Origin of the sequence: Palaeococcus ferrophilus DSM 13482 (genome assembly GCF_000966265.1) — an archaeon.
GTDB lineage: Archaea > Methanobacteriota_B > Thermococci > Thermococcales > Thermococcaceae > Palaeococcus > Palaeococcus ferrophilus.
Genome location: NZ_LANF01000009.1, coordinates 107,423 through 163,793, shown reverse-complemented (window position 1 = coordinate 163,793; position 56,371 = coordinate 107,423). Strand labels below are relative to the sequence as shown.

At 54.4% G+C, this 56,371-nt stretch carries 55 protein-coding genes, 1 tRNA gene and 1 pseudogene (2 of these 57 cut by a window edge); 27 read left to right on the top strand and 30 right to left on the bottom strand.

The window, feature by feature from the left end:
• The 12 genes from PFER_RS03900 to PFER_RS03860 form a co-directional block, all read right to left on the bottom strand.
• On the bottom strand, positions 1-503 hold the 5' portion of the coding sequence (locus PFER_RS03900) for a hypothetical protein (RefSeq protein ID WP_048148963.1). It extends 181 nt beyond the left edge of the window; the window shows 503 of its 684 coding nt (coding positions 1-503); it begins with the start codon at positions 501-503; the stop codon falls past the left edge of the window.
• 1 nt (position 504) lies between these two features.
• Positions 505-1,221, bottom strand: a complete 717-nt coding sequence (locus PFER_RS03895) for a hypothetical protein (RefSeq protein ID WP_048148961.1) — start codon at positions 1,219-1,221, stop codon at positions 505-507.
• Positions 1,221-1,604: a hypothetical protein gene (locus PFER_RS03890; RefSeq protein WP_048148960.1), complete on the bottom strand. Its 384-nt coding sequence runs from the start codon at positions 1,602-1,604 to the stop codon at positions 1,221-1,223. Before PFER_RS03890 ends, PFER_RS03895 begins: the two co-directional genes overlap by 1 nt.
• 157 nt (positions 1,605-1,761) lie before the next feature.
• A complete protein-coding gene (locus tag PFER_RS12335) occupies positions 1,762-1,899 on the bottom strand; it encodes a hypothetical protein (RefSeq protein WP_211255072.1) in 138 nt (45 codons plus the stop codon).
• A 1-nt stretch (position 1,900) separates the two neighbouring features.
• Positions 1,901-2,047 carry a hypothetical protein gene (locus PFER_RS12120; RefSeq protein ID WP_157255057.1) on the bottom strand — a complete coding sequence of 49 codons (147 nt, stop codon included), beginning with the start codon at positions 2,045-2,047 and terminating at the stop codon, positions 1,901-1,903.
• The gene (locus PFER_RS03880) at positions 2,044-3,618 is read right to left on the bottom strand and encodes a S8 family peptidase (RefSeq protein WP_048148957.1); all 1,575 of its coding nucleotides are present in this window, start codon (positions 3,616-3,618) and stop codon (positions 2,044-2,046) included. Before PFER_RS03880 ends, PFER_RS12120 begins: the two co-directional genes overlap by 4 nt.
• Positions 3,619-3,632: 14 nt before the next feature.
• Entirely contained in the window at positions 3,633-4,967 is a 1,335-nt protein-coding gene (locus PFER_RS03875; RefSeq protein ID WP_048148955.1) for a hypothetical protein, read from the bottom strand.
• A 47-nt stretch (positions 4,968-5,014) separates the two neighbouring features.
• Positions 5,015-6,472 carry a LamG domain-containing protein gene (locus PFER_RS03870; protein WP_281175695.1) on the bottom strand — a complete coding sequence of 486 codons (1,458 nt, stop codon included), beginning with the start codon at positions 6,470-6,472 and terminating at the stop codon, positions 5,015-5,017.
• A gap of 527 nt (positions 6,473-6,999) precedes the next feature.
• Positions 7,000-7,179, bottom strand: a complete 180-nt coding sequence (locus PFER_RS12115) for a hypothetical protein (RefSeq protein WP_157255052.1) — start codon at positions 7,177-7,179, stop codon at positions 7,000-7,002.
• Between the two features lie 4 nt (positions 7,180-7,183).
• Positions 7,184-7,324 (bottom strand): hypothetical protein, encoded by a 141-nt coding sequence (locus tag PFER_RS12110; protein ID WP_157255051.1) that lies wholly within the window; start codon positions 7,322-7,324, stop codon positions 7,184-7,186.
• Entirely contained in the window at positions 7,321-7,632 is a 312-nt protein-coding gene (locus PFER_RS03865) for a hypothetical protein (protein WP_048148951.1), read from the bottom strand. The genes PFER_RS12110 and PFER_RS03865 overlap by 4 nt, the downstream gene beginning before the upstream one ends.
• On the bottom strand, positions 7,629-8,510 hold the full coding sequence (locus PFER_RS03860; RefSeq protein ID WP_157255049.1) for an integrase: 882 nt from the start codon (positions 8,508-8,510) through the stop codon (positions 7,629-7,631). The genes PFER_RS03865 and PFER_RS03860 overlap by 4 nt, the downstream gene beginning before the upstream one ends.
• Positions 8,511-8,816: 306 nt before the next feature.
• Between PFER_RS03860 and PFER_RS03850 the strand changes: the two genes are divergently transcribed.
• From PFER_RS03850 to PFER_RS03815, 8 genes are read left to right on the top strand one after another with little or no spacing between them, the layout of a single operon-like run.
• Entirely contained in the window at positions 8,817-9,068 is a 252-nt protein-coding gene (locus tag PFER_RS03850) for a DNA-directed RNA polymerase subunit H (protein ID WP_048148945.1), read from the top strand.
• An 18-nt stretch (positions 9,069-9,086) separates the two neighbouring features.
• A complete protein-coding gene (locus PFER_RS03845) occupies positions 9,087-12,449 on the top strand; it encodes a DNA-directed RNA polymerase subunit B (protein WP_048149121.1) in 3,363 nt (1,120 codons plus the stop codon).
• 5 nt (positions 12,450-12,454) lie between these two features.
• A complete protein-coding gene (locus tag PFER_RS03840; RefSeq protein ID WP_048148943.1) occupies positions 12,455-15,172 on the top strand; it encodes a DNA-directed RNA polymerase subunit A' in 2,718 nt (905 codons plus the stop codon).
• Position 15,173: 1 nt separating this feature from the next.
• Complete coding sequence (gene rpoA2, locus PFER_RS03835; protein ID WP_048148941.1) at positions 15,174-16,367, top strand: DNA-directed RNA polymerase subunit A''; 1,194 nt, start codon at positions 15,174-15,176, stop codon at positions 16,365-16,367.
• A gap of 17 nt (positions 16,368-16,384) precedes the next feature.
• Positions 16,385-16,690, top strand: coding sequence for a 50S ribosomal protein L30e (locus tag PFER_RS03830; RefSeq protein ID WP_048148939.1), 306 nt, complete (start codon positions 16,385-16,387; stop codon positions 16,688-16,690).
• The gene (locus PFER_RS03825) at positions 16,690-17,127 is read left to right on the top strand and encodes a NusA-like transcription termination signal-binding factor (RefSeq protein WP_048148938.1); all 438 of its coding nucleotides are present in this window, start codon (positions 16,690-16,692) and stop codon (positions 17,125-17,127) included. The genes PFER_RS03830 and PFER_RS03825 overlap by 1 nt, the downstream gene beginning before the upstream one ends.
• A gap of 10 nt (positions 17,128-17,137) precedes the next feature.
• Positions 17,138-17,581: a 30S ribosomal protein S12 gene (locus PFER_RS03820; protein ID WP_048148936.1), complete on the top strand. Its 444-nt coding sequence runs from the start codon at positions 17,138-17,140 to the stop codon at positions 17,579-17,581.
• A gap of 5 nt (positions 17,582-17,586) precedes the next feature.
• Complete coding sequence (locus tag PFER_RS03815; protein ID WP_048148934.1) at positions 17,587-18,237, top strand: 30S ribosomal protein S7; 651 nt, start codon at positions 17,587-17,589, stop codon at positions 18,235-18,237.
• Between the two features lie 51 nt (positions 18,238-18,288).
• On the opposite strand, the gene PFER_RS03810 is transcribed toward PFER_RS03815, so the two are convergent.
• On the bottom strand, positions 18,289-19,566 hold the full coding sequence (locus PFER_RS03810; RefSeq protein WP_048148932.1) for an FAD-dependent oxidoreductase: 1,278 nt from the start codon (positions 19,564-19,566) through the stop codon (positions 18,289-18,291).
• Between the two features lie 381 nt (positions 19,567-19,947).
• Here PFER_RS03810 and PFER_RS03805 point away from each other — a divergent pair, with 381 nt between their 5' ends.
• A complete protein-coding gene (locus PFER_RS03805) occupies positions 19,948-22,146 on the top strand; it encodes an elongation factor EF-2 (RefSeq protein ID WP_048148930.1) in 2,199 nt (732 codons plus the stop codon).
• 15 nt (positions 22,147-22,161) lie between these two features.
• On the opposite strand, the gene PFER_RS03800 is transcribed toward PFER_RS03805, so the two are convergent.
• Positions 22,162-22,929, bottom strand: a complete 768-nt coding sequence (locus PFER_RS03800; protein ID WP_157255047.1) for an RAD55 family ATPase — start codon at positions 22,927-22,929, stop codon at positions 22,162-22,164.
• Between the two features lie 172 nt (positions 22,930-23,101).
• On the opposite strand from PFER_RS03800, the gene tuf reads away from it, so the two are divergent.
• The 4 genes from tuf (at position 23,102) to PFER_RS03780 (ending at position 25,782) form a co-directional block, all read left to right on the top strand.
• The gene (tuf, locus tag PFER_RS03795) at positions 23,102-24,388 is read left to right on the top strand and encodes a translation elongation factor EF-1 subunit alpha (RefSeq protein WP_048148927.1); all 1,287 of its coding nucleotides are present in this window, start codon (positions 23,102-23,104) and stop codon (positions 24,386-24,388) included.
• Between the two features lie 59 nt (positions 24,389-24,447).
• Positions 24,448-24,756, top strand: a complete 309-nt coding sequence (gene rpsJ, locus PFER_RS03790) for a 30S ribosomal protein S10 (protein ID WP_048148926.1) — start codon at positions 24,448-24,450, stop codon at positions 24,754-24,756.
• A gap of 17 nt (positions 24,757-24,773) precedes the next feature.
• A tRNA-Ser gene (locus PFER_RS03785) sits at positions 24,774-24,860 on the top strand.
• Positions 24,861-24,939: 79 nt separating this feature from the next.
• Positions 24,940-25,782, top strand: coding sequence for a DMT family transporter (locus PFER_RS03780; protein WP_048148925.1), 843 nt, complete (start codon positions 24,940-24,942; stop codon positions 25,780-25,782).
• On the opposite strand, the gene panB is transcribed toward PFER_RS03780, so the two are convergent.
• A complete protein-coding gene (gene panB, locus PFER_RS03775) occupies positions 25,779-26,633 on the bottom strand; it encodes a 3-methyl-2-oxobutanoate hydroxymethyltransferase (RefSeq protein ID WP_048148923.1) in 855 nt (284 codons plus the stop codon). The genes PFER_RS03780 and panB overlap by 4 nt on opposite strands.
• A 153-nt stretch (positions 26,634-26,786) precedes the next feature.
• On the opposite strand from panB, the gene PFER_RS03770 reads away from it, so the two are divergent.
• Genes PFER_RS03770 through PFER_RS03755 form a run of 4 tightly spaced genes read left to right on the top strand, consistent with a single transcriptional unit; the run spans position 26,787 to position 31,482 of the window.
• Entirely contained in the window at positions 26,787-27,215 is a 429-nt protein-coding gene (locus PFER_RS03770) for an archease (protein WP_048148922.1), read from the top strand.
• 9 nt (positions 27,216-27,224) lie between these two features.
• On the top strand, positions 27,225-28,166 hold the full coding sequence (locus tag PFER_RS03765; RefSeq protein WP_048148920.1) for a tRNA (cytosine(49)-C(5))-methyltransferase: 942 nt from the start codon (positions 27,225-27,227) through the stop codon (positions 28,164-28,166).
• Positions 28,150-28,563 (top strand): methyltransferase RsmF C-terminal domain-like protein, encoded by a 414-nt coding sequence (locus PFER_RS03760; protein ID WP_245612430.1) that lies wholly within the window; start codon positions 28,150-28,152, stop codon positions 28,561-28,563. Before PFER_RS03765 ends, PFER_RS03760 begins: the two co-directional genes overlap by 17 nt.
• Positions 28,564-28,599: 36 nt before the next feature.
• A complete protein-coding gene (locus tag PFER_RS03755) occupies positions 28,600-31,482 on the top strand; it encodes an intein-containing RctB family protein (RefSeq protein ID WP_048148918.1) in 2,883 nt (960 codons plus the stop codon).
• Between the two features lie 5 nt (positions 31,483-31,487).
• Here PFER_RS03755 and PFER_RS03750 read toward each other — a convergent pair whose 3' ends face one another.
• From PFER_RS03750 to PFER_RS03735, 4 genes are read right to left on the bottom strand one after another with little or no spacing between them, the layout of a single operon-like run.
• Positions 31,488-32,477: an ABC transporter permease gene (locus PFER_RS03750; protein WP_048148916.1), complete on the bottom strand. Its 990-nt coding sequence runs from the start codon at positions 32,475-32,477 to the stop codon at positions 31,488-31,490.
• A 4-nt stretch (positions 32,478-32,481) separates the two neighbouring features.
• Positions 32,482-34,662, bottom strand: a complete 2,181-nt coding sequence (locus PFER_RS03745) for an NEW3 domain-containing protein (RefSeq protein ID WP_048148914.1) — start codon at positions 34,660-34,662, stop codon at positions 32,482-32,484.
• Between the two features lie 9 nt (positions 34,663-34,671).
• Entirely contained in the window at positions 34,672-35,589 is a 918-nt protein-coding gene (locus PFER_RS03740; protein ID WP_048148912.1) for an ABC transporter ATP-binding protein, read from the bottom strand.
• A 4-nt stretch (positions 35,590-35,593) separates the two neighbouring features.
• On the bottom strand, positions 35,594-36,526 hold the full coding sequence (locus tag PFER_RS03735) for an ABC transporter permease (RefSeq protein ID WP_048148911.1): 933 nt from the start codon (positions 36,524-36,526) through the stop codon (positions 35,594-35,596).
• A 118-nt stretch (positions 36,527-36,644) separates the two neighbouring features.
• On the opposite strand from PFER_RS03735, the gene moaC reads away from it, so the two are divergent.
• Complete coding sequence (moaC, locus tag PFER_RS03730) at positions 36,645-37,121, top strand: cyclic pyranopterin monophosphate synthase MoaC (RefSeq protein ID WP_048149119.1); 477 nt, start codon at positions 36,645-36,647, stop codon at positions 37,119-37,121.
• On the opposite strand, the gene PFER_RS03725 is transcribed toward moaC, so the two are convergent.
• Positions 37,102-37,590, bottom strand: a complete 489-nt coding sequence (locus PFER_RS03725) for a hypothetical protein (RefSeq protein ID WP_048148910.1) — start codon at positions 37,588-37,590, stop codon at positions 37,102-37,104. The two genes, moaC and PFER_RS03725, sit on opposite strands and share 20 nt — an antisense overlap.
• 86 nt (positions 37,591-37,676) lie before the next feature.
• Between PFER_RS03725 and PFER_RS03720 the strand changes: the two genes are divergently transcribed.
• Positions 37,677-39,395, top strand: a complete 1,719-nt coding sequence (locus tag PFER_RS03720) for a DNA mismatch repair protein (RefSeq protein WP_048148908.1) — start codon at positions 37,677-37,679, stop codon at positions 39,393-39,395.
• Between the two features lie 28 nt (positions 39,396-39,423).
• On the opposite strand, the gene PFER_RS03715 is transcribed toward PFER_RS03720, so the two are convergent.
• Genes PFER_RS03715 through PFER_RS03700 form a run of 4 tightly spaced genes read right to left on the bottom strand, consistent with a single transcriptional unit; the run spans position 39,424 to position 42,499 of the window.
• Positions 39,424-40,371 (bottom strand): radical SAM protein, encoded by a 948-nt coding sequence (locus tag PFER_RS03715; protein WP_048148907.1) that lies wholly within the window; start codon positions 40,369-40,371, stop codon positions 39,424-39,426.
• Positions 40,355-41,179 (bottom strand): NAD(P)/FAD-dependent oxidoreductase, encoded by an 825-nt coding sequence (locus PFER_RS03710; protein WP_048148905.1) that lies wholly within the window; start codon positions 41,177-41,179, stop codon positions 40,355-40,357. Before PFER_RS03710 ends, PFER_RS03715 begins: the two co-directional genes overlap by 17 nt.
• The gene (locus PFER_RS03705) at positions 41,161-41,793 is read right to left on the bottom strand and encodes an isochorismatase family protein (protein WP_084593900.1); all 633 of its coding nucleotides are present in this window, start codon (positions 41,791-41,793) and stop codon (positions 41,161-41,163) included. The genes PFER_RS03710 and PFER_RS03705 overlap by 19 nt, the downstream gene beginning before the upstream one ends.
• A gap of 37 nt (positions 41,794-41,830) precedes the next feature.
• On the bottom strand, positions 41,831-42,499 hold the full coding sequence (locus PFER_RS03700) for a Kae1-associated kinase Bud32 (protein WP_048148903.1): 669 nt from the start codon (positions 42,497-42,499) through the stop codon (positions 41,831-41,833).
• 201 nt (positions 42,500-42,700) lie between these two features.
• Between PFER_RS03700 and thsB the strand changes: the two genes are divergently transcribed.
• The 3 genes from thsB to PFER_RS03685 all read left to right on the top strand — a co-directional run bounded on the left by thsB (position 42,701) and on the right by PFER_RS03685 (position 45,887).
• Positions 42,701-44,362: a thermosome subunit beta gene (thsB, locus tag PFER_RS03695; protein WP_048148901.1), complete on the top strand. Its 1,662-nt coding sequence runs from the start codon at positions 42,701-42,703 to the stop codon at positions 44,360-44,362.
• A 128-nt stretch (positions 44,363-44,490) separates the two neighbouring features.
• Positions 44,491-45,495: a phosphorylating glyceraldehyde-3-phosphate dehydrogenase gene (locus PFER_RS03690; protein ID WP_048148899.1), complete on the top strand. Its 1,005-nt coding sequence runs from the start codon at positions 44,491-44,493 to the stop codon at positions 45,493-45,495.
• A 38-nt stretch (positions 45,496-45,533) separates the two neighbouring features.
• The gene (locus PFER_RS03685) at positions 45,534-45,887 is read left to right on the top strand and encodes a hypothetical protein (RefSeq protein ID WP_048148897.1); all 354 of its coding nucleotides are present in this window, start codon (positions 45,534-45,536) and stop codon (positions 45,885-45,887) included.
• Between the two features lie 16 nt (positions 45,888-45,903).
• Here the strand turns inward: PFER_RS03685 and PFER_RS03680 are convergent, their stop codons facing one another.
• The 3 genes from PFER_RS03680 to PFER_RS03670 all read right to left on the bottom strand — a co-directional run bounded on the left by PFER_RS03680 (position 45,904) and on the right by PFER_RS03670 (position 51,830).
• Positions 45,904-46,824: a transcription initiation factor IIB gene (locus PFER_RS03680; protein WP_048148895.1), complete on the bottom strand. Its 921-nt coding sequence runs from the start codon at positions 46,822-46,824 to the stop codon at positions 45,904-45,906.
• A 6-nt stretch (positions 46,825-46,830) separates the two neighbouring features.
• A complete protein-coding gene (locus tag PFER_RS03675) occupies positions 46,831-47,145 on the bottom strand; it encodes a Gar1/Naf1 family protein (RefSeq protein WP_048148893.1) in 315 nt (104 codons plus the stop codon).
• Between the two features lie 968 nt (positions 47,146-48,113).
• The gene (locus PFER_RS03670; protein ID WP_048148891.1) at positions 48,114-51,830 is read right to left on the bottom strand and encodes an AAA family ATPase; all 3,717 of its coding nucleotides are present in this window, start codon (positions 51,828-51,830) and stop codon (positions 48,114-48,116) included.
• A 423-nt stretch (positions 51,831-52,253) separates the two neighbouring features.
• Here PFER_RS03670 and PFER_RS03665 point away from each other — a divergent pair, with 423 nt between their 5' ends.
• Both PFER_RS03665 and PFER_RS03660 read left to right on the top strand, forming a co-directional pair.
• The gene (locus PFER_RS03665) at positions 52,254-52,937 is read left to right on the top strand and encodes an MBL fold metallo-hydrolase (protein WP_048148889.1); all 684 of its coding nucleotides are present in this window, start codon (positions 52,254-52,256) and stop codon (positions 52,935-52,937) included.
• A complete protein-coding gene (locus PFER_RS03660) occupies positions 52,934-53,176 on the top strand; it encodes a DUF504 domain-containing protein (RefSeq protein ID WP_048148887.1) in 243 nt (80 codons plus the stop codon). The genes PFER_RS03665 and PFER_RS03660 overlap by 4 nt, the downstream gene beginning before the upstream one ends.
• A gap of 149 nt (positions 53,177-53,325) precedes the next feature.
• Here the strand turns inward: PFER_RS03660 and PFER_RS12635 are convergent.
• A pseudogene (locus PFER_RS12635) lies at positions 53,326-53,397 on the bottom strand (hypothetical protein); the annotation flags it as partial.
• 175 nt (positions 53,398-53,572) lie between these two features.
• Here PFER_RS12635 and PFER_RS03655 point away from each other — a divergent pair.
• From PFER_RS03655 to PFER_RS03650, 3 genes are all read left to right on the top strand, one after another.
• Positions 53,573-54,646 carry an NOG1 family protein gene (locus tag PFER_RS03655; protein ID WP_048148886.1) on the top strand — a complete coding sequence of 358 codons (1,074 nt, stop codon included), beginning with the start codon at positions 53,573-53,575 and terminating at the stop codon, positions 54,644-54,646.
• Between the two features lie 101 nt (positions 54,647-54,747).
• Positions 54,748-55,188, top strand: a complete 441-nt coding sequence (locus PFER_RS12405) for an AlbA family DNA-binding domain-containing protein (RefSeq protein ID WP_245612428.1) — start codon at positions 54,748-54,750, stop codon at positions 55,186-55,188.
• Positions 55,122-56,042 carry an ATP-binding protein gene (locus tag PFER_RS03650; RefSeq protein ID WP_245612426.1) on the top strand — a complete coding sequence of 307 codons (921 nt, stop codon included), beginning with the start codon at positions 55,122-55,124 and terminating at the stop codon, positions 56,040-56,042. The genes PFER_RS12405 and PFER_RS03650 overlap by 67 nt, the downstream gene beginning before the upstream one ends.
• A 125-nt stretch (positions 56,043-56,167) precedes the next feature.
• Here the strand turns inward: PFER_RS03650 and PFER_RS03645 are convergent, their stop codons facing one another.
• Entirely contained in the window at positions 56,168-56,341 is a 174-nt protein-coding gene (locus PFER_RS03645) for a 50S ribosomal protein L37e (protein ID WP_048148884.1), read from the bottom strand.
• A gap of 11 nt (positions 56,342-56,352) precedes the next feature.
• Positions 56,353-56,371, bottom strand: partial view of an LSM domain-containing protein gene (locus PFER_RS03640; protein ID WP_048148882.1) — the final stretch only. The gene runs 218 nt beyond the window's last position; only the last 19 of its 237 coding nucleotides appear in the window; its start codon lies beyond the right edge, outside the window; it ends in the stop codon at positions 56,353-56,355.

Below are 56,371 nucleotides of genomic sequence, written 5' to 3'. Positions count from 1 at the left end.
TTCTCGTAGTCGAGGCTCAGGATGTCCTCGCTCTTTGGCAGATCATAGGCGATGCACGCCTTCTTTGCCTCGCTGACTCCACTTCTCTTCCAGTCGAAACCGCTGACCCAAAAGGCTCCGAGTCCTGGCCCTTTGCTTCCATAGGGTCTCCACCACGTCCACCAGATGTCGTCGTTTTCCTCAACCTGGAGGGCAAAGAGGCCAAAATAAACCCTATATGCCTTTGCTTTGACGTCAACGTGCCTTGGAATCCACCATGAGAACTCCACGGTTGCATTTTCGGCGTAGATGTAATAATCGGGATTATACCAGTGCGCCCCTTCAAGGATGATGGATTCGGCTTTGCTGACGCATTTGTAGCCGTCTATTGGTGAGATTTCTCTTTTGAACAGGTCGAGGGCTGCGTCCATGCTCCCTTTGAGTAGGTCCTTCAGGCTCAGGGCCGAGACGGCTGGAGCGGCTAAAATCAAAATAAACACTAGAGCGAGAGCTTTCTTTCTCACTTCAATCACCCCACACGAGTAAGTATATGTAGATGAGTACGAGGCCCGCTCCTATTGGGCCAAGGAGGTGTAATGCTGCCAGGTTTCCGTGGTCAGGGTAAAGCGAATATCCGACAACATCGTCGAGCCAGATGATGAAGCCACTGACGAAAGCCACCGTCGAGACAAATCCTGCATTGAGGTATTCGAGTATGACAGCAAAGAGCATGATCGCCGCTCCCCAAATGATGTGTGATACCCCCACCATGCTGACAAATGCCAGGGCGAAGAAGACTGGAGCAAGGATGGCGAGCGCGTTCTCCCACTCGAAGTTGAATTTTCCTTTCCAGTCCGAAATAAGGACAATGAGGAAGCTCGGGACGAGCACGATGTAGATGAATGCCTGATCCTGCCCCATCTTGATTGTTTCGGGCATGACGTAGAATATCATGAGCGAGGCGAAGAGGCCGATTCCGGCCCAAAACAGCGCCCCTGATACTGTCCCTTCATCATAGCTGGTGATATAAGCCACAGTAGCAAGGACGAGCATCGCACCGGCGGCGTAGACGAGATAATAGTAGTTCTTTGCGAGGAATACGGCGAGGAGCATGAGCAGGATGGCTCCAAATACGTCGGCCCTTCTGGAGGTGACGAAGTAAGCAAAGAACGCCGCTACTACGACAAAGACGCTCAGCATGACTGCCTGTGAGGTCGCGGCGGCGAGGGAGGGATTGTACATCACCCACCACCTCCGACTTGGACGGCCTGCTTGATCGCGCTCAGGTCGCCGCTCGCTATCGGTCCGAGGAGGCCGAGGGCGTAAAGGATGATCAATGCCAGCACGAGGAAGACGATTGCTTTGCCCCAATTTCCGAAAACATAGCCACCTAAGGTCGTCAGGAAGAGGAAGAGCGCCGTCCAGAGCCTGATGCCGAGCCAGTCACCGATCATGATGATTGGTGTGGCTAGGAACTGGCCTCCGTTGGACGAGAGATCCCAAAAGAAGACGAGGCCCACTATGCCGAGAGTTAGGAAGAACGCAGCCTCACCGCTGGAATACCACATCGTCGCGAGTGCAAACGTGATGATGAATACGAGGAATATGATCGCGAGCAGCCCCATTTTTCTCACCTCTCACGTTGAATTGAGAAAAAAGAAAGCGCTCAGAGCCACCCCATATGGTCCGCGAGCACGAGGGCGGTTGTTGTTGGAATGAAGTCGATTGGTGCGGGAAGGATTCCATCCGCCGCTCCTGCTGCCATCGCTCCGACGTTGTCGGTCAGCAGGTATGCAATCGCCCCCCGATGGGCATTTCAACCACGTCACTGCCTGGAAGCCAATTTAGTGCGTCAACTACGTCGAAGATAATTGCAATGATGAGCTTGACTGGAAACGGAAGGTCTTCGAGGCCGAACATGTTAATCACCATCCACATACTCATCCACGATGCGGAGCACGAGGGCGATTGCTATTGCAAGGCTCACGTTCTCTAGGAACTTCTGCACGCCGACTAGGAAGAGCGTGAAGAGGAGGATAATCAGGAGGAAGATAATGAACTTCTTCATCCGAGCAACCTCCTGAGGAAGTCGATGAGTCCTCCAGCTTCATTTGGTTCGGCTTTGACCGCGGCGTAGGCATCAACCACTCCGGCTCCTGACCACGTTGGCAGGGCGTCAATGCCATCCAAGGGGTAGGCCGTCTTTTCGAGAATGAGTTTGATCGTCTCTGGAGTCAAATCGCCATGCTTCTGCAAAATCAGCGCCACGACACCGCTCACATGTGGAGTAGCCATGCTGGTTCCCGACATTGCGATGAACTCGTTCTTTGTTCCTGCTTTTGCAGAGAGGATTTTCACTCCTGGTGCGGCGATGTCGGGTTTGATGTCGTAGATGTTTAGGCCCGGCCCCTTTCCGCTGAAGTCCGCCACTTTCATGTCCCTATCCACCGCAGCCACTGTAATGGCTCCCGAAGCAAGTCCTGGAGAATCTATGACTGCGAACTCATTCCCTGCGGCAATAATCGCAGGAATGTGCTCCTCCCTGATGATCTGCTCGACCTTCTGTACCATCGGGTCGCGTGGAGAGCCGAACGGACTTCCAAGGGACATGCTGATAACTATCGGCTCGCCGGGGTGCTTTTTCTTCCACTCGACAACATAGTCGAGGCCCTGGATGATCTGCGTCATCGTGCCGCCGCCGTTCTGGCCAAGAACCTTGACTGCGAGGATGTTTGCCTCTGGAGCGACACCACTCACATAAACCTGCTTTCCTTCCCACGTGACTTTGGTAGGCCTCCCTGCGATGATACCGGCGACGTGGGTTCCATGACCGTTCAAATCTTTGGCAGGCTCGTCAGTTACAAAGTTCTCAAAGCCCACACAAGCTCCCTGGAGCATCACGTGGTCACAGTCCACACCGGTATCAAGAACCGCGACCGTGACGCCCTTGCCTGTTATGCCCTCCTTACTCCAGGCGAGGTCAGCCTTAACGAGCTTGATATTCCAGATTGCGCCGGAAACCTGTTCAGGGGTAATTGTCACGTTAGCCGGAGTGAATGTGGTCTCATTCTCCAAGATCGTGGGGCCGGTCTCGACGTAGAGGTCGGGCCAGACCTCGCGGATGTAGAAGCGATAATCAAAGTCGAATGCCTGTGAATATACGAGGTTCTTGATGAGCGAGGGCTTCGCCTTGAGCGAGATGGCATTGATGTCGTCGTCAACGTAAAGCACCTCAGCTCCGAGGGCTTCAAGGGCTTCCTTGAGCCTCTCGTTCGGCTTTGTCCAGGTGATAAAGATCCACTGGATTGGTTCATCGTTCTGAACCTTCTGGTTGAACACCTGAGCCCATTTGAGGGCCGTGTCGGTGAGGTTGGCGCTCTCTTGGATTGAGCCTGAAAGCCAGTCCCAAAACCTTTTATCAACGTAGATTCCCGTGTTAGTCTCAATTAGGCCGGTGCTGTCGAAACGCCAGGCCTTGAGCGTGATGAGAGCTTTGTTCACGTAATCTGAAATCGTGAGAGAAGGCATCTCCAAGGCAGGCGTGCTGATGGTCTCGTTGAAGCTGCTGTCAGCTACTGCAACACTGAAGGAAGAAAGAAGGACAATGAAGATAATGAAAGTCGCTGGAAGGGCCCTCATGGATCAGGCCCCCTTCAAGAGCTTGTAGAGTCCTCGTCCTCGTCAAGGCCGAGGATGCTTCTCCAGTCGAGGCTTGGCTTGAAGAGGCCCTTTCCGCTCGGATTCAGGACAGGGTTGAAGCCTCTGAAGTCCTCGGAGCTGACAGAGAGCTCGTTGAGGCTCCTTTCCTTGAGGCTGTAGCTGCTTGGGATTGTGATGTCGCCGAGACCCTTCCTGATCTCCCACAGCCCGCTTCCGAAGTATGCCGCATTGCCGACCCACTTTCCAAAGACGTTTATGAGGTTGTCAATGTTCACGTTCTTGTTGAATATGTTGCCGCTGTAGACCTCTTCCTCGCCACCCATGAGGCCCCACAGGTAGGTGGTCCTTTTGACGACCTTCACGTCAGTCCTCTCGACGTTCCCCCATCCTTCTCTCCAGTGGTCGCGGCCCTGGAGTGGGATGATGTAATAATCAACAGCCTTAATTCCGAGCTTGGCGAGAAGGCTCTCATCCCAAACGACATACGCCTTGTAATTGTTGAGATCCTTGAAGACCTTGTTCGTGAACTTGACCCTTCCGTCGTCGCTCCTAACCTCGAACTTGTCCTCAAGGTTGAAGTCGTCGAGGAGGTTTGCATCGCTGGAGTAGACCATGAGCACGTATCTGTCGCTGTCATCGTCGCTCTTTGCGAAGACAATCCAGTCATCAACGCCATCGCTCGTGACGTCGTTCTTCCAGGCAAAGATGCCATCGCGGTCATCGTCCGTGATCGTGGTGGTGCTCAGGTTTCCGAGGTCGAGGATTGCTCCGAGATCGCTCAGGCCGCGTATGGTGAAGCTAAGGCTTCCAATCTCGACCGTGTCGCCGTCCTTGATGTCAGCAACGGCAACCCAATACGGGCCGCCGGCGATCCAGACGCTCATTTCGAGCGTCGCATTGTCAACGATAGTGTTGGCGGTGCTGTTCTTGGCGAGGGCCTCAATCTTGAGGGTGTACTCGCCAGGAGTCACGTTGCCGACAGTGATCGTTCCAGTCCAGAGGCCCGGAGTGCTTGTGTTCGTGAGAGTATAAACATCTGCAACGCTGTCCCCATCCATGTCCAAGGCGTTTCCATACTCATCTACGAATTTCGCGGTAACCTCAAGCGTGTCGGCGTTCGTGTAGCTGCTAAGGGCAAAGGGGTCGCCGCTTGAGGTTAGTATTGTGGCATTGAGGGTGGCGTTTGTGCCGGCTATTAGCTCAATTCCTGGATCAACAATGGCGTTCTCCCACTCGGTCTCTGTAATTGTTGCTGCCCTCACTACGGCAAAGACGGAAAACACAACCAGGAAAACGGCCAGCAGGCCGAGAGTTTTCCTCCACCTCATTTCTCAATCACCTCATGCGCGTTATCACGGTGGCGCAAACAACCGAGTCAGCCACCTCCAAAGCCGAAAAAGCTCTTGATCATCTTGACCATGCCCATAATCCTGTCAAGGATGCTCTTCCACCAGCTCGTCTCCTTGTTGTAGAAGACCTTGATCTCAGCCTCACCGCTCACGAAGGCATCAGCTGGAACCTTGACGGCGATGGTGCCATCGTCAAGCTCCTCGACTTGCAAGGTCGCCCTTGAGCCGGTTAAGGCGACGGCCTCGACTACGTCATCCACGTCCTCGACGTCCTTCAAGGGCACGTATATCGTCACGTTTGAGACGTCAGCATTGCTTGAGATCTTGATGACCCTGACCCAAGTGTCCGCTTTTCCTTTCACGGCATTCTCTGCCATCTTTTGGGCCGTCTGCCAGTCGAGGATGTTTCTAAAGTCCTCGAGCTTCGCCGGGAAGTTCAGCTCCTCCTTCCCAAGAGTCCAGATGCTCTTGATCCAGTGCGTTGAGATTTCGCCAGGGTCAAGGGTGTCGGTGCGGATGAGGTAGAGCTCGCTTGAGTTCTCATCGGGTCTCCAAGAGACCATACGGACCCCGTCCAGCTCGAATTCTGGATACTGGAGCACGGAAAAGCCGAGCTCGGTCGGGTCGAGAGAATAGACAATGTTCAACTTCGCGGCAGTGGGGTTCGTGACCTTGAACTCGCGCTCATAGACATATGTCTTCTGATCCTCATCAAGTATTATGACGTCATCGAAGTCGCCATTTGTGCGGACGGTCTCAAACTGGATCGGCAGGTTGAACTGGATCTTGTCGGCGCGGTACCAGTAGTGGCCCTGATAGTAAAATGGGGCATTCGTGTAGTCGCTCTGGAGCTTCTCGGCGCTCGTGATGCTCATGTTGACCGCCGACTCTGGCACGGGCACGTAGCCGCTCGGGTCGCTTGTCGAGACTTCGAGGCCGGCGTAGAAGGTCGCCCTGTCCCTCGTGAGGTCCATGAGCGGGCTGAAGATCTGGCGGAAGTTGGCGGGTTCGGAGAGCTTCTTGCGACCGGCAAGATAGAGAAGCTTGATTTCGTCAGGGGAGAGGGCAACATTCTCATAGAAGCGTACTTCGTCAATCTTGCCCGGGAGAGATGCCTCTAACCCCTTCCAATATGAACCAATTGAGAGCTGTCCCGCGTACGCTGGAATATGCGTGTCTTCTGCTGTTTGCGTTGATACCAACTCCCCGTCCATATAAAACTCAATTGTTCCACTGTCAAATACCATCCCGAGCATGTACCACCTGCCTACCTGCCATGTGACACTCACAGAGTATTTTTTCTCCAAACCTGCTGTGTCATTCTTGTAAACAAGCCCCCAACCGTTTGAATATGCATATACTGCCCATATATTCGCCCCGTGTTGAATTATCGCCCTTCTTGTGTTGGGGGCTGAATCCAAGTAGACCCAAGCTACGACTGTCATTTTTGTCATTTCCTGAACACTAAACGAATCAACCGACACTGCTTCACCAGTGTTTCCACTGAACTTGAACGCGTTCAAGATTTTTCCAGAAACAAGCTTCGGGTAGTTGCTCGTTGTATTGAATGTTATCGTCGCATTCACTACCGAGCCTTGATAATAGCACGGCGTCGTGTTCGTGCTCGCATCATACGCGTCCAGCCCACAGAACAGCGTCACGTCGCTGAAATTTGTAGCATCCTCTGGAACGATGACCCACTTCGGCAAATCGAGGCTTGCGGCGCTTGCCGTGCCCGCCAGGGCCGCGAGGAAAATAGCAATCACTACCAAGCCAGCCAGCTTTTTCCGAAACCTCACATCCACATCCCTCCGGAGGGTTTGTTCGGCGGCCTCATCGGCCTTCGGGTTTCATCAGAGCCCTCTCCCTACGGCCTCAGCCTCGCTGTGAATTTGAGAGAAGTGATTTGAGCGGAGGAAGGCCCGAAGGTGCCCAAAATAGAGAATACGATTGTGATATTTAAGAATCCTCGAAAAGGAGATGCGAAAGAGATGAGAAAGGTTCGCAAAAATTAAGCCTTGATGTCCATGTAGAGCTTTCTGACTGCGAGTCTGACAACTGCAGACTCGTTTTTCAGACCAAGCTTCTGTGATAACTCTTTGATCATATAATGAGTCTCTCTATCAATGCTAAAGCCCCAAACATACGAACCAGTACCATTCAGCTTTTCCCGGGCCATTCCTCCGCTCACCCCCTCATCTTTTCAGGACTTTTTCATATTTCGAGGCCCACTTGCGAGCCTCCCACCAGGCTGCAAGCGCATCATAAGCCAACGCGGAGAGCACTACCGCGAACGCTCCACCCACAAAAGCCCAAACTATCGCGATAGGATTCATTCTTCCCCACCTCTCAGCTTTTCAAGAAGCTCCAACTCGGCCCGTTTTAGCTCGCGGAGGCCGAGGAGGAATTCCAGATGACGCTCAATATCACCACGCCAGGCCGGCATGGAAAGCCAGCTGTGGAGTTTTGCCCTCTTTCCGCCCTTCTTGAGCGTCTCTATGTGCATCTCGATCTCCCGAAGCTGCTCCTCAACGAGGCGCCAGGGGCGAAATACTGCGTCATAGAACAGTCTGACGAAGTACAGGGCAATGAGGCCCACAAGGACAAGGGCTATCAATTCATTGAGAAGCTCTTCAGGAATCATTTTTCACCCTCCAAGACTTTCTTCAGGTCATCAACAACCGTGGAATACCACTCATCCGCGAGAAGCGTCTTGTTGAGGTAGTGCCGAGCTCCGACCGTTTCGGCCTCACGCCCCTGAATGAAGTCCGCGAGGTCAGCAGGAACGCCCTTCCGTATCAAAAAGGTGTAGTGCCACTTCCTGATACTGTTTGCCGAAACGCGCCCGTAGCGAACCCATTTCCACGCTGTCGTTTCCTTCGCTGAAAATCTCCTTAGTTCTGGCACGAGGTCGGCCGGGAAGTACGCCCAAAAGCCCTTTTTCTTACCCTCAGATATGTCCTTGATGGGGTATCTAGCAATGCCCTCAAGCGGGAACTGGAGCCTGGCCGGATCGTAGGTCTTGAACATTCTGATGAGCTGCGCGAGGCGAATCCCTGAGAATACCATCGCCTTGAAGAGCATCTGAGCCTCTTCGCGGCGGTTTTTGACATGCTGCCATGCCTCAGTGATTTCGTGGTCGTTGAGGTGGACTTCTCTCACGCCGCTCTTCTTTGCTTTTGCTGCTCCTTGAAGCATTTTCGAGAAGTCCTCGTTGATGAGTTCTTTTTCTGTGAGATATTTCAGAAAGTTCCTGAGGCCGTAGACGTACCTTTTCTTATTCCCGAGCGCGTCAATAGCATTCTTGATACTCTTTTTAGTAGGCCTGACTTCATAGTCTTTGAACATTACCTTTAGCGCGTTGTAGTAGTCCTTCACTGTCCTTTCTCTGCCAATTTTGAGGGAAAGCCATTCCAAAAAAGCCTTTTTCTCATGGTTCCACACTTCGTTTAGCGTTTTAAGTGCGATGACGCTCTTGTAATCCGCAGGCCGCGGGTTCAAATCCCGCCCGGGGCTCCACAATTACTATGCCCCACTGCTTCTGGCCATCAAGGGACGCTCCCCCGGGAGACAGGAGTACCCTGAAGTTCCAGTTAATTCTCAAGCTCTGCCCATGATAGCGCTCCCCTCCATTCCCCTTTATGCACACTTATGGGCATTGATGTTATGTTTGGCGCCGCTCCTCCGTTCTTTTCGGCTTTTTAAACTTTACGCAAGCAATATAAAGCAAAAACCCAAACTACCTCACGAAAAGCTTATATACCCGAAGCAAAAGGTTGGGGTTAGCATGTTCACGTATGATTCTAAAAAAATTAAGGGGGCAATTCTCTGTGGCGGCGAAAAAAAACGTTTAGCATATTTGATCACGAGCTGGTTCCCGAGCATAGAGTCCTGAGCGAGGAGGAAGTGGAGGAACTCCTCAAGAAGTACCGCATAAAGCTTTCTCAGCTACCGCAGATAAAGGCCAGCGATCCGGCCGTTCAGGCCCTTGGTGCAGAGCCGGGGGACGTTATTGAGATTAAGCGTAAGAGTCCCACCGCGGGCGTGTACTACTACTACCGCCTGGTGATCGAGGATTGATTCTGGTGAGGTGAGATGATGAGAGGTCCTACACTTGTTGAGGTTAATCCGGATGACCTCTGGCACGTCATGGAGCATTACTGGGAGGAAAAGGGTCTTGTAAGGCAGCACCTTGACTCCTACAACGCTTTCCTTGAGAGTGGACTCCAGGAGGTCATAAATGAGTTCGGGGGCGTCAAGCCGGACATCCCGAACTTCGAGGTCAAGTTTGGAAGGATAAGGATAGGCGAACCGGAGTTCCAGGAACCCCAGGGTCAGAAGAAGCCCCTCTACCCGATGGACGCACGCATAAGAAACCTGACCTACGCGGCCCCGCTCTTCCTCGAGATGATACCCGTCGTCAACGGCATCGAGCAGGAGGGCGTGGAGGTCAGGATAGGCCAGCTCCCCATCATGCTCAAGTCCAAGGCATGCAGGCTCAACGGAATGAGCGAGGAGGAGCTTGTGAAGGTGGGGGAGGACCCCAAGGACCCGGGAGGATACTTCATCATAAACGGTTCCGAGAGGGTTATCGTCTCTATCGAAGACCTCGCCCCGAACAAGACCCTCGTCGAAAGGGACGAGAAGAACAACCGCTACGTGGCCAAGTGCTTCTCATACAGACACGGTTATAGAGCCCTCATCCAGGTTGAGAAGAGAAAGGACGGCCTTCTCTACGTTTCTATGCCCAACGTGCCCGGTCTTGTGAAGTTCGTCGTTGTGATGCGCGCCCTCGGTCTCGAGAGCGATAAGGAAATCGTGGAGGCGGTCAGTGACGACCCGGAGATTCAGAAGGAGCTCTTCGACAACCTCGACGATGCGGCCGAGATGGGAATCCACACCCAGGAGGAGGCCCTCGACTTCATAGGTAAGAAGGCCCTCCCGGGGCAGCCCAAGGAGTACAGGCTCAGAAGGGCCCAGCACATCATAGACAACAACCTCCTGCCGCACATGGGTGTTGACCCCGAGAACAGGATTGACAAGGCCTACTACCTTGGAATGATGGCCCTAAAGGTTCTCGAGCTTTCGCTCGGCCTCCGTAACGAGGACGACAAGGATCACTACGCCAACAAGAGGCTCAAGCTGGCGGGTGACCTTCTAAAGGACCTCTTCAGGATTTCCTTTGGTCAGCTCGTCAAGGACATGCAGTACCAGCTCACCAAGACCTACCAGAGGAGGGGGGACAAGTACGTCTTCCAGAACGTCCAGCGCTTTGTGAGACACTCCGTGAGGCCCGACGTTTTGAGCGAGAGAATAGAGCACGCGATGGCGACGGGAGCCTGGCCGGGAGGAAGGACCGGTGTCAGCCAGCTTCTCGACAGGACGAACTACATGTCAACGCTCTCCCACCTCAGGCGCGTTACCTCTCCGCTGAGCAGGGAGCAGCCCCACTTCGAGGCGCGTGATTTACACGGTACCCACTGGGGAAGAATCTGCCCGACGGAAACGCCGGAAGGTCCCAACTGTGGTCTGGTCAAGAACCTCTCACTCATGTCCCAGATAACCACCGCGGTTCCCGAGGAGGAGGTTCGCGAGTACCTCCGCAGGCTCGGCGTGGTGGCGATAAGGGAGAGGAGGCCCAACCCGCACCTCTGGCGTGTTTACCTCAACGGAGTTCTCGTAGGAACTATAGAGGACGGCAAGGCCCTGGTTGAGCGCGTTAAGTCGGAGAGGCGCGCGGGTAAGGTCAGCGACATAATAAACGTTGCCTACTACGAGGACGTTAAGGAAGTTTACGTTAACTCCGACGACGGTAGGGTCAGGAGGCCCCTCATCATAGTCGAGAACGGGAAGGCCAAGCTCACCAGGGAGCACGTTGAGGGAATAAAGAGCGGAAAGCTCAGCTGGAACGACCTGGTCAGACTGGGCGTCATTGAGTACCTCGATGCCGAGGAAGAGGAGAACGCGTACGTGGCCCTCTGGCCCTCGGAGGTCACGGAGGAGCACACCCACCTCGAGATAATGCCCGCCGCGATACTCGGTCTCCCGGCTTCACTCGTTCCCTATCCGGAGCACAACGCCGCCCCGAGGAACACCTACGGTGCCGGTATGGCCAAGCAGAGCCTCGGCCTTGGATGGGCAAACTTCCGTTTGAGGGTTGATACACGCGGTCACCTCATGCACTATCCGCAGGTTCCGCTCGTCAACTCGCGCGTTATGGGTGCGGTCGGTTTCGAGGAGAGGCCGGCCGGTCAGAACTTCGTGGTTGCGGTCCTCAGCTACGGCGGCTACAACATGGAAGATGCCGTCATAATGAACAAGGCCTCCATAGAGCGCGGCCTCGCGAGGTCAAGCTTCTTCAGAACCTACGAGGCGGAGGAGAAGAAGTACCTCGGAGGGCAGATGGACCGCTTCGAGGTTCCCGACCCAACGGTCAGGGGCTACCGCGGTGAGCAGTACTACAGGCACCTCGACGAGGATGGTATAATCTTTCCCGAGTCAAAGGTCAACGGCAAGGACGTCCTAGTTGGAAGAACCTCCCCACCAAGGTTCCTTGAAGAACAGACCGGCCTCGGGGGAATAATCCTCCAGGAGCGCAGGGAGACGAGCGAGGCGGTGAGACCGAGCGAGAGGGGTATAGTTGACAAGGTCATCATAACCGAGAGCGGGGATGGAACGAAGCTCGTCAAGGTTACCGTGAGGGACCTCAGGATTCCCGAGATTGGGGACAAGTTTGCCTCAAGACACGGTCAGAAGGGTGTTATAGGCCTCATCGTCCCGCAGGAGGACATGCCCTGGAGCGAGAACGGAATTGTTCCGGATCTCATCGTCAACCCGCACGGTATCCCGAGCCGTATGACCGTCGGACAGCTCCTTGAGGCCATAGGTGGAAAAGTGGCGTCAATGAAAGGAAGGCGCATTGATGGAACCGCGTTCATTGGAGAGCCCGAGGAGAAGCTCAGGAAGGAGCTGGAGGAGCTCGGCTTCAAGCACAACGGTAAGGAGATACTCTACGACGGAATCACTGGAAGGAGGCTCGAGGCGGACATATTCGTGGGCGTCATCTACTACCAGAGGCTCCACCACATGGTGGCTGACAAGATGCACGCGCGCTCACGCGGTCCGGTTCAGGTGCTCACCAAGCAGCCCACGGAGGGTAGGGCCCGCGAAGGTGGTCTCAGGTTCGGTGAGATGGAACGTGACGTGCTCGTTGCCCACGGTGCGGCAATGCTCCTCATAGAGCGCCTCCTCGAAGAGAGCGACAAGAGCGAAATATGGGTCTGCGAGAGCTGCGGACACCTGGCACTCGACGACAAGAAGAGGGGCAAGGTCTACTGCCCCGTCTGTGGCGAGGAAGAGAGGATAAGCAAGGTCGAAATGAGCTACGCCTTTAAACTGCTCCTCGACGAGCTCAAGGCCATGTTGATAAGACCGAGGTTGAGATTGAAGGATAGGGTGTGAGAGCCATGAACTCCATGAAGAAGGTCATAGGTAATATTGAATTTGGTATCCTCGCTCCCCAGGAAATACGAAAGATGAGCGCCGCCGAGATAACCGTTCCAGACACTTACGATGACGACGGCTACCCCATAGAGGGCGGCCTCATGGACAAGCGCCTTGGCGTCATTGACCCGGGACTTCGCTGTGAGACCTGTGGAGCGCGCGCTGGGGAGTGCCCCGGTCACTTCGGCCATATAGAGCTCGCAAGGCCCGTCATCCATATAGGCTTCGTCAAGAGCATACTCCGCGCCCTCGAGACCACGTGCCGCGAGTGCGGAAGGATACTCCTCACGGACGAGGAGATAGAGGAGTACATGAACAAATTCGAGGTTATAGGCGACAGGAGAACCGACAGGAACAAGCTCATCAAGGAGATACACAAGAAGGGTAAGGAGAGGAAGACCTGCCCCCACTGCGGAGCGCCCCAGTTCACCATAAAGCTCGAGAAGCCTTCCATCTTCTGGGAGCACAGGAAGGACGAGGAGGGCAACGAGTACAAGCACAGGATGATGCCGAGCGAGGTTCGCGACAGGCTCGAGAAGATACCCGACAAGGACCTCAAGCTCCTCGGCTTCCATCCCGAGAACTCAAGGCCCGAGTGGATGGTTCTCACGGTCCTCCCGGTCCCGCCCGTTACCTCGAGGCCCTCCATCACCCTCGAGAACGGTATCAGGGCGGAGGACGACCTCACCCACAAGCTCGTTGATATCATTCGTATCAACAATCGCCTCAAGACGAACATAGAGGCCGGTGCGCCCCAGCTCATTATAGAGGACCTCTGGGACCTCCTCCAGTACCACGTCACCACCTACATAAACAACGAGACCGTGGGTGTGCCCGCCGCCAAGCACAAGAGCGGGAGGCCCCTCAAGACCCTTTCCCAAAGGCTCAAGGGTAAGGAGGGCCGTTTCAGGGGCAACCTAAGCGGTAAGCGTGTCAACTTCTCCGCCCGTACGGTCATAAGTCCCGACCCCATGATAAGCATCAATGAGGTCGGCGTTCCCATAAAAGTCGCCATGGAGCTTACCGTTCCGGAGAAGGTCACGGAGTTCAACTACGAGAAGCTCAAGAAGCTCGTTATGAACGGCCCCGACAAGTACCCCGGTGCCAACTACGTTCTCGACCCCCTCGGAAGGAGAATAAGGCTCATGGAGACCAACAGGGAAGCGGTAGTTGAGATGCTCGACATCGGCTGGACCGTCGAGAGGCACCTCATGGATGGGGACATAGTGCTCTTCAACCGCCAGCCCTCGCTTCACCGTATGAGCATCATGGCCCACCGCGTTAGGGTGATGCCCTACAGGACCTTCCGCCTCAACCTCGCGGTCTGCCCGCCCTACAACGCCGACTTCGACGGTGATGAGATGAACCTCCACGTTCCGCAGACCGAGGAGGCCCAGGCGGAAGCCATGATACTCATGCAGGTGCAGTACCACATAATGTCCCCGAGGTTCGGTGGCCCCATCATCGGAGGAATACAGGACCACATCTCGGGAGGCTACCTCCTCACGCGCGAGGGGGCCTACTTCACCCGCCTTGAAGTGGAGCAGATGCTGACCTTCGCGGGCATTGACGTGGAGACTCTTCCCGAGCCCGACAAGGTCGAGAACGGCGTGGAACTCTGGAGCGGGAAGACCATATTCTCCATGCTCCTCCCGAAGGACTTCACCATATGGTACGAGAACAAGCTCGGCTGTGCCGACAAGGAGAAGTGCGAGAAGCTGAAGAGGGCCATAGAGGAGAAGCTCGTCCTCAGCGACGATGAGGTCAGGGAGCTCGCGGATGACGGCTTCGTTTACATAAGGAACGGGAAGCTGCTCAGCGGGGCGATAGACAAGAGCGCCTACGGTAAGGAGGGCGGCAAGATCTTAGACCTCATCATAAGGGAGTACGGCGTGGAGGAGGGTAGGAAGTTCCTTGACAGGGTCACGAAGCTGGCCATCTACGTCATAACCCACAGGGGCTTCACCACCTCCATAGAGGACGAGGACCTTCCGCAGGAGGCCATAGAGAGGATAAGGGAGATAGTGCGCGTTGCCGAGGAGAGAGTTGGCCAGCTCATAGAGGCCTACCAGAGGGGCGAGCTTGAGCCGCTGCCCGGTAAGACGCTTGAGGAGACCCTCGAGAACCTTATCATGCAGAAGCTGGCAGAGGCGAGGGATCAGGCAGGTGACATCGCTTCCCAGTACCTCGGTATGAACAACTCCGCCGTCATAATGGCCAAAACGGGAGCGAGGGGTAAGATCCTCAACATAGCCCAGATGGCGGCCATACTCGGACAGCAGTCCATCCGTGGTAAGCGCCTCTACCGCGGCTACCGCGGCAGGGTCACGAGCCACTTCAAGTCCGGTGATCTAAGCGCAAGGGCGAAGGGATTCGTCGTCAACTCCTACAAGAGCGGTCTCACCCCAACGGAGTACTTCTTCCACGCAATGGGTGGTAGGGAAGGTCTCGTTGATACGGCAGTTAGAACGGCCCAGAGCGGTTACATGCAGCGCCGTCTAATAAACGCGCTCCAGGACCTCAAGGTGGACTACGACGGAACGGTCAGGGATCCAACGGGCATCATAGTGCAGTTCCAGTACGGTGAGGACGGCATTGACCCATCTAGGAGCTGGGGAGGAAAGACGATGAACATTGATAGGGTTATAGTGAGAACCCTGTTGAAGATGAGAGGTGAGTGAGATGGCGTCCCTTACACACAAAGCCATTCGCGAACTCGTGGAGGAGAAGGCCCCCATCCTCCCCCCCACTTTGAGGGAGGAGCTCGCGGAGAGGATTATTGAGTACCACAGGAAGTACAAGCTCAAAAAGAAGGAAGTTCTCGCGATAATCGAGGAGGCCATTAACGAGTACGAGAAGGCCCGCATAGAGCCCGGAGAGGCCGTTGGAACCGTGGCGGCACAGTCAATAGGCGAGCCCTCAACGCAGATGACCCTCAACACCTTCCACTACGCCGGTGTCGCTGAGATTAACGTCACCCTCGGTCTCCCGAGAATCATCGAGATCGTTGATGCGAGAAAGAACCCCTCAACGCCGATCATGACGGTTTACCTCGATGAGGAGCACCGCTACGACCAGGAGAAGGCCTACGAGGTGGCCAGAAAGATAGAGGGCACCACCGTCATGAACCTCGCCCAGAGTGTTACCACCGACATCCTCAACATGGAGGTCATCATCGAGATAGACCCCGAGAGGCTCGAGAAGGCCGGCCTCACGATGGAAGACGTGCAGAAAAAGCTCAAGGGTTCCTTCAAGACCGCCGAGTTTGAGTTTGAGGGGTACACCCTCATAGTTCGCCCCAAGAAGGCCCAGAAGCTCTCTGACCTGAGGAAGATTGCCGAAAAGGTTAAAAGCCATCGCTTAAAAGGTCTCTCCGGTGTCGTCAAGACCGTCGTTACCCCCAAGGGGGACGAGTTCATAATTTATACTGAAGGCTCAAACCTCAAGCAGGTGCTCAAGGTCCCCGGCGTTGACCCGACGAGGACGAGGACCAACCACATTCACGAGATCGCGGAGGTACTCGGCATTGAAGCGGCCAGAAACGCCATCATAGAGGAAATCGTCAACACGATGGAGGAGCAGGGTCTCGAGGTTGATGTGAGGCACATAATGCTCGTCGCGGATATGATGACCCTGAGCGGTAAAGTCATGCCCATCGGAAGGCACGGTGTGGTTGGTGAGAAGGCGAGCGTCCTTGCAAGGGCCGCTTTCGAGATTACCACTCAACACCTATTCGAAGCCGCCGAGAGGGGAGAGATGGACCCCCTCAACGGTGTGGTTGAAAACGTCCTCATAGGACAGCCCGTCCCGCTTGGAACGGGAATGGTTAAGTTGACAATGCAGCTTCCAATACGCCCAGTCAAAAAGGAAGAATGAAGGAGGAGGTGTAGTTGATGGACATAGCATTCGAACTTAGGAAGGCTATTGAGACCGGCGAGGTTGTCATCGGTTCAAAGAGAACCGTCCAGCTTGCGAAAATCGGCGGTGCAAAGCTCATAGTTGTCGCCAAGAACGCCCCGAAGGAGGTCAAGGACGACATAGAGTACTACGCCAAGCTCAGCAACATACCTGTCCACGTGTTCGAGGGAACCAGCGTCGAGCTCGGCACCGTTCTCGGTAAGCCCTTCGTTGTCGCAGCCCTCGCAGTGATTGAGCCGGGTGAGAGCAAAATCCTAGCCCTTGGTGGGGGTAAGGCATAATGCCGCTCAAGCTCAACACCGAACAGATAAGGTACATCGCCCTCTTCGAGAGCATGACGGGGGCAACTGCCCTCGACTGCATCATAGACCAGACCAGGGGCAGGCTTATATTCGTGGTCAAGCACGGTGAGATGGGCCTCGCCCTCGGTAAGAGGGGAGCGAACGTCAAGAAGATACAGAACATGATAGGAAAGAGCGTTGACCTCATCGAGTTCTCAGAGAACCCAGAGGAGTTCCTCAGAAACATTTATAGGATAGCCAACGTAAAGGTTAAAAAAGTCCACATCACGGAAAAGAAGGATGGCAAGAAGGTCGCCCTCCTCGATGTCAACCCGAGGGAGAAGCCCAAGGCCATAGGCAGGGGCGGCCAGACCATAAACCTCGTCCGTGACCTGATGGAGAGACACCACGGTATTCATGACGTGATTATAATTTGAGGTGATGCTCATGGCAGGTAAGAAAGCCCCGTATGGAGAGTTTGCCGGAAGGAAGCTCAAGCTCAAGAGGAAGAAGTTCAGGTGGAGTGACATAACATACAAGAGGCGCGTTCTCAACCTTAAGGTCAAGAGCGACCCGCTCGAGGGAGCCCCGCAGGCGAAGGGCATAGTCCTCGAGAAGATAGCGGTTGAAGCTAAGCAGCCCAACTCGGGTATGCGTAAGGCAGTCCGTGTTCAGCTCATCAAGAACGGTAAGGTCATCACGGCCTTCACCCCCGGTGACGGTGCCATAAACCACATCGACGAGCACGACGAGGTCATCGTTGAGGGAATCGGTGGTGCCAAGGGAGGTCCAGTCGGTGATATCCCGGGAATCCGCTACAAGGTCGTCAAGGTCAACAGGGTTTCCCTCAAGGAGCTCGTCAAGGGAAGGAAGGAGAAGCCGAGAAGGTGATGGCGATGAAGGTCGAGAGCATTCAGAAGAGATTTTACCAGCCGAAGGAGGTCAAGCTCTTCGGAAGGTGGAGCGTTGAGGAGGTCGAGGTTTCCGACCCGTCCCTCAAGCCCTACATCAACCTCAAACCCATCATAGTCCCCCACAGCCACGGAAGGCACGCCAAGAAGTCCTTCGGCAAGGCCAACGTCCACATCGTTGAGCGCCTGATCAACAAGCTCATGAGGAGCGGTTCAAGCGGCCACAAGGTCGGCGGCCACTTCATGAGGAGAGAGCACCGCTCACTTATGAGCAAGAAGGTTAAGGTCTACGAGTACGTTAAGGAGGCCTTTGAAATCATCGAGCGCAGGACCAAGCAGAACCCTGTCCAGGTTCTCGTCAGGGCCATCGAGAACTCCGCCCCGAGGGAGGACACCACCACAATAGCTTTCGGTGGAATCCGCTACCACATGGCCGTTGACGTCTCACCCATAAGGCGTCTCGACATAGCCCTCAAGAACATCGCCCTCGGAGCCAGCGCCAAGTGCTACCGCAACAAGACCAGCTTCGCCGAGGCCCTGGCCGAGGAGATAATAGCGGCCGCCAACAGGGACACCAAGAGCTTTGCCTACAGCAGGAAGGAAGAGATTGAGAGGATTGCCCAGTCCTCACGCTGAGGGCTGGAGACTTTTCCTCCCTCATTTCCGCTTTTCTAAAAAATTAAAAGGTCAGTGGGCGAGGGCTTTTCCGAGCCACTTTGCCAGCGCGACTATTGTAAGTATAGGGGGCATTCCCGGAGCCTTTGGGAGGACGCTCGCGTCGCAGACGTAGAGGTTTCTGATCTTCGTCTCCAGGTTCTCATCAACGACCCGTCCGATACCGGCGGTTCCGCCGACGTGGGCCCCCTGCGGCTTGGACACGACGAAGGATTGGGCACCTATGCCATTCAGTATCTCCTTGGCAACGGTAACTCCGTCCTCTATCCTCTTCCTGTCGTTGCTGGTTACTCCCTTCGATACGTCCCCGTTCGGGTAGACCCTGCCCGAGGAGTCGTCCGCGGTCTTCACCATCATACCGACGAGCTTGCCGGTGGGCATCATGAAGCCCTTCCTGCCTGCCTCCATGAACCTGACGGTCCTGTTGGTGTTTATGTACGGGGAGAGGATGAAGCTCCTCTCGTCGTGGAACTCGTGGTCTACCAGCGCCATTGCCGGCTCCCTGGTCTGGTGCAGCCCCTCGGCTTTCCCGTAGACGTTCACGAATATGTCAATGAAGAGGTTGCCCCCTGCATTCTCCACCTCGGAGTTCTGGAGGATGAGCGGTGTGGCCAGCGCCCCCGCTGCTAGGATAACGCTGTCAGCCCCGATCTCCACGTATCCATTCTTTCCACGCCCCCTGACTCCAGAGACCTTTCCGTTCTCTGCAATGACCTCCTTAACTTCCGTTCCGTAGAGCACCTCGGCACCGTGTGAAACCGCGTCGTTGAGGTAGTCGAGGGCCGTCCATTTGGCGCTCTGAAGGCAGCCGAACGTGCACTGGGCGCACTGGATGCACTTCGCAAAGTCGAGGAACTTCGGCATTGGCTCCATTTTGTAGCCCAGCTGCGCCGAAACGTCGAGCATTCTCAGCGATGCATCGGACAGAAGGCTCTTCGGCGTGGGGGCTATCTTCATCTCCCTCTCTGCCTCCCTGAACTCGTCTTCCAGCTCTATCCCGAAATCCTTGAACTCCTCCTGTAGGCAGCGCGTTCCGTTGGCGCATGAGACAACCGTCGAGCCTCCGGCCATTATCGTCCTCCAGAGGATGACCCCTTCCCTGGAAGTCCTCGGGGTCATGTAGCCGGTTGTGTCGAAGTACCTGAGCGAGTCCCTGAAAGTCCCAACGTGCCCCTCGTACTTTCCAGCCTCAACGATTAGAACTTCCTTTCCCTCCCTGCTCAGCTCCCTCGCTAGGGTGGCCCCACCGGCGCCAGAACCGACAACCAAATACTCAGCGTGCTTTTTCATAGAACCATCTCCATCCTGAATTGATTAAAGAAGAGTGATTATCATTCCTTACTGCGCTCCCAAATTATATATGCCTTTGGATTCATATTTGAGCCGCTATGGTTGCATTTTACAATTTACGCGGGAAGGTTTAATCCGGAGGTACGGTTGATGCAGTGGACGCTTGATTTCTGGGTTTACGTTCCGTTCGTGGGGGCGTTCCGCCTGTAGCTTGAAGTATTCTCCGGGAACCTTTATGCCCATTCATCCCGGATTGCGATTCGGAAACCAAAACTTTCCCCAGCCTTCTGCTGAAGAGTGCCCCTTTTAGAGAAAGATTTATAACCGGACTTTTAGAGTGAAGGATGAACAAGCTCATCGAGAGAATTGAGGTGATTTGTGATGGGAAGAAGGGAAGAAATGGTTAAGCACATTAAGGAGCTCATGACCCAGCCCGAGAGGATTAGGAACATGGGTATTGCCGCTCATATTGACCACGGTAAGACGACGCTGAGCGACAACCTGCTCGCCGGTGCTGGAATGATAAGCGAGGAGCTCGCCGGAAAGCAGCTCGTCCTTGACTTCGACGAGCAGGAGCAGGCGAGGGGTATCACCATCAACGCGGCCAACGTTTCGATGATACACGAGTACGAAGGGGATACCTACCTCATCAACCTCATCGACACCCCGGGTCACGTTGACTTCGGCGGTGACGTTACGAGGGCTATGAGGGCCATTGACGGTGCCATCATCGTCGTTGATGCAGTCGAGGGCGTCATGCCCCAGACCGAGACCGTTCTCAGGCAGGCCCTCAGGGAGTATGTTAAGCCGGTTCTCTTCATCAACAAGGTGGATAGGCTCATCAAGGAGCTCAAGCTCACCCCGCAGCAGATGCAGGAGCGCTTCGTCAAGGTCATCACCGAGGTTAACAGGCTCATCAAGCGCTACGCCCCCGAGGAGTTCAGGAGCGAGTGGCTCGTCAACGTCAACGACGGTAGCGTCGCCTTCGGTTCAGCTTACTACAACTGGGCCCTCAGCGTGCCCTACATGAAGAAGACGGGCGTTTCCTTCAAGGACATCATAGACCTCACCAACGCCGGTGACCTGAAGACCCTCAGGAAGAAGGCCCCGCTCCACACCGTCGTTCTCGATATGGTCGTTAAGCACCTCCCGAACCCGATAGAGGCCCAGAAGTACAGGATCCCGCACCTCTGGAGGGGAGACGTTGACACCCCGATAGGTCAGTCAATGGTCAACCTCGACCCCAAGGGCAAGATGGTCATGGTCGTCACCAAGATCATCATTGACAAGCACGCCGGTGAGGTTGCCACCGGCCGTGTATGGAGCGGTACCGTCAAGACCGGCCAGGAGGTTCACCTCATAACCGCCAAGAGGAAGGCGAGGATACAGCAGGTCGGTATCTACATGGGTCCCGAGAGGGTCAACATGGAGGCAGTCCCCGCTGGAAACATCGTCGCAGTCACCGGTTTGAGGGACGCTATGGCCGGTGAGACCGTTGCCGAGGAGCTCATCGAGCCCTTCGAGGCCCTCCACTACACGAGCGAGCCCGTAGTTACCGTCGCCATCGAGGCCAAGAACGTTAAGGACCTCCCCAAGATCATCGAGGCTTTGAGACAGCTCGCTAAGGAGGACCCGACGCTCCACGTCAAGATTGACGAGGAGACCGGCCAGCACCTCCTCAGCGGTATGGGTGAGCTTCACCTCGAGGTCAAGCTCGTCAAGCTCAGGGAGGACTGGGGAATTGACGTCGAGGTTTCGGAGCCGATAGTGGTCTACCGCGAGAGCATAAGCAAGAGCAGCCCCATAGTCGAGGGCAAGTCACCCAACAAGCACAACAGGTTCTACATCACCGTCGAGCCGCTTCCAGATGAGATATACCAGGCCATCCGCGAGGGCGAGATACCCGAGGGCAGGCCCAAGGACCCGAAAGCTGTGGCAAAGAAGCTCGCCGAGCTCGGCATGGACTACGAGGTTGCGAAGGGTATAGTTGACGTCTACAACGGCAACATGTTCCTCGACAACACCAAGGGTCTCCAGTACCTCAACGAGGTCATGGATCTCCTCGTTGATGGTTTCCACATGGCGATGGACGAGGGTCCGCTCGCCAAGGAGCCCGTCATGAAGGTCATGGTAAGGCTTCACGACGCCAAGATTCACGAGGACAACGTCCACCGCGGTCCGGCCCAGATATACCCAGCCATCAGGGGAGCCATCCACTGCGCCATGATGAAGGCCCAGCCCGTGCTCTACGAACCCTACCAGAAGGTCATCATCAACGTGCCCTACGAGTACATGGGTGCCGTCAGCAGGGAGATGAACCAGAGGCGCGGTCAGCTCATTGACATGAAGCAGGAAGGAGAGGTTATGACCATCATCTCGGAGGCTCCCGTGGCCGAGATGTTTGGATTTGCTGGAGCCCTTAGGGGAGCCACCAGCGGTAAGGCCCTCTGGAGCACCGAGCACGCGGGCTTCAAGCGCGTTCCGAGGGAGCTCGCCACGAACATAATAAGGCAGATAAGGCAGAGAAAGGGTCTCGACCCGAACCCGCCGACCGATAAGGACGTCTGCCCGCAGCAGTGAGCGGGCGTTTCTCTTCTACTCTTTGTGAATTACTATTCTGCCGTGCTTAATGGAGAATGCGTAAGTTGCGGGCTCAAACGCCTCCAGCGGCGACTTTATCACGTTCATTGCCTCCTCCCCGAAGGGCTTCCCCTCGGGCTTGGAGGAGAACTCAATTACGTACTCGCTAAGTTCCGTGAGCCACGCTATGAACCTCTGGGACACGCGATCCTTGTTAACGTTCAGGATGTTTACGGGCCTCTTCCTCTCGGGTGCGCTCGTGAGGTAGGCCTGCTCCTTGTGGGCGAGGTTGCTGCGCAGTATGCGTATTATGGTGTCCTCCCCAATCTCGAAGGCCATGCCGTCCGTTGTGAAGTTAACCCCCACTGCCCGCTTGTCCCCAATCTTCTCCTTTATGATGCGGGAGTAAACCTGAAGGAACTTGGGGATGTACGTCTGGGCATCGAAGTTCTCCACCTGGTACACGTAGTCGAGGTCGTAGCGTATGCCGTATCTGGAGCCGAAGAAGTCCACTATAGCCAGGTTTCCTTTTTTGCCTTCCGCCTCCATGTCAATACCAAGGAGCCTCATGCGCAGCCCCAGCCTGCTCACGGGAAGGTTGTAGTTCATGAAGAGGCCGAAGTCACCGTCTTTGATTCTCTCTTTCATTATGTGGAAGCTCAAAAGCCAGCCTAAGGAATAAGAGTCGTATATGAGGAGCATGACAGTATCCTCAAGGAATCCTCCACCGAGAGCCTCGTCGAGCGTTTTATCCCCCACACTCAGAATCTTCATCCACATCACCCCATGAGGAATTAGAGTTAACTTTTTAAACTCTTTTTGGTAGTTTGGAGTGGACTCGTGAGGCTCTCTCGAACCGCGGCAGGTTCCCTGCCGGAGAGAGCCGAGGTTACAGAAAGATTTAAAAAGCCATCCCTATCAGTAGGGTTAGGTAGAAATTTGGAGGTGTGTTGAGATGGCAAAGGAGAAGCCACACATTAACATTGTGTTTATCGGACACGTCGACCACGGAAAGAGCACCACCGTCGGAAGGCTCATGTTCGAGACCGGCCACATTCCGGAGCAGGTCATCAAGAAGTTCGAGCAGATGGGTGAGAAGGGTAAGTCCTTCAAGTTCGCCTGGGTCATGGACAGGCTCAAGGAAGAGAGGGAGAGGGGTATCACCATTGACGTTGCCCACATGAAGTTTGAGACCCCCAACAAGTACTTCACCATCATTGACGCTCCCGGTCACAGGGACTTCGTCAAGAACATGATCACCGGTGCCAGCCAGGCCGACGCGGCCGTCCTCGTCGTTGCCGTCACCGACGGTGTCATGCCCCAGACCAAGGAGCACGCTTTCCTTGCGAGGACCCTCGGTATCGGCCAGATGATCGTGGCCGTCAACAAGATGGATATGGTCAACTACGACGAGAAGAAGTTCAAGGCCGTTGCCGACCAGGTCAAGAAGCTCCTCATGATGCTCGGCTACAAGGACGTGCCGATCATACCCATCAGCGCGTGGGAGGGAGACAACGTCGCCAAGAAGAGCGACAAGATGCCCTGGTACAACGGCCCGACCCTCGTCGAGGCCCTTGACAAGCTCCAGGAGCCGCCCAAGCCCGTTGACAAGCCGCTCCGCATCCCGATCCAGGACGTTTACTCAATCAAGGGTGTCGGTACCGTCCCAGTTGGCCGTGTCGAGACCGGAAGGCTTAAGGTCGGTGACGTCGTCATCTTCGAGCCGGCCTCAACGATCTTCCACAAGCCCATCCAGGGTGAGGTTAAGAGCATCGAGATGCACCACGAGTCAATGCCCGAGGCCCTTCCGGGTGACAACATCGGTTTCAACGTCCGTGGTGTCGGTAAGAACGACATAAAGCGCGGTGACGTTGCCGGACACACCGACACTCCGCCGACCGTCATCAGGACCAAGGACACCTTCAAGGCCCAGATCATCGTCCTCAACCACCCGACCGCCATCACCATCGGCTACACCCCGGTCCTCCACGCCCACACCGCTCAGGTTGCCGTCAGGTTCGAGGAGCTCCTCGCCAAGCTCGACCCGAGGACCGGTAACGTCGTTGAGCAGAACCCGCAGTTCATCAAGACCGGTGACTCAGCCATCGTCATCCTCAGGCCGACCAAGCCGCTCGTCCTCGAGCCGGTCAAGGAGATACCGCAGATGGGCAGGTTCGCCATCCGTGACATGGGCCAGACCGTCGCTGCCGGTATGGTCATCTCAATCCAGAAGGCCGAGTGAAGGGCCTTTCTCCTTTAATTCCCCTTTTTAAAATCTAAAACTTCAAGGGGTGTTCCAGGATGCAAAAGGCAAGGATTAAACTCGCGAGCACCAATGTTCGCTCACTTGATGAGGTCGCCAACCAGGTCAAGCAGATTGCAGAGAGGACTGGAGTCAGGATGAGCGGTCCCATACCCCTCCCGACGAGGAGGATAAGGATAACCACCAGGAAGAGCCCCGATGGAGAGGGCACCGCTACCTTCGACAAGTTCGAGCTCCGTGTCCACAAGAGGCTCATCGACATAGAGGCCGACGAGAGGGCCATGCGCCAGATCATGCGCATCCGCGTTCCCGAGGATGTCACCATCGAGATTGAGCTCATCTCATGATTCTCCCCTTTTTAAGCGCCGGGGTAGCCTAGCCAGGGAAGGCGCGGGCCTGGAGAGTCCGTGGGCGTTAGCCCGCCAGGGTTCAAATCCCTGCCCCGGCGCCAAAACCCTTGTAACGTAGCATATTCTCCCGCGACACCAAACGGGGGAAAGGCATTTAACGTATCCATGCGAATCCATGTCATGACGTCAAAAGGGGAGACCTTCGGCACAGTTTTTGCGTTCGCGGGACTCTTCATTTACGGCATCGAACCTGTGGTGATAAAGACAAACCCATCAAATCCGCTGAGCTTTGCGGCCTTCTCGGCCCTCGTTGCTTCCCTGCTCCTCTGGCCCCCGCTCCTAAAACGCCGCTCCCGATCCCAGTGGACACCGAGGGATGTGGGGAAAGCCTTTTTGGTGGGTCTCTCCGGAACGGCCCTGGCTTACCTCGCGTACTCCTACGGGGCGAGGATGAGCACCGCGATAAACGCCGCCCTCCTGACGCGTGCGGAGGTGGTTTACTCGTTCGTCCTCTCCTATCTCTTTCTGCGCGAGCGCATAACCACGAGGTCGGTAGGCTACGCCCTTCTGACCCTCCTGGGCCTTCTACTCGTCCTTACAGGCGGTAGAATGATAACGCCCGAGAAGGGGGATGTGCTCCTTCTCCTTGTTCCCCTCTTCTGGCAGATTGGCCACGTTATAGCGAAGACACTCCCCTACGACGCGGTTACCATCGCGGCGCTCAGAAACACCTTTGGAGCACTTCTCCTGCTCCTCCTCGCCCTCTGGAACGGGCTCGATTTCCATCCCCTGGCCGTCGTGGAGGGGGCCATCATTGCCCTGGGGCAGGTTCTCTGGTACGCCTCGATAAAGCGCATAAACCTCTCGAAGGCCACCGTCATAATAACGCCCGCACCGGCAGTTGCTATAGCCCTATCGCTTGCTCTGGGTGAGACTTTAATGCTCACACACGTCGTGGGCTTTCTAATGATAACGGTGGGGACTCTGGGGATGGCAAAAACCAAGAGTGAGAAGAGAGCTTAATCTTTTTCCAGCATCTCAAGGGCCCTCTGAGCCTTTTTTCTAAAGTCGTCCTTGTCGAGGAACTCCCAGTAGTGCCCCTTCCCCGGGAACTTCCCCTCCTTGACATCCTCGCGGTAGTTCTCGAGGGCGAGCCTTATCATTCCCCCTATGTCCGCGTACTTTTTCACGAAGGGCGGAACGTTTTCGTATATGCCGAGGAGGTCGTGCCACACCAGAACCTGCCCATCAACCCATGGGCCGGAGCCTATGCCTATCGTGGGGATGGAGATTTCCTCCGTAACGAGCTTCGCCACGTCAGCCAGCGTGAACTCAAGGACGACGGCAAAAGCCCCGGCCTTCTCAAGGGCCCTAGCATCGCGGAGGATTTCCTCTATCTCCTCCTCGTTCTCGCCCATAAGTCTGTAGCCGCCTAGGCGGAGGTAGCGCTGGGGTGTTAAGCCCGTGTGCCCCATAACGGGAATCCCCATGCGGACGAGCTTCCTCACGAGCTCCCTGTGGTCATGGCCGCCCTCTATCTTTACCGCATCAGCTCCAGCCTGGATCAGTCTTATCGCGTTCCTAACGCCCTCCTCAACGCTCACCTCGTAGCTCCCAAAGGGCATGTCCGCTAAAACGAGCGCCCTCTTCACGGCCTTCGCCACGGCCCTTGTGTGGAAGACCATCTGCTCCATGGAGACGTTTAGCGTGTTTTGCTCGCCGTATACAACCATCCCGAGCGAGTCTCCAACGAACACTATGTCCATCCCGGCTTTGTCAGCTAACATAGCCGATGGGTAATCGTAAGCGGTCACCATGGTTATCTTTTCCTTCCCCTTCCTCTCGATAATCTTCTTGGGTGTTATCTCCCTCATGTCACCACCGGCATCATTTCGACGGCGGTCTAATTAACGGTTTCGCTTGGGGGTGAATTTATAAGGTTCCTCTCTCCAGAGAGACTAGGGTTCGTGTAATTCCCAATATCGCTGAACTCTTCAGATAAACCCGTCAGAGAGGAGGGTGGGATTGTGAGAGAATGGGAGCACTACGAGCACACCGCGGACATAGGCATTCGCGGCTACGGCGAGACCCTGGAGGAGGCCTTTGAGGCAGTTGCGCTGGCGCTCTTCGACATCATGGTGGACGTGAGGAAGGTCGAGCCTAGGGAGTGCAGGGAAGTTGAGGTCGAGGGCGAAGACCTGATGGCACTTCTCTACAGCTTCCTAGAGGAGTTACTGGTTCTCCACGACATGGAGGGGCTCGTCTTCGGCGACGTGAGAGTGAACATCGAAAAAACCGAAGAGGGCTACGGGCTCAGGGCCAGGGCCTGCGGTGAGGTTCTCGACTACGAGAAGCACGGGCCGAAGGAGGAAGTTAAAGCCATAACCTACCACGAGATGAGGATAGAGAAAATCCCCGACGGCAGGTGGATGGCCCAGCTGGTCCCAGACATATGAGGTGGTTGCATGAGTGCGAGGGATGAAGTAAGGGACATGAACAGGGGATTCTATGAGCGCTATTCCAACCTGGACGATTCGGACGAGTTCTGGGAGTTCACCCTTAGGCCGCTCCGCCAGAGCATAAGGATTAACACCCTGAAGGCGCCCCTGGAGATAGTGAAGGCCCGCCTTGAGGAGGAGTACGAGCTCGAACCGATACCCTGGGTGCGTGAGGGCTTCTTCATAAACACCCGTGATTTCGGCACCATGGTGGAGTATTCCCTTGGCCTCGTCTTTCCACAGGAGGCCAGCTCCATGATTCCCCCCGTAGTTCTGGAGCCCCGGGAGGGAGAGCTTATCCTCGACATGGCGGCGGCACCTGGGGCAAAGACCACGCAGATAGCCCAGTACATGAGGAACACCGGCTGTCTTGTGGCGAACGACATGAAGAAGTGGAGGGCCAACATCCTGCTGGCCAACCTCAACCGCTTTGGTGTCCTCAACGCGATTGTGACGGTGAAGGACGGTTTCCATTTCGGCCGCTTTGAGGGGAAGTTCGACAGGGTACTCCTCGACGCGCCGTGTTCGAGCGTGGGGATGGTGAGGAAGAGATTTAAATTCCTCACGGACTGGAGGCTCAGGAAGGTAATAACATACTCGAACATCCAGAAGAAGCTCATAAGGGCCGCCTACAGGGCCCTCAAGCCCGGTGGGGTGCTCGTCTACTCTACCTGTACGATAGACCCCCTCGAAAACGAGGGGGTTGTTGATTACCTCCTCCGGAAGACGGACGCGAGATTGGAGAGGATAGACCTGCCCGTGAAGGGCACCGAGCCTGTGCTCGAATGGGAGGGGAAGAGCTACTCTGGAGAGATTAAAAAGGCCCTGCGCATCCACCCCCAGGACAACGATACGGAGGCGTTCTTCATAGCAAAGATAGTTAAGCCGGGTGATGGCCATGACTCCTGAGGACGTGAGGAGGCTCCTGATAGAGGGCTACGGCTACGCGCCCGATGTGGGGTTCATATTTAAGGGCAAGCGAAAGGTTTACGTCCAAGGGAGTTGCCCGGGGGAGGTTAAAGGGGAGGGGGGTGTGTACTTCGGCAAGGTTGAGAGCGACGGCATAAGGCTCACGATTGAGGGGAGCTTTCTGGTGGGACCAAAGGCGACGAAGAACGTTATAGAAATTTCCTGGAAGGACACGAAGCGCTGGCTTTCAGGGGAGGACATCAGCGTGGAGTTCGAGGGCAACGCATGGGTGATTCTCCACCACGGCCCCTACTGGCTGGGTGGGGGCAAGGCCGTCAACGGCGTTGTGAAGAACTACGTCCCAAAGGACAGACGGCTGAACCCCTCGAAAGTTTAAAATAATTTTAGGGTGACCTAAGAAGGGGGTGAGGGTATGGTTCCGCTGAAGAGGATAGACAAAATAAGGTGGGAGATACCGAAGTTCGATAAGAGGATGCGCGTCCTCGGAAGGGTCTACGCCGATGACCAGCTCATCGAGAAGATGAGGAAGGACAGGACGCTGGAGCAGGCGGCCAACGTCGCGATGCTCCCGGGCATTTACAAGTACTCCATCGTAATGCCGGACGGACATCAGGGCTACGGCTTCCCAATCGGCGGTGTGGCCGCCTTTGACGCAAAGGAGGGCGTAATAAGCCCCGGAGGGGTGGGCTACGACATCAACTGCCTTGCCCCGGGCACCAAAGTCCTCACGGAGCACGGATACTGGCTGAAAGTTGAGGAGATGCCCCAGAAGTTCAAGCTCCAGGGGCTTAGGATCTACAACACGGATGAGGGACACAACGACTTCTCACGGATAGCTTTTGTGGCCGAGAGGGAAGTTGAAGAGGGTGAGAAGGCCGTTAGGATAGTCACGGAAACCGGGACTATAGTTGAGGGAAGTGAGGATCATCCGGTTCTAACCCCGGAGGGCTACGTCTACCTTGGAAACATAAGGGAGGGTGATTACGTCCTGGTTTATCCATTCGAGGGCGTCCCCTACGGGGAGAAGAAAGGCATCCTACTTGATGAGAGCGCCTTCGAAGACGAGGACCCTCAGGTGGTAAAGTTCCTCCGCGAGAGGAACCTTATTCCGCTTCAGTGGGACGACCCGAAGATTGGAACAATCGCGAGGATACTCGGCTTTGCCCTGGGCGATGGTCATCTTGGCGAGATGGGTGGAAGGCTCACCCTGAGCTTCTACGGAAAGGAAGAAACGCTGAGGGAGCTTAAGAAAGACCTTGAGAGCCTTGGCATCAGAGCCAGCCTCTACGTCCGCGAGAGGGACTACAGAATAGAGACCGTGAGCGGACAATACAGCGGCAAGAGCGTTTCGGCGGAACTGAGGGTTGCATCCAGAAGCTTTGCCCTCCTGCTTGAGAAGCTTGGAATGCCGCGCGGGGACAAGACAAAGGAGAGCTACCGCGTCCCTGAATGGATAATGGGTGCACCTCTCTGGGTCAAGAGGAACTTCTTGGCTGGGCTCTTCGCGGCGGACGGGAGCATCGTGGAGTTCAAGGGAGTGACGCCGCTCCCGGTAAACCTGACTCAGTCCAGGGATGAGCCGCTTGAAGAGAGCCTGCTGGAGTTCATGAACGACGTTGCCAGGCTCCTCGAAGAGTTTGGAATTAAGAGCACAGTGTACAAGGTAAAGTCGAAGAAGGGCGTTACCTACCGCCTGGCCCTCGTTGGAGAGGAGAGCATCAGGAACTTCCTGGGTAAGGTCAACTACGAGTACGACATTGAGAAGAAGGCGAAGGGGCTTATTGCCTACGCCTACCTGAAGTTCAAGGAGCGCGTGAAGGATGAGAGAAAGCGGGCGATGGAGACCGCCAGAAAGGTTTACGCTGAGACCGGGAGTATAGGCAAGGCCTACGGGGCCGTAAAGGGCAGGGTGAACAGGCGCTTCGTCGAGAGGACGATCTACGAGGGGGACAGAGAGCCGAGGGTTCCAAAGGACTTCCCGACCTTCGAGGAGTTCGCCAAAGAGAGGGGCTACGAGGGCGGCTTTGTCGCAGAAAAAGTTGTCAAAGTGGAGCACGTTAGGCCAGAGTACGACAGGTTCTACGACATCGGCGTCTATCACAAAGCCCACAACTTCATAGCCAACGGCGTCGTCGTCCACAACTGCGGCGTCAGGCTCATCAGAACCAACCTCACCGAGAGGGAAGTAAGGCCTCGCATCAAGCAGCTCGTGGACACGCTCTTCAAGAACGTGCCCTCCGGTCTGGGTAGCAAGGGCCGCGTGAGGCTCCACTGGACGCAGCTGGACGACGTTCTCGCCGATGGTGCCAAGTGGGCGGTAGACAACGGCTACGGCTGGAAAGAGGATTTAGAGCACCTCGAAGAGGGCGGAAGGATGGAGGGCGCCGATCCCAACGCCGTAAGCCAGAAGGCGAAGCAGCGCGGTGCTCCTCAGCTCGGTTCCCTCGGCTCAGGAAACCACTTCCTTGAGGTTCAGGTGGTTGACAAGGTCTTCGACGAGAAGATAGCGAAAGCCTACGGCCTCTACGAGGGACAGGTCGTCGTGATGGTTCACACTGGCTCTCGCGGCCTCGGCCACCAGGTCGCGAGCGACTACCTCAGGATAATGGAGAAGGCGAACAGGAAGTACGGAGTTCCTTGGCCTGACAGGGAGCTGGTCAGCGTCCCCTTCCAGACGGAGGAAGGGCAGCGCTATTTCAGCGCGATGAAAGCTGCTGCAAACTTCGCCTGGGCCAACAGGCAGATGATAACCCACTGGGTAAGGGAGAGCTTCGAGGAGGTCTTCAGGAGGAAGGCTGAAGACATGGAGATGGGGATCGTCTACGACGTCGCCCACAACATAGCCAAAGTTGAAGAGCACGAGGTGGACGGAAGGAAGGTAAAGGTGGTCGTCCACAGGAAGGGCGCCACAAGGGCCTTCCCGGCCGGCCACCCCGATGTCCCGAGGGCCTACCGCGACGTCGGCCAGCCCGTTCTGATCCCGGGTTCGATGGGCACTGCCAGCTACGTTTTGGCGGGAGCGGAGGGCTCCATGAGGGAGACCTTTGGAAGCACGTGCCACGGCGCCGGAAGGCTCATGAGCAGGCACGCCGCAACCAGGGCATGGAGGGGCGAGAAGATAGAGCGTGAACTGGCCACGCGCGGCATATACGTGAGGGCCGCGAGCAAGCGTGTCGTTGCCGAGGAGGCTCCAGGAGCCTACAAGAGCGTGGACAACGTCGTCAACACCGTCCACGAGGCGGGGATAGCGAATCTAGTGGCGAGAATGAGGCCGATGGGGGTTGCAAAGGGCTGAGCCCTTCACCCCCTAAGGTCGCTCGTCATGAAGCGAGCGTAGGCCACACTAAAGGGGAATATAAGCTCCACGAGCAATATTGCAAGGCTGTTGAAGCCCAGTGGGAACGCCTCCCCTATGGGGAGGTAATCCTGCAGCCCCTCGTCCCCCGCGAAGGCGCTCAATATCAGCTGGGCGTAGTGGTGGCCCGGCATGAGGAGGTAGAGGCGCCTCTGCCACATTTTTCTCTTGTTCTCCCACTCCCTCATGGCGGGACAGTCGTAGGAGGAAACAGTTATCTCATGCGGCCCCGTGGGGGTTTCCACTCTCTCGACCCTCGGCGGGCAGTAGGGCATTTCTCCGGCAATTTTGTCCGCCGTTACGTTGACCACGACGGGATATATCGTCGTGAGGAATATTGCGAGGATTATGGCCACGAGGATCGCCGTTTCGACCTTCCTTATGAGCGTCGAGAGGAGAACCCCGAGGCTCAGAAAAGTGAGCATGTAGAGGAGTGTGTGGAGAGAGGCTAGAAGGGCCCTAACTATGGATGGACCGTCAACGGGGGCCCCGATTATTAGGAGGTAGGCAATGGACACCACAAAACCGATCATGCTTATTAGCGCCAGCGCCAGTCCGTTGCCGATGAACTTCCCGTTTATCACCTGGTCCCTGTAAACGGGCCTGCTGAGGAGGACTTTTATGGTTCCCTCCTCCACCTCACGGTTGATGGTATCCGCCCCGAGGGATATCCCTATGAGCGCCCCAAAGACGCTGAGTATGGTTAGGTTGGCGATGAGCGAGAGGGAAACCGGCGTTAACGCCACCGTCCCCTCCGCCCCGTACATGCCGAAGTCCTCAACGCTCACGCTGCCCGCTAGGTTTAGAAGCTCGTCCCTTGCCGCGTAGTTGATGAGGAGGATTAAAACAACGTAAAAGAGGAGGAGGCCTATGAACCTCTTGCTCCTCACAGCTACGTAGAACTCCTTGAGGGCGATGTTGAGTTCGGGCGCCATGGGGCTACCTCCTGCCTATGCGCCTCATCATGAGGATAAGCCCTCCGAAAGCCACCACTAGGATTAAGAGTCCCACGTAGGCGGAGCTCGAACTCTGGCGCACCTTGACACTCAGCTCGGTCTGCGTTTCCGTCTTGTCTGCCTTGCCCTTCAGGGTTATTCTGTACTCCCCTGCGGGCACGGTTGAAGGAACAGTCAGGGTCAGGGTGAAGCGCTCCGCATCATAGCGCTCTATCTTGGCGACGCCCTCGGGCATCACCTGCGCCTCCCAACCCTCGGGAGTCTGGACTTCAATTCTGACGTTGGTCAGGGGCGCATCCCCATCGTTCCTCACGGTTATCGGTATGCTCTTGGACTCCCCGGCCTTCACAGAGACGAGGTAGTTGCTGAGGTCAAGGCTCATCTGGTACGAGCCGGTGATTTCAACCTCAATGGGCTCCTCAAAGCTCTCCCCCGCTGAGCTCCTCACGACAAGCGTGGCGTTGTACACCCCAACTTCGGCATCATAGGCGGGAACCACCTTGAGGTACACCGTCTTGGACTCCCCGGAGGCTACTTTAACGCTGTTCACTGCTATGTTGCCCTGCACGTCCTTCATGAAATCCACCGCCCAGCTCGGGGGGAGGCCCCTTAGCTCGAGGGAGTACTCGTCGTCGTTCTTGCCCCTGTTCACTATAGTAACCCCGTAGAGACTCTGGTAATCGAAGCCCGTGTAGAGGTGGTCGCTCTCAAGCTCGACCGTGAAGTAGTAGGCCTTCCTCTGGAGGGTGAGGGTCTTCTCGACGTTCTCCCCGTCCTCGAGGGTGAGTTCCTCGGTGAGTTCCTCGTATCCCTCCTTCTCCACCCTCACGGTGTACGTTCCGCCATCCAGCTCGAGCTTCACCGTTCCGCTGCTGTCCGCGGTGTGCACCTCATCGCCGATGCGCACGGTGGCCCTTGGAACCGGGTTCCCGTCCTCATCGGCGATGAGGAGGGTGAGCTTCGCCTTCTCCCCGGCGTGGGTCTTGTACACGAACACCGAAAATCCGTAGGTTCCGTTGTTTATGGCCACGTCTATCGGGTACTCACCGATTGAGGCGTTCCTGGGTGAGGCAACCACGAGGGTAAGGGTTTTCTGCACGGGCGTCATCGGAAGGACGAAGGAGCGTACCCTCTGCCCCTCGTACTCGAAGTGGACGTCCCAGTCGGAGGGCTTGTTCAGAACTGAGAGGGTGATCACCCTATCGTCGCCGTAGTTCGTGAGCCCTATCGGGAAGATCACCTTTTCTCCCGCCTCGCTCTCCACTGAGAGAACGCTCACGCTGACCTCGAGGTCATCCCCTTTTTCGACGTTTATCTTCACCTCGCCCGTCTCGTCCCCCACGGAGAACCTCACGACCTTCTCGCCGCTCTCACCGCGTGGTATCTCGACGTCGAGCTTTAGAACGGCCTGCTCCTTTGGGAGAAGGGTTATCCTGCTCACCTCGTAGCCGGTCTGTGCGTCCTTGAAGGTGACGTCCCAACCAGCTGGCTTGGCCACCACTTCGAGGAGGAGTGTGAGCCTATCATCGGCGTTGTTGGTCACGGTTACGGGGATTGATACAGTGGTTCCCTCCTTGGCGGAGACCACGTTGAACTTGTAGAAAACATCGTAATCCCTGCTCTCCTCGCGCTTCACCTCCACCCTGGCTTCATAAACCTTGAGAAGGCCGCTGGAGTAGGCGAGGGCGAGGGGCCCGAACTCAACGTCGCTTCCGTTCTCAATCGTGAACCTGTGGGCGGTTACGTCCCTCACCTCAAGCTCCACGCTTTCCTCGCTCACGTTGAGGAAGTTGATTGTGTAGCCATCGAGGGACTCGCTCTTCCCGACCTCGGGGGTTATCTCCCTTACCAGCGATGGCTTCCAGTAGAGCACGATGAAGGCCTCGGAGGAGTCAACGTTTCCAAGGAGGGCCTTCATCTTCCCGACCTCAACCTCCGTCCCGAACTTCGCCCTCTGCAGGGCCCGTATCGTTCCGTTTTCCTTCACCATGATGTAGGGCAGGTAGCTCTGGTCTAAGAGGAGCTTAACGGTGTAATCCCCCACCGTCAGCGTCTCCCCCACCTTCACCTTGCCTGAGAACACCTCAACCCAGACGTCTCCGGAACCTGTGGGCACGATGGAGAGCAGAAGCATGAGTCCTATTATTGGGGCAAGCCTCTTCATTTTATCACCTCACTCCCTTTTGTAGACGGTCCTGAGGAACACGTCCTCAAGGCTCGGCTCCTCCACATCGAGGCGTGTTATGAGCACGCCCATCTTTGAGAGCCGCTCCGAAACCTGGTCTCTAATATCATCCTTTGCAAATATAATAACCTTGTTGTCGGCGACCCTCTCCATCCTCGTGACATCCTCAAGGTCGAGCTCTGGTATTGGCCCTTTCGCCTCCACGGTTATCTCGTACCCTTCAAGCTCCATAAACTGCCTCTTGATGTCCTCAAGGGAGCCAAGGGCGCGGAGCTTCCCTCCCACGAGGATTCCGACCCTATCGCTGAGCTCTTCAACCTCACTCAGGATGTGGCTTGAGAAGAAGACCGTCTTCCCTTTCTTCCTCTCCTCCCTGACGATGTTCTTAACGAGGAACGCGCCCTCCGGGTCGAGACCGCTGGTGGGCTCGTCGAGGATTAAAACCTCGGGGTCGTTTATAAGCGTCTGGGCCAGGAGGAGACGCTGCTTCATACCCTTTGAGAACGTTTTGACCTTTCTGTAGCGGACGTCCCAGAGGCCAACCAGCTTCAGGAGTTCCTCTATGCGCTTCTCCTTCTCCGCCCTGCTGAAGTTGAAGAAGTTGGCGAAGAAGTCGAGGTTCTTCCACGCGGTAAGCTCCTCGTAGATGGTGGCGTTCTCCGGTAGGTAGCCTATGCGCTTCTTAACCTCCACGGGCTCCTTGAAGACGTCCCTTCCGAGTATCCTTATCTCGCCGGAGTCCGGGATTATGAGACCGATCATGCTGAGTATCGTGGTGGTCTTTCCGGCTCCGTTGGGCCCTAGGAACCCGAAGGTTATCCCATCTTCAACTTTCAGGCTTAAGCCGTCAACGGCCTTGAAGTCCCCGTAGGATTTCGTGAGGTTTTCAATCTCTATCGCGTACATGCCATCACCTCAAATCCATCCTCATGAAGCGGAGGTACGTGACCGCGAACGGGAGGAGCAGCATCACGACCATAGTGACAATATTCTGCCATACAAGGCTTAAGCTTTCTGTTATGGAACGCTCCTCGAATATGCCCTCCTCCATGAAGTTTAAACTCGTATAGTCCATCTTCACCCCGAGGAGGGCACCCACGACGGCCCCGTAGTGGGTTGAGGGGACGATGTAGTTCATCCTCATCACCGTTTTGTAGTAGTCCTCCGGTATCGCGGCGCTCCCTGGGTTCTCTGCGTATGCCATGAACTCGTCATGGTAGATGGCGAAGGCCACGAGGCTCGTCACCATCGGGTACACCAGCTGGAGGAAGATTATCAGCACGATGACTAATATGAGAGCGTTTGTGGGTTTTCTGACGAGGGCTGACACGAGCATGCCAATGGCGAGGAATATGAGCGTGTAAACGAGGGAGAACGGCATTGTAGTGAGGAACACCAATGCGTCATCCCCTCCAACGGGCACGCCGAGGAGCAGTGCGAGGGCTATGGTGAGTACGTAGAACATGGTCACGCCGAGGAAGAGAGTTACCGCCGAGCCCAGGAACTTCCCGTTCACCACCTCGTCCCTGTAAACAGGCTTGCTCAGGAGGCTCCTTATGGTTCCCTCCTCGAGTTCGCGGTTTATTATGTCGTAACCCATGGCCCCGCCGAGGAAGGGGAGGAGGAGCTGAAGGACGTTTGAGAATGAGCTCGTTAGCATGACCTTGAAGGGGCTCGCGCCCCTGTAGAGTTCTTCCATCTCCGGGATGCTGAGGAGCACCTTCCTCATGACGAGCACCATGGCCACGGAGAGGATGATGAAGATTGCCAGGATGACGTAGAAACGCTTCGTCCTGAGCTGAACGTAGACCTCCTTCAATGCAATGTTCCCAACGGCTCCCATCTTTTCCACCCTTCTGAATTCAACATAATGGCTTTATAAACATTACTAATCGGAAGTAAAATTCATGGGAGCTCAAAACCTTAAATACTCCGGTGGCGTACACATGGTGGTGGATGAGATGGGAAGGGAACTAACCCACGTTGACGAGAAGGGCGTTAAGATGGTCGAGGTCGGCCACAAGGGAGAAGTTTTTAGGAAGGCGGTCGCAAAGGGCAGGATAAAGCTGAAGCCAGAGACTATTGAGCTGATCAAAGCGGGAAAGACGAAGAAGGGTAACGTGATAGCGGCCGCACAGATAGCCGGAATCCTCGCGGTGAAGAGGACGCCTGAACTCATCCCCCTGTGCCACCCTATACCGCTAACCGGCGTGGATATCTCCTTCGAGTTTGGCGATGACTACATCGAGGCCACCTGCGAGGTCCGCGCCACGTACAAGACGGGCGTCGAGATGGAGGCCCTAACCGGCGTAAGCGTCGCCCTGCTGACGATATGGGACATGGTCAAGGCGGTGGAGAAGGACGAGAGGGGTCAGTACCCTGTGACGAGGATAGAGGGCATCCACGTGGTGGAGAAGGTTAAAGAGCCCCCTTCCTGAGGTAGCCGAGCACCGCGTAGTTCGTGATTTTTTCGAGCTCATTCCACAGTCCGAGGGTCATGAGCAGGGACAGGGGTACCCAGAGGCCTCCTTCCTCATGAATGATGTAGTATATCCCCGCGAGAATCAGGAGCACGGGTATCTCCATAACCGCCCTCCTGAGCCTGGAAACCCTCCCCATGACAAGGCGTTTGAGCGCGCCCTCGTCCCGCACGAGATACACATCTCCCCCGTTTGAGAAGGGGCCCTCACTCCAGAAGAGGAACCTCCCCGAGGGAACCTCCACAAGGTAAAGCCAGCTCCCCACGGGGGAGGCGAGGAACCCATCCACCTCGAGCTCCGTTGTGGTCTCGCCGAGCTTGAACATGCCGAGGCTTCTTTTCCTGAGCCCCTCTACGAATTCCTCCCCGAACTCTGCCTTTATATGCACGAAGTGGTACCTCGGTTTCACAAGCCTCTCCACCAGCATTTTAACACCCGTTAACGTAATGAGTGAAGGGCATTTAAACCTTGTCCTCCGCTAAGTTTTTTAGCTCCACCACCGTTTCAGCTTTGATGACGCTCAAACTCAACCCCGAGGCAAGGGAGGTATACCGTGCGATCCGTGAGGAGATAAGGAAGAGGTTAGTGCTGGAAGGAAGCTCCCCCCTCCTGGACAAATTCGAGCCAACCGGCGATGTTGGCGAGCTCCTCCGCAGGCGGAACTACCTCAGGGAGCACCTCCCCACGATAAGCCCGGAGATAGGGGAGTACCTCTCCAGGGTCAGGCCGATCCGCTTCCGCAGGGACTACCTCCACGACAGGGTTCTTCTCGTTGACGGGGAAGAGCTTGAGGCCGCTGAAAAGCTGGCTCTCTGCGACGTTTCAACGAATCCTGAGGAGGTGGAGGGCTATCCCCTCGTGCTGAGCACCGTCGGCTACGGCTTCGATGTTGAGCTCAGCCCCGCCGAGGTTGCCCCGGAGCTCTACATAATGCCCCTCTGGGAGAACAGGGAAACCCTAAGGGCTTTGGCTATCATAGGGAAGCTCACGGGGAGGGAGAGCGTTGCCGTTAGAATCCTCCGCGAGCTGGAGCCCCTGAGGGAGGTCATGGAGAAGAGAGCGGCTCTGGACGGACTTGAGGAACTTGTAGCGGAGAAGGAGCGCGAGCTCAACGAGAAAATTTCGGAGAAGCTTGAGAGGTTTTCCCTCACGCTCAGCGGGAAGGAGCTGCTCGAGTTCCTAAACGAGCTCAAGGAGGGCAACTACGAGGCCATCTTCTCCCACTTCGGCAGGATGGAGGACGAGATATTGAACCTGATAAACAGGGCCGAGGACGAGCTGAGCGAGAGGCTTGGATTGAGCGTGGAGCTCTTCTCCCGGGAGGAGATATACCCCCTTGCCGTCCCCCCCGAAAGGGTGGAGGCGCTTAGGGCTGAGCTTGAGAGGCAGCTCAAGGTTGAGCTCTACATGAGGAGCAGGGAAATCCTTGAGAGGGTCAGGAACTACATACCCGCCCTCAGAAAGGAGCTCTCGAGGGTTCACGAGCTTGACTTCCTCCTTGCGGTCAGACGCTTCACGGAGGGGTTTGTTTTTCCCGAGTTCGGCGAGGGTGTGGGGTTCGTTAACGGAAGGCACCTCTTCATAGGGAACCCCCAGCCGGTTAGCTATACCGTTGGGAGGGCCCTTGAGCTTGAGGGCACCGCCGGCGAGAGGGTTGTCATACTCACGGGGGCGAACAGCGGTGGAAAGACGTCCCTGCTCGAGCTGATAACGCAGGTGAGTGTGCTCGCGCACATGGGGCTTCCCGTGCCGGCGGAGAAAGCGGTGGTGGAGCCCCTGGATGAGATTTTCTTCTTCAGGAGAAAGAGGAGTGCCTACGGGGCGGGGGCGTTTGAAACTGCCCTACGCTCGTTCGTTCGTGCCCTCAAGGGCGAGGGGAGAAAACTCATACTCATAGACGAGTTCGAGGCGATAACGGAACCCGGTGCCGCCGTCAAGATAATCGGCGAGCTGCTTAAAGTAGCCCACGAGAAGGGCTTCTACGTCGTCATAGTGTCCCATCTGGGCGAAGACCTCAAGAAGGAGCTCCCCTTCGCGAGGGTTGATGGTGTAGAGGCGAAGGGACTGGATGAAAAGCTCAACCTCATAGTTGACAGGCAGCCGAAGTTCGGGAGGCTCGGAAGGAGCACCCCGGAGCTCATCGTGGAGAGGCTCGCGAGGAAGAAGCGCGGAAAGGAAAGGGAGATTTTCGAGAGGGTCCTGGGGGCGTTTAGGGACTCGGGTCCAGACTAGGGCGATAAATCGAAAGGGGGCACCCCCCTCAGCTCACCCTGAACTCAAAGCCCCTCGCGAACGTGTAAGCTTCTCTTAGCTCGGGCCTCTCCTTCAAAAACCTCAGGATGTACTGGCCGCAGTTCGAGCCGATGAGGTTCTCCCTCGTGTCCCCGACTGAGATTATGACGTCGTAGCCGAGCCTCCTAAGCTCATCAACGAACCTTCTGTGTCTCCTCGGCAGCCCCGTCTCGAGGTCAACGTCGTTCGTGAGCCTGTTTTTGAGGGTGCTGACCGTCGGGTTGAGCGGCGTTATCTTGATGAGGAAGTACTCCCTCGGGAAGTGCTCCGCTATCACGGAAGCGTCCGCCTCATTCTCCCTCGCGAGGGCGAAGTTCAGGGTTATCTTCTTGCCGCCCTCGTCGTAGAAGGCCATTCCGTACTCGGCTATCCTCTCGAAGTCCCACTTCCTGACCGGGATTATCTCGTCCCTCTGCTCCGGGTTCGTCGAGTGTATCGAGAACTGGAGCTGGAAGTTATTCCTAAAGAGCTCCTTCTTCAGCTCGAGGAGTCTCTCAAAGAACCCCTCCGTCCCTATCGGGGCTATCGTCGAGAGCGATGGGTGGAAGTTCTCGTAGCGCTCGCCGAGGAGGCGCATAGCCTCTAACACGGCCATGTTGAAGCTCGGCTCGCCCATCCTGGCGAACTGCACCTTGAACTTCCTTGTCTTCGGCTTCCCTCCCCAGCGCTTGGCTATCGGGTACTCTATCTGCTCCATCAGCTCGTCCAGATCGAGCCTCCCCTTGTAGAAGAAGCCAGCGTCGCACATCTTGCACCCAACGGGGCAGCCGTTGAGGGATGAGACTATGAGCACCCACTTCTCCGCCGGGTCGTAGGTCGGGATTGATTCGACGAACTCCACGATGTTGCCCTTAGAGGTCTTTCCGATGTAAACGACCGCCACTCTGGGGTCTCCAACCTCACTCAGTATCTCCATACTTCTCCCTCCTCCAGATCGTCATCGCGGTTCTTATTCCATCGGCTATCGCGAGGGCCGTCTGGCGGTAGATTCCGTTCTTAACGTCCCCCACGAGGAAAAGGTTCTCGTCCTTCAGTCCTTCTACGAGTTCGATGTTCGGGGTTCTTCCTATGGCCCCGAGCACAAGGTTGACCTCAAAGTTACCGGCACTGGTCACGGCTAAAAGCTTTTCCTCCCCGTTTTTGGGCCGAATTTCCCAGACCTGTCCCATCAGGGTTTTGATGTTTGAACGCCTCTTCACGAATTCCTGAAGGTAGGGGAGCGCCTTCGGCTCGCTCCTCATGAGGACTATCACCTCATCGGCCATCTCGCTCATTGTCAGGGCGTAGTCGAAGGCCACGTCGCCGCCGCCTATTATCAGAACCCTCCCGTAGTGCCGCCTTGGAACCTCGGCCACGTGATAAACCACTCCTTCAAAGGGAAGCTTTTTCGGCCTGGTTCCTGTGGCTATGACAAGGTACTTGAAGCGGTACGTCCCCCTGGGTGTCTCGACCTCGAAAAGCTCATCCCTCTTCCTGACCCCCTTGACCTCCTCGTAAATGATCCTCAGGCCGTACTTCCTCACGTACTCCTCCAGTATCTCAACGACCTCCTTGCCCTTTATCCCGTCGGGGAAGAACATCGTGTTCTCGACGGAGTAGGCGTTCCTTATCAGGCCGCCGATGCGCTCTTTCTCGAACACCACGCTCTCTATCCCATAGCGGGCGAGCTGGACGGCAGTCGCTATTCCGCCTATCCCCGCCCCGATTATTCCGACGAGAGCCATTCAAGCACCTCCTGGAGAAAGGGGGTCACGGCGAAGCCGTGCGAGAGGTTCCTGAGGGTGCCCTCATGGAAGAATCTGTTCTGGGTCAGCGTCCCGTCCACCGGGAAGACCACGTTGAAGCCCCTCACAAAGGCCCCCCGGGCGGTGGTCTCACAGCAGAGGTGTGTCATGACGCCGGTAACGATTACGGTCTCGACGCCCAGTTTCTGGAGGAGCCCCTCAAGCTCCGTGTCATAGAAGGCGTCGTAGGTGTTTTTCTCCACAACCACATTGGCGAAGGGCCTGAAATCGTCGAGGAGCTCGTTGAGAGGGTCGTCCCTCGGCATGTCACCGCCCCACCATCGGGCCATGTGGTCGGACCCGTGGTAGTGCCTGGTGAAGATTATCGGAACCTGGAGCTCCAGAACGCTGGAATAGAACTCCCTCAACCTCGGAACGAACCTCCCCGCCGAGGGCAAGAAGGCCCTGCTCTCGGGGCTTAGGAAGTACTTTTGGAGGTCTATGGCCAGAACGGCAGCCTTCCGGAAGGGCTTGACCCTCTCCCACTTCCTCTCCCTGAAGTAGCGCTCCCTCATCTCGGCGATGAATTCCCCGGTGAAGTAGTCTTCCTTCATGGTTCTAAAGGGACGTGAAAATTTTAAAAACCTATCCTCAGCCGACCCAGCTCCTCTCCCTGTACCTTCCGCGGCTCTCTATCTCCTCGAGCTTTTCCTCAATTTCCCTTCTAGCATCTTCACCCAGAACTTCGGCGTAGCCCTCCAGAACCGCCTCAAAGCCCTTCTCGAACCACCTGTAGTGGGTGCTCTCCATGGCCCTCCGGAGGAGGTGCAGGTCAACGCCCCTCGCTTCCAGCGTCGGGTCGAAGTCCGCCAAACCAAAGTCTATGAGGTAAACCTTCCCCTCTCTCAGAATCATGTTGGAGGTCGTCAAATCGCCGTGGACTATGCCCGCGTTATGGAGTTTGGCAACCTGTCTACCTATCTCCCTGCAGAGTTCCACACGCTCCCCCATTGGGACGCTCTCGAGGTGCTCCTTGAGGCGGTTCCCCTCGATGAACTCCATCACTATTATCATATCCTTAACATTGACCTCGTAGACGTGGGGGCAGTTGACCCCAAAGGCCTTCGCCCTGTGGAGAACCCTCGCCTCCCTCACAGTCCTCTCCTTTCTGAGCTTCAAATCTATCTCCCCTATGCGGTAGCGCTTTGGAATGCGGTGTTTCACCACGACCCTCTCGCCCGGGAGGAGGTTCGCCTCGAAGTACTCTTCAAAGTCCCCAAGGTAAATCTTTGCCTCCGCGCCCTGCTTTATCAGCTCCATTCTCCCACCACCGGATAGTAGGGGGGATCATTTAAAAACTCTCCCTTCGCTCCCTCTGGCGGTGTGGATGTAACGTCAATTTAATTGGGTTAGTTTTCTTGAATTGTCTAAAAATCCACTATAAATTGTCATATTGGACGAAAAGCTTTTATGGAAGACTAACGAAGGGGAAACGACACAAAATTTAAGGAGGAATGTGAAATGGCACAGTTAGTTGGACAGGGTGGACAGCCCGTCGTCATACTCCCGGAGGGGACCCAGAGGTACATTGGAAGGGACGCCCAGAGGCTCAACATCCTGGCCGCAAGAATTATAGCCGAGACCGTCAGGACCACCCTCGGTCCGAGGGGTATGGACAAGATGCTCGTTGACAGCCTCGGTGACATTGTCATAACCAACGATGGTGCGACCATCCTTGACAAGATCGACCTCCAGCACCCGGCCGCCAAGATGATGGTTGAGGTTGCGAAGACGCAGGATAAGGAAGCTGGAGACGGAACCACCACGGCCGTTGTCATCGCCGGTGAGCTTCTCAGGAAGGCTGAGGAGCTTCTTGATCAGAACATTCACCCGAGTATCATAGTTAAGGGTTACACTATGGCGGCCGAGAAGGCCCAGGAGATACTCGAGAGCATAGCCATAAGGGTTGACCCAGCCGACAGGGAGACCCTCATGAAGATAGCCATGACCTCGATCACCGGCAAGAGCGCCGAGGCCCACAAGGAGAAGATGGCCGAGCTTGCTGTCGGCGCGGTCACCCAGGTGGCTGAGAAGAAGAACGGCACCTTTGAGGTTGACATTGACAACATCAAGATAGAGAAGAAGATAGGCGAGAGCGTTGAGGACAGCGAGCTCGTCAAGGGCGTTGTCATCGACAAGGAGCGCGTCCACCCGAGGATGCCGAAGCGCATTGAAGGCGCCAAGATCGCCCTCATCAACGAGGCCCTCGAGGTCAAGAAGACCGAGACCGACGCCAAGATCAACATAACCGCCCCCGACCAGCTCATGAGCTTCCTCGAGCAGGAGGAGCGCATGCTGAAAGAGATGGTTGACCAGATCGCGGCAACCGGTGCGAACGTTCTCTTCGTGCAGAAGGGCATTGATGATTTAGCGCAGCACTACCTCGCCAAGGCGGGAATTCTCGCCGTCAGGAGAGTCAAGAAGAGCGACATGGAGAAGCTCGCGAAAGCCACCGGCGCTAAGATAGTCACCAACGTCAAGGACCTCACGAGCGAGGACCTCGGATTTGCGGAGGTTGTTGAGGAGCGCAAGATAGCCGGCGAGAGCATGATATTCGTCGAGGGCTGCAAGAACCCGAAGGCAGTGACCATCCTCATCCGCGGTGGAACCGAGCACGTCATTGACGAGGTTGAGAGGGCCCTCGAAGATGCTATCAAGGTCGTCAAGGACGTCATGGAAGACGGCGCGGTTCTCCCGGCCGGCGGTGCCTCGGAGATAGAGCTCACCATCAAGCTCGACGAGTACGCCAAGGAGGTTGGCGGTAAGGAGGCCCTCGCCATCGAGGCCTTTGCGGATGCCCTCAAGATAATCCCGAAGACTCTCGCTGAAAACGCCGGTCTCGACACCATTGACGTCCTCGTCAAGGTCGTCAGCGAGCACAAGACCAAGGGCAGGGCCATCGGTATTGACGTCTTCGATGGCGAGCCCGTCGACATGCTCGAGAGGGGCATAATCGAGCCGCTCCGCGTTAAGAAGCAGGCCATCAAGAGCGCCAGCGAAGCAGCCATGATGATACTCCGCATTGACGACGTCATAGCCGCGAAGGTCAGCAAGCCCGAGGGCGGTCAGGGCGGAATGCCCGGTGGAATGGGCGGTATGGGCGGAATGGACATGGGCATGTGATGCCCTTCCCTACATTTTTATGTTAAAAAACGACGTTTTCTGAAGCTTTTTTCACTCTCACGGTGCTATCACTCCCGGTGAAAGCAACGCTTAAGTATTTTATGCTTGTAAAACCTGCTGGTGGTGTCATGAAGGTAAAGGTGGGTGTTAACGGTTACGGAACCATCGGAAAGCGCGTTGCTTACGCCGTTACGAGACAGGACGACATGGAGCTCCTGGGTGTTACAAAGACGAAGCCGGACTTCGAGGCCTACCGCGCCAAGGAGCTCGGGATTCCGGTTTATGCCGCGAGCGAGGAGTTCCTCCCCAGGTTTGAGAAGGCCGGCTTTGAAGTGGCCGGAACGCTCAACGACCTCCTCCAGAAGGTCGACGTGATCGTTGACGCCACACCGGGAGGAATGGGGGCGAAAAATAAAGCGCTCTACGAGAAGGCCGGCGTCAAGGCGATCTTCCAGGGCGGTGAGAAGGCTTCAACGGCGGAAGTCTCCTTCGTGGCCCAGGCCAACTACGAGAAGGCCCTCGGAAAGGACTACGTGAGGGTGGTCTCCTGCAACACGACTGGATTGACCAGAACGCTCTCGGCCCTTCAGGAGTACATCGACTACGTCTACGCCGTTATGATAAGAAGGGCGGCCGACCCGAACGACTCGAAGAGAGGCCCCGTCAACGCGATAATCCCGAGCGTGACGGTTCCCTCCCACCACGGGCCGGATGTGCAGACGGTGATCCCGATAAACATCGAGACGAGCGCCTTCGTAGTGCCGACGACGCTCATGCACGTTCACTCGATTATGATCGAGCTCAAGAAGCCGCTCGAAGCGAAGGACGTCGTGGACGTCTTCGAGAACACGACGAGGGTTCTCCTCTTCGAGAAGGAGAAGGGCTATGAGAGCACGGCCCAGCTCATAGAGTTCGCAAGGGACCTCCACCGCGAGTGGAACAACCTCTACGAGATAGCCGTCTGGAAGGAGAGCATAAGCGTTAGGAACGGGAGGCTCTTCTATATCCAGGCCGTCCACCAGGAGAGCGACGTCGTTCCGGAGAACGTTGATGCCATAAGGGCCATGTTCGAGCTGGCAGATAAGTGGGAGAGCATAAGGAAGACGAACAGGAGCCTTGGGATTTTGAAGTAACCCTTTTAACCTCCCTTCCAATTTCCTTTTGTGGTACGATGGAACGTGAGGAATACGCCTTCGTCCTCGGGCTTCTTCTCATACTGGCCGCCCTGGCGTATCCCCCACAGCACCTGATGGGGACGTTCTGCGAGGGAGAAAGCGGGAGGCTCGGCGATTACACCGTTAGCGTTAGCAACGGCTTCCTCCGCGTCGTCTCTGGCGAGGAACTCTTCGTGGCGAGAAAAAGCGAAGTCCTTCTCGAAAAGGTCCCGCTGGATTACAACCACTCCGACGGCTGCTATACGTTACAGGTAACGAGAAAGCCGGAAACAGCGCTTTATCTCTTCGCCCTGGGCGCGGTTATGGTGGGAGGCTTCTTCTACTACGTGGCTTTTCTGAAATACAGGTGAAAAGAGAAGATAGGCGTTAAATGTTTAGCTTTATGCCGAGCCTGTCCACGAGCTCCTTGTAGCGGTTTCTGACAGTGACCTCCGTGACGTGGGCCACTTCAGCCACTTCCCTCTGCGTCCTCTTTTCGCCCTCAAGGACGCTGGCTATGTAGAGTGCCGCCGCTGCAACTCCCATGGGCCCCCTTCCGCTCGTGAGACCCTTCTTTATGGCCTCCTTGAGGAGCTCTATGGCCCTTCTCTTGGTTTTCTCGCTGAGGCCGAGCTGGTCGGCAAAGCGGCTCACGTAGTCTATTGGATTTGTAGGCGGAAGCTTGAGGTTGAGCTCTCTCGCTATGAAGCGGTAGCTCCTTCCAATCTCCTTCTTGTCAACGCGAGCGACCTCCTCAATCTCGTCCAGCGTCCTCGGGATCTTGGCCATTCTGCAGGCCGCGTAGAGGCAGGCTGCGGTTACCCCCTCGATGGAGCGTCCCCTTATGAGGTGCTCCATAACGGCCTTACGGTAGAGAACGGCCGCCATCTCCTTTATGTTCCTCGGGAGCTGGAGCTGGGAGGCCATCCTGTCGAGCTCGCTCAACGCGAAGGCGAGGTTACGCTCGGCAGCGTCCGAGACCCTTATGCGGCGCTGCCACTTTCTCAAACGGTACATCTGGGCTCTCGTCGTGGAGGAGATGTCGTGACCGTGGATGTCCTTGTTCCTCCAGTCTATCATGGTGGAGAGACCTTTATCGTGGATGGTGTACGTAACGGGCGCACCCACCCTACCTCTCCTCGCCCTCTGGTCCGCATCAAACGCCCTCCACTCAGGGCCGCTGTCCACTATGTTCTGGGCCACAACGTAGCCGCACTTGGCGCAGACTATCTCACCCCTCTCGGGGTCGTAAATAAGCTTATCACTCCCGCAAATAGGGCACTTCTTAAAATCTTCGGCGGAAGTCAACAAATATCACCCCCTCTTTTTGGGGTTGGGGCGCTTCTTTCTCGCACCTTTTGCCTTGCCCTTCTCGCCCCTGCGGCCCTTCTTCTTGGGCTTCTTGCGCTCATCAACGTAGAGAACCTGACCGATGTAGCCTTCGGGCGCCTTGACCTTTGGCTTAACAGCCACGTAGGGCATCCCCACGGGACCGAAGACATCCTTCACAATACCCACTACCTTTAAATCCTTGTCAACGATGACATCGTTTAGAGCAGGCGCCCACTTCGAGCGGACTATCAGAAGGCCCTGCTTAGCATAGTGAGAAACTTTACCCAAACGCTTCATGGCCCCACCCCGAATACCTTTTTAAGCTTTTCGATTAACCTTTATAAATCTTTCGCCTCAAAAGAAAAAGCTTTTTATAGGATTCGCATATAAGCTTAATGATTAAAGGATTAAAACTTCGAGAGCTTCTGACCGTGGCGATGAAGAGGTTCATTATTGACAATTTTTTACCCACTTTTATCAAGCTTATCCTCTGTTCCAGCTCATAATTCCTCTTAGATACCTGAAGGGGCTAATCATCCTTTATTGCAGTGATATTGCAGTGAATATCAATTGCTCGAGGACTTGGTTCCTGGAGAGGCCGTATTCGGCTGAAAGCTGCACCAGGTACTTGAATGCTGTCCTATCGAGGTTCAGAGTGATGTTTTTTGTGTCTCTTGTTGGGGGTCTGCCGGGACTCGCCTGTTGGTCTTGATTGTTGATCGGTTCAATGGGAAACCCCCTCATTGTTGGGCAAATTAAATAAACATAGCTCTAAAGGACAGCTATGAATCTGCCTAATAGACATTGTCTTGCTATTTATTTTGGGTTAACATGGATGATAACTCGAACAGGGTTAAGTTTAGTGGGATCACATGTGGTGAGGCTAAAATGTCTTAATTTACTAATCCCTTCTACAACTCCAGAAAGTGTCCCACTGGGGGCATGACGTCATTGAGAAGTAACACTAAGCTTAGAAGTGAACAAAGGTGGACACTCAAACTTCGTGTAGAATACCGCTTTTGGCTTTTGGAGGCGAATAAAGCTAGTTAATAATCAGCTAAACCCAGTTTAGTTGCCTGTCACGTTAGATAGAAAAGTTATTGTCAGTATATTAGAGTGAATATGCAGTTGGGTTAATGTTAATTGATAACTCGTGCAGTAGTTGATTCAAGAGTGGCTCTAGTTGTGTTTGCAATTCTCTCCTAAATAAACTAAATTTCTTAATGAATGTTGGATATCAAAATAATTTTGAAATTTTAAGCTTTTCAGAGGAAGTAATGATGGTATGAGTAACTTTGACGCCCTTTGAGTCTACCTCCTTTTATGTCCTCAATAATCTTTCTCACGTTGTTTTCAATATCATGCTCAGACTCCTCTGTCGTTATTAAGTGATCTGCTACTCCCATCTCCTTGTATTTCTTGAATTTTCTAAACCATCTACTCCGATATTCCATGTTATCTATCATTCCTAGGTGCTCCCAGTAATATTCCTGTTCATTGTAGATTATCTTAAAGTCGGGCAGCAAATACTGTCTGCTAAAATCTTTAGGTTCATATTCAAATTCTACGCCAAGATTGTCCAACGTTTTTGCTATTATCATTTCAATTTTTGACCTGACATACAAAGTTTTGCCATCTTTACGTGTCACCTTGTAGGGCTTTGAAGCTGAGGGCCTGTACTCAAATAGGAGGGTTGTTATGTTATCTATCGCGGAGTTCTTGTGAGCCGAGATTAAGAACTCATAAAAATTATCCTTGAGGCTCTCGTGGATAAATAGATAGAGCTTTTTCTTTGCTCTAGTGAGTCCAGTGTAGATAAGCTCCTTTGTAATGTAATTGGAACGTTCTGAGAGTACCAAGATTACATTATCAAAATCGCTTCCCTGGGCTTTGTGGACTGTAATGGCATATGCGGGCGAGAATCCCTCTATGCTATCCCTAAACCCTGGGATCACCAACCTTCTCTTAAGAGACCTCACACCCCGCCAGTAACTGTCCCCGTACCATTTTCTCTTTTTGGGAGATTGTGTTTTGTTTGTAATGATTGTGACAAGTTTGTAGAGCTCGTCAATGTCATAAAACTTTGGATTTGGCTGGCCATTTTTCATTTGCCTGTGGTCTTTTTTTGGAATGTACCCTATTGACCCATTAGCTAATGCTAGAACCCTCAGATCACCAATGTTCCAATATTGGTTTTCCTCACAGATTATTTTTGTTCCAGGTTTAAATGCCCCGGTACTTAGAACATCTCCGGCAATCTGGTAGTTGATGCCCAATGTTCCAAATCTACCTACCCTACGAGGAGCCAATATCTGAAGTCGGTCTAAGTAAGAGTAGTCAAAAGTTCCCCCCGGTTCAAATAGCTCAACAAACAATTCACTAACACTTGTTTCTTCTGTAACATCAACAGATGTGAGCTTGGTCAATATTTCTTTTAGCTTTCTTATTAAGTCCTCATAGGAGTCGAAGTAGACGATTTCTAATGTTTCATCCCCGGTCTGGAAGACATCATCTAAATCCTCAAAGGATATCATTTTGTCTTCTCTGAACAATGCAGCTAACTTTTCAATCCTGGAGGAACCTTGATTTGCAGTTGAGAATCTCAAGTTAGTCTGAAGTTCAACATAATTTTCCTCCAAATTTTTTGCCTTTAAGTAGTTCACGATATCCACTAGGGGTCTACCAACTCCAATTGGGGGCAATTGCTTATCATCTCCAACAAGAATAACACGTTCCACTACCTGCGGGTTTATGGTTGCAAACAATAACGCAAGAAGTACTTCATCGACCATTGAGGCCTCATCGATTATTATGATTTTTGGAGTTATTGGCTTGGAGCGTGTACTTTGAACACCGCTAATAAACACGTGGAAAAGATTGTAATTTCCGTCGAGAATCTTGGGTATGTAGCTCGAAAGATCACGTGGGAACTGATAGAGGTACCTGTGTATTGTTGAAACCAAAATGCGAGAACTTTCAGGGTTTATCCCCTCTTTTTTAAGCCGGTCTCTGATTACTAGGCTAGCTTTTCCGGTAGGAGTTACTATCAGTATCGGTTTTCGCTTGTCAGTGAAATACTTTACCAAGTTAACAACAGCAGCAGTTTTCCCACTTCCAGCACTACCGAGAATTACTGAAAATCCATTTTTAAGCACTGAGTTGTAGAGTTTCTGTCTCTCCTTAGAGAATGTAATTTGAGAATAATAATTTAGCCGATCGTCAAACTTTTGAATATCCCGTTCGACTAACTCTTCTACGATAGCATCGGGAACTGAATACGTCTTTGAGATCAATGTGTTAACGAATTTCTCAATATGCTCCTCAATTTTTCTTAAGTCCATTAGTTGATACAGCTTTCTGCCGTTTATTGTGTAGAATATGAATCTGCTTCTAAATTCAGGTCTGTTCTCATACTCATCAAGTAGATTCTCATTTATGTTCAACTCCTTGTCTATGTAGTAAAGGGGATAACTCTTGATCCTTTCCATGACCGTCTCTCTTGGGAGAGCTGAATTGCCCTCGATCGTAGCGCTTTCCTTTAGTATTGTCGTTATTAATGCCGAAACACGCTCTATCGAGGTAGCACGAATTATCATAGGCGGTTCCCAGCTGACAAATTCCGGGTCTGGGAACATGGGTATGTCTATCTGGTAAAGGGAAATTCCGTAATCATTATCTTCAATGCGCCAGTTGTTGTCCTGAAGTTCGTACAGATACTCCTCAAGAATCGTGTAAGGATTCTCGCGATACCGATTTACTCTTCCTAGAATCTTCTGAAATTGGGGTTTTGATAAGTCAAATCTGGATAGAAACTCGATAGTCGAATATTCATCTCGTAAATATGGGATTATTCTCTTAAGGCCCGGGCTCAGATTTTCTGACTCCAACACCTTTATGTTATCAGGGTTCGCCAGGAACTCTTCAACACTACCAAATTTCTGAAGTATTAAAGAATAGAACTCGTCGACTGTTTCAGAGGCATTCTTTAATTCATCACTGATGAGCACTTCCATAAGATTCCGGAAACCTGGATACTTCCCGCGAGAGTCCCAAGCTATTTTAAGAAGACGAATTATTCGTTTCTTTAATACTTGTACTTCCTCGAAATCAATGATGCCATGTTGCTCCACAATATCAAGTTTACGCTTAATCTCGTAAAGTAGATAAATAGTCTTATCAGAAGGGATGTGCATCGATACATATTTAAAATGGGGAATTAATGTGGGATCTTTAATACTTACAGTGATCTCTTTTAGGAGATTTTCTTTTTCTTCTTCCGGGATTCCGAGATCCAAGTATTCATGGTATGGCAATAAGACTATTGTTTCTGGGTCAATATCAATCCTGAACTGCCAGGCAATTTTTGGGAAGTATCTAGTCTGCCACTTTTTGTTTTTCTCTTCAATGAGCTCAGGTGGCATTTCGTATTCCGAGGGATACTCAATGTTCTTTACTAGTGCTGCTCCTACTAGTAAGTACTTTCTTTCGTCACCATTAACGGGGTTCCCATGGTTAGCATAGAAAAATACGATAGAACTTCCAGGTTTGGTTTTATTTATGTATTCTCTTACTCTTTCTTCTAGATCTGGAGGGTATCTGTATTTGTCCTTTTTTTCGTCGAATGACAGTTTAAAATTCCAAGTGTAAACAGAATTGGGGTGTAATACTGCATCTATCGGCGGAACTTTTTCTCTGAATTTAGGGTTTCTGTCGGAAAATGGGTGTGAGTCCTTAACAGTACAATTAGCGTCCCCATTTAAGTTTATGCACCAGTAACATGGAGGTGCATAACTAATATTTTTCCAAACTTCACAGATATCCTTTCCTGCAGTTTCTTGCTCTATGTCCACCTTCCTACGTCTTTGGATTCTAGAAGCCAGAAGAGAGTAGTTATCAATACAATAGATGTTTTCTTTAGGTTTTTTACATATTTTTCCATTCCATTTGTTATCATGCCACGCAACTCGAACTGTCACGTGCATAGTAACCCCACCATTATGAAGTGAATTAACGAGTAATAGTTCTTGAGGTTACTAATTTAAAAAGGTATCGGTATTTGATGGGTCAAAATATTGTAGCTTTGTGAAAAGAAGGTTCGAATTGATATCAATGAGAACTCGAGACTTTATTTGGGGAGAAAAAGATTGGGGCGTATTATGCTGGGCGATGAATAGTTGTGGATACTTCAAATTTGCCGGGCAAATCCTTTTAAGCAGTGGTTCAAAGAAGTTGTTGAAATTTGAGGCGATGAACTAGGGTGTATGGGCGATGAATCCGTCTCCCCTCTAGTGGCTTTGTTTGGCAAATAGGGCGATTTCCGCCGTGTTTTGGAGCGTGGGGCGATGAAGAGGTTCATCCCTCCTGAGTCGTGATGACGCGGTCCTCCCTGGAGCCCGGTGGTGAAAATGGTACCCGTTGAGATTCCCCCCTACGTTCTCCTTCTCCCCGGAATATGGCAGGACTCAAACATTTACCTCGTCAGGAGCGAGGATGAGGCCCTTTTGATAGACACTGGAACGGGCATGTTCATTGGGCAGTACCTCCCCTTTCTAATGGAGCGCCTGAGTGGGGTGGAGCGGCTCACAATCCTCAACACCCACGAGCACTACGACCACACCGGCGGAAACCTCCGGATGAAGGCCGCCCTCGAGAAGAGGGGGATCACCGTTAGATTCGCGGCCCACGAGCTCACGGCGGAAGCGATAGAGAAGGCCAACGATAGGATCATCCTCGCCTTTCACTACGGCCGCTCCTTTGAGCCCCACGCCGTTGAGGTGAAGTTCACAGGGGGTGAGGGACTCAGGGTAGGTTCGCTCTCCTTCGAGGTGCTCCACACCCCGGGCCACACGAGGGGGAGCATAATGCTCTATGACCGGGAGGAAAAGCTCCTCTTCACAGGGGATACCATATTTGAGGGCACCATAGGGCGCGTTGATTTCCCAACGGGGAGCCTTGGAGAGATGCTCGGCACGCTAAACAGGCTCCTTGATCTCGACGTTGACCTGGGACTGCCCGGCCACGGGAAGGTTATCCTGAACTGGGACGAGAACCTGAGGAAGGTTCTAAAGCTGACGGAGGGTCTCCTTTGAGGAAGGGCTTCGTCAAGGAGGTTCTATCAAAGATAAAGTACGACCCCAGGGAGAGCGAGGAGGATTACTACATCGTCATCGAGCACAGGGGTGCCTACGGGAACGTGAAGAAAATTCCGGTCAAGTACATAGAGCTCGGCCACGGCTACTTCTTCGTTGAGGATGCCCAGATACCCTACCACCGGATTCTCAGGGTTGTGAGAAAAGATGGAAGGGTTGTGTGGAAGAGGAGGCACTAATCGAGGGGCTTAAATTCCGAACTCAGTATTCCCATTCCTCTTCGAGACTACGGGGAGTCTCAACATTAACAGGCTCCTCTTCCGGGTAGAGCTTCTGGAAGACCCCGTTTATGGTCTTCACTTTCCTCCGCCATCTGGATGAAGAGAACCTTTATGCTCGTCTTCCTGGCGAGTCCGGCGAGCTTAGTGTAATATTCAACATCCTCTTCCTCGTTGAATATGGCGTAGCTCAGGGTTTCCTTGGGGGAGGACTCCTTCAGCCTCCCAATGACGATTGAGAAGTACTAACTAATCTCGCGGTTCGTGGATACGGTTGTCCCCCAATGTCTAGGCCCAACACCTTTAAAAACCCTCTGGGGAACTCACACCGGCGAGAGAAATCGCGAGGTGAGTGAGATGAAGAATCCATTTGAAAAAATGCCCACTATACTCTTACCCGATGAGATACTTGACAAGGCCTTCAGGAGGGCCGAGAGGGCGGCATCGTCAATCACACCCAGGGGAAAGCCCGTTCACAAGGCGAGAGAGCGTGAGGAAGTGAGGATAAGAACTTTCTCCAACGTTGTGCGGGACAACCTCCGGAAGGTCCTCGACAGGACCCCCGGTGTTTCAACGCTTCCCCCATTCTACAGGGAGCTCCTCGATACGCTCGTGGACAGGGATCAGTTCCACAAGGCCCTCGCCGGCCTTGACTGGGCCATAAGGACGATAAGGCGACTTGAAGAGCGCTACGTTGAAAGGCTACGCTACTCCCGCGATCCGGATGAGATAGCCCGCCTGAGACGCGAGTTCTACGGGAGAGCCTCGAGCGTCGTCAAGGACATCGGGGACAGGCTTGAGTACCTCAACCGCGCGAGGGACGTGCTCAAGGAGATACCCGTTATAGACCTTGAGCTGCCCACGGTGGTCATAGCGGGGCACCCGAACGTTGGCAAATCCACCCTCCTCAAGGCCCTCACGAACGCCAAGCCCGAGGTCGCGAGCTATCCCTTCACGACGAGGGGTATAAACGTCGGCCAGTTCGAGGAACACTGGCTTAAGTACCAGGTGATAGACACGCCCGGCCTCCTCGACAGGCCCCTGAGCGAACGCAACGAGATAGAAAGGCAGGCGATTCTCGCTTTAAAGCACCTCGGGAGGCTCATCATATACATCTTCGACCCGAGCGAGTACTGCGGCTACCCCATAGAGGAGCAGACCCACCTCTTTGAGGAGATTCACCGCGAGTTCGGCGAGTTTCCCTTCATAGTGGTGCTCAACAAGGCGGACATAGCAGAAGAGGAGAAAATGAAGAAGGTGGAGGCGTTCGTGAGGGAGAAGGGCCTCGAACCCATCAGGATTTCCGCACTCAACGGCGATGGCCTCGATAAGCTGAAGGAGCGCGTTGTGGAGCTCGTAAAACCCCTCATGGAAGAGTACGCCAGAAACAGGATGGAGAAGGAACTCGGGAAGTTCAGAAACGAACTCTAATGCCTCTTCTCTATTTACCGTTAAGTACCGTAAAGTCCGTGAAGTTAACGGTATGTGACTCACCGTTAAGTTTTTAGGGTTAACAGTACTTAACGATAAACATGGACGCGAGTGAAGTTGTAGCCCTCATAAAAGCTGGGGAAAACGAGAGGATAGAATTCAAGAAGAGCGTCAATCGGGATATCGCAAGGGAGATATGCGGCTTAGCAAACGCAGAGGGCGGCTACATCCTCGTGGGGGTTGCGGATAGTGGCGAGATTGTAGGATGTGATGTTAAGCGCTCAAAGGAAGTTGTGACTTCCAGCCTCCAGGGCATAACACCCCCCATAGCGGTTTCAATGCACGTGGTTGAGTTGGGAGAAAAGGAGATTCTAGTAATCAAGGTTCCCAAATCCAGGACGTTATGCTCCATAGGGGGAGTCGCTTATATTCGCATAGGCTCGGCATCAGGCCCCTCTCAATCCAGGAGATACTCATGCTGTCCTCGGAACTTGGGACCGTTACATGGGATGAGTTCCCTGTGGCGGGAATGGATGCTTTAAAAAACGAGTATGTGGAATGGTTTTTTTCTGCAATAAAAACCTCCAGAGGCAGGAATATCCCCAAAGACGAGTGGATGCGTTATCTTAGGAGCAGAAAAGCTGTAAAAGAGGGCAGGCTTACAAACGCAGGGGTGCTGTTTTTTTCGGATGCCCAAGCCATTATTCCCCACTCCGGCGGGAGGATTATATGGATACGTGATGGCGAGCCGGTTAAGAGCCGGGAGTTTTATGGGCCCGTCTGGAAGGTTATAGATGACATGTTCGGCGAACTTGTACGGGAATTCCGTGCATTTGAGGTGATTGTGGGGACGAAACGGGTAGAGATAATGGAGTATCCACCGCGAGCGGTTCGTGAAGCCCTCATAAATGCATTCGCGCACCGCAACTACACCATCCCATCGGACGTCAGGGTGTTCATCCATCCCCACATGCTCGTGATAAGAAATCCAGGAGGACTAATGCCAGGTGTTGATCTGGAGGATCCGGAGCACGTACCGAGAAACCCTGCCCTGTGCTCTCTCCTCTACGATTCAGGATATATCGAGAAATACGGCTACGGTCTTAGGATGATACGGGAAGAATGCCGGAAACACGGGCTTGTGGATGTGGAGTTTAAGAGCTCGGCCAACAGGTTCGAGGTCATATTCAAAAGGAAGGTGGAGGAGCTCCTCGATGATACGGACAGAAAGATTCTCGAGTATCTGATCAATCCCAGGAGGAGCAGTGAAATCTCAAGCTACGTGAAGCTTTCAAAACCCGCGGTCTTAAAACGGCTCGAAAAGCTCGAAGCAATGGGGCTTGTACGTCCAATCGGGAGGGGAGCCCAGAGGAGATACGTTGCCATCTACCGTTAAGTACCGTAAAGTCCGTGAAGTTAACGATAAGTGACCTACCGTTAAGTTTTAGTGGTTAGCAAAGTTTACGGTGGGCCGATAAGAATGTCCTAAAGGGAGTTTAGAAAAGGAGAAACAAAAAGGAATCACTTGCGGTGCTTTCTCGACCAGCTGTACTTCCTCATCCTGCTGCTCCTTCCGAAGCCGCAGGCAGCACAGTAGCCCTTTCTCCTGTTGAAAGCTTTCCTACCGCAGCGCCTGCACCTTATGTGAGTCTCCTTCTTGTTTCTCTGTCCCATCGGTGCCGTTCCGCTTCCCATGAGCCTTCACCTCACTCGAGGTCGTATTCG

Excerpts from the sequence above, each read along its gene's own strand:
- PFER_RS12405 (WP_245612428.1), top strand. The coding sequence starts at position 54,748 with ATGGACGCGAGTGAAGTTGTAGCCCTCATAAAAGCTGGGGAAAACGAG.
- PFER_RS03825 (WP_048148938.1), top strand. The coding sequence starts at position 16,690 with ATGCCGCTCAAGCTCAACACCGAACAGATAAGGTACATCGCCCTCTTC.
- PFER_RS03845 (WP_048149121.1), top strand. The coding sequence starts at position 9,087 with ATGAGAGGTCCTACACTTGTTGAGGTTAATCCGGATGACCTCTGGCAC.
- PFER_RS03750 (WP_048148916.1), bottom strand. The coding sequence starts at position 32,477 with ATGGCGCCCGAACTCAACATCGCCCTCAAGGAGTTCTACGTAGCTGTG.
- PFER_RS03780 (WP_048148925.1), top strand. The coding sequence starts at position 24,940 with ATGACGTCAAAAGGGGAGACCTTCGGCACAGTTTTTGCGTTCGCGGGA.
- PFER_RS03675 (WP_048148893.1), bottom strand. The coding sequence starts at position 47,145 with ATGAAGCGTTTGGGTAAAGTTTCTCACTATGCTAAGCAGGGCCTTCTG.
- PFER_RS03685 (WP_048148897.1), top strand. The coding sequence starts at position 45,534 with ATGGAACGTGAGGAATACGCCTTCGTCCTCGGGCTTCTTCTCATACTG.
- PFER_RS03655 (WP_048148886.1), top strand. The coding sequence starts at position 53,573 with ATGAAGAATCCATTTGAAAAAATGCCCACTATACTCTTACCCGATGAG.
- PFER_RS03755 (WP_048148918.1), top strand. The coding sequence starts at position 28,600 with ATGGTTCCGCTGAAGAGGATAGACAAAATAAGGTGGGAGATACCGAAG.
- rpoA2 (WP_048148941.1), top strand. The coding sequence starts at position 15,174 with ATGGCGTCCCTTACACACAAAGCCATTCGCGAACTCGTGGAGGAGAAG.
- PFER_RS03690 (WP_048148899.1), top strand. The coding sequence starts at position 44,491 with ATGAAGGTAAAGGTGGGTGTTAACGGTTACGGAACCATCGGAAAGCGC.
- PFER_RS03700 (WP_048148903.1), bottom strand. The coding sequence starts at position 42,499 with ATGGAGCTGATAAAGCAGGGCGCGGAGGCAAAGATTTACCTTGGGGAC.
- PFER_RS12335 (WP_211255072.1), bottom strand. The coding sequence starts at position 1,899 with ATGTTCGGCCTCGAAGACCTTCCGTTTCCAGTCAAGCTCATCATTGCA.
- PFER_RS03765 (WP_048148920.1), top strand. The coding sequence starts at position 27,225 with ATGAGTGCGAGGGATGAAGTAAGGGACATGAACAGGGGATTCTATGAG.
- PFER_RS03745 (WP_048148914.1), bottom strand. The coding sequence starts at position 34,662 with ATGAAGAGGCTTGCCCCAATAATAGGACTCATGCTTCTGCTCTCCATC.
- PFER_RS03665 (WP_048148889.1), top strand. The coding sequence starts at position 52,254 with ATGGTACCCGTTGAGATTCCCCCCTACGTTCTCCTTCTCCCCGGAATA.
- PFER_RS03880 (WP_048148957.1), bottom strand. The coding sequence starts at position 3,618 with ATGAGGGCCCTTCCAGCGACTTTCATTATCTTCATTGTCCTTCTTTCT.
- PFER_RS03720 (WP_048148908.1), top strand. The coding sequence starts at position 37,677 with ATGACGCTCAAACTCAACCCCGAGGCAAGGGAGGTATACCGTGCGATC.
- PFER_RS03760 (WP_245612430.1), top strand. The coding sequence starts at position 28,150 with ATGGCCATGACTCCTGAGGACGTGAGGAGGCTCCTGATAGAGGGCTAC.
- PFER_RS03820 (WP_048148936.1), top strand. The coding sequence starts at position 17,138 with ATGGCAGGTAAGAAAGCCCCGTATGGAGAGTTTGCCGGAAGGAAGCTC.
- PFER_RS03810 (WP_048148932.1), bottom strand. The coding sequence starts at position 19,566 with ATGAAAAAGCACGCTGAGTATTTGGTTGTCGGTTCTGGCGCCGGTGGG.
- PFER_RS03895 (WP_048148961.1), bottom strand. The coding sequence starts at position 1,221 with ATGTACAATCCCTCCCTCGCCGCCGCGACCTCACAGGCAGTCATGCTG.
- PFER_RS03710 (WP_048148905.1), bottom strand. The coding sequence starts at position 41,179 with ATGGCTCTCGTCGGAATAATCGGGGCGGGGATAGGCGGAATAGCGACT.
- PFER_RS03670 (WP_048148891.1), bottom strand. The coding sequence starts at position 51,830 with ATGCACGTGACAGTTCGAGTTGCGTGGCATGATAACAAATGGAATGGA.
- PFER_RS03725 (WP_048148910.1), bottom strand. The coding sequence starts at position 37,590 with ATGCTGGTGGAGAGGCTTGTGAAACCGAGGTACCACTTCGTGCATATA.
- PFER_RS03805 (WP_048148930.1), top strand. The coding sequence starts at position 19,948 with ATGGGAAGAAGGGAAGAAATGGTTAAGCACATTAAGGAGCTCATGACC.
- PFER_RS03740 (WP_048148912.1), bottom strand. The coding sequence starts at position 35,589 with ATGTACGCGATAGAGATTGAAAACCTCACGAAATCCTACGGGGACTTC.
- tuf (WP_048148927.1), top strand. The coding sequence starts at position 23,102 with ATGGCAAAGGAGAAGCCACACATTAACATTGTGTTTATCGGACACGTC.
- moaC (WP_048149119.1), top strand. The coding sequence starts at position 36,645 with ATGGGAAGGGAACTAACCCACGTTGACGAGAAGGGCGTTAAGATGGTC.
- thsB (WP_048148901.1), top strand. The coding sequence starts at position 42,701 with ATGGCACAGTTAGTTGGACAGGGTGGACAGCCCGTCGTCATACTCCCG.
- PFER_RS03865 (WP_048148951.1), bottom strand. The coding sequence starts at position 7,632 with ATGATTCCTGAAGAGCTTCTCAATGAATTGATAGCCCTTGTCCTTGTG.
- PFER_RS03650 (WP_245612426.1), top strand. The coding sequence starts at position 55,122 with ATGCTGTCCTCGGAACTTGGGACCGTTACATGGGATGAGTTCCCTGTG.
- PFER_RS03645 (WP_048148884.1), bottom strand. The coding sequence starts at position 56,341 with ATGGGAAGCGGAACGGCACCGATGGGACAGAGAAACAAGAAGGAGACT.
- PFER_RS03830 (WP_048148939.1), top strand. The coding sequence starts at position 16,385 with ATGGACATAGCATTCGAACTTAGGAAGGCTATTGAGACCGGCGAGGTT.
- PFER_RS12120 (WP_157255057.1), bottom strand. The coding sequence starts at position 2,047 with ATGAAGAAGTTCATTATCTTCCTCCTGATTATCCTCCTCTTCACGCTC.
- PFER_RS03815 (WP_048148934.1), top strand. The coding sequence starts at position 17,587 with ATGAAGGTCGAGAGCATTCAGAAGAGATTTTACCAGCCGAAGGAGGTC.
- PFER_RS03890 (WP_048148960.1), bottom strand. The coding sequence starts at position 1,604 with ATGGGGCTGCTCGCGATCATATTCCTCGTATTCATCATCACGTTTGCA.
- rpsJ (WP_048148926.1), top strand. The coding sequence starts at position 24,448 with ATGCAAAAGGCAAGGATTAAACTCGCGAGCACCAATGTTCGCTCACTT.
- PFER_RS12110 (WP_157255051.1), bottom strand. The coding sequence starts at position 7,324 with ATGAATCCTATCGCGATAGTTTGGGCTTTTGTGGGTGGAGCGTTCGCG.
- PFER_RS03875 (WP_048148955.1), bottom strand. The coding sequence starts at position 4,967 with ATGAGGTGGAGGAAAACTCTCGGCCTGCTGGCCGTTTTCCTGGTTGTG.
- PFER_RS03715 (WP_048148907.1), bottom strand. The coding sequence starts at position 40,371 with ATGGAGATACTGAGTGAGGTTGGAGACCCCAGAGTGGCGGTCGTTTAC.
- panB (WP_048148923.1), bottom strand. The coding sequence starts at position 26,633 with ATGAGGGAGATAACACCCAAGAAGATTATCGAGAGGAAGGGGAAGGAA.
- PFER_RS03735 (WP_048148911.1), bottom strand. The coding sequence starts at position 36,526 with ATGGGAGCCGTTGGGAACATTGCATTGAAGGAGGTCTACGTTCAGCTC.
- PFER_RS03705 (WP_084593900.1), bottom strand. The coding sequence starts at position 41,793 with ATGAAGGAAGACTACTTCACCGGGGAATTCATCGCCGAGATGAGGGAG.
- PFER_RS03840 (WP_048148943.1), top strand. The coding sequence starts at position 12,455 with ATGAACTCCATGAAGAAGGTCATAGGTAATATTGAATTTGGTATCCTC.